Source organism: Enterococcus casseliflavus NBRC 100478 (assembly GCF_001544095.1).
Classification (GTDB): domain Bacteria; phylum Bacillota; class Bacilli; order Lactobacillales; family Enterococcaceae; genus Enterococcus_D; species Enterococcus_D casseliflavus.
This window is the reverse complement of record NZ_BCPT01000012.1, coordinates 1-57,671: the sequence shown is the minus strand read 5'-3', so window position 1 is coordinate 57,671 and position 57,671 is coordinate 1. Positions and strand designations below refer to the sequence as shown.

Below are 57,671 nucleotides of genomic sequence, written 5' to 3'. Positions count from 1 at the left end.
ATTTCAGATGGTACGCTAGATAAAAGCGAGTTAGGGATCGAAGCAGTCAATGATCATGAATTAAAAATCACGTTAGAAAAACCGACGCCTTACTTTTTATCTTTACTGGCTTTTCCAACTTTCTTCCCACAAAACGAGCGTGTCGTGGAAGAGTTCGGTGACCAATATGCCTTAACCAGTGAAAACGCGGCGTACAATGGACCATTCCTATTGACCAATTATGCTGGACCAGGCACCGACATCCAATGGACATTGGCGAAAAATCCCGATTATTGGGATGCCGATTCGGTCAAACTTGAAACAATTAACTTTGATGTCGTGAAAGACTCATCGACCGCTTATAACTTGTACGAAAGCGGACAAGCCGATGACATTATTTTAAGCGGTGAATTGGCGATGCAGAATGTGAATCATCCTGATTACATTGTTCAGCCTAGTGCAACCACTCAGTATTTAGAAATGAATCAAGCACCAGAAGATTCGCCTTTTCGAAATGCAAATCTGCGCCAAGCCATTTCGTATAGTATGAATCGACAACAAATCGTTGACAATATTTTAGGCAACGGCTCCTTACCGGCGGTCGGTTTTGTTCCTTCTGACCTAGCGTTTAATCCAGAGACAAAGGCTGATTTTGTCGAGGATGCGGCAACCACGTTAGCCTTTGACGAAGAAAAAGCCCAAGAATATTGGGAAAAGGCAAAAGCTGAACTGGGGATCGATACATTGTCTTTTGAACTGTTGACATCAGATACCGATCAATCGAAAAAAATGGCAGAATACATTCAAGGCACCTTGCAGCAAACACTGGATGGGCTGACTGTCGAAGTCACAAACGTTCCATTTTCTGTGCGCTTGGATCGTTCAAATAGCGGCGATTTTGAGATGGTCATGAACAACTGGATCGGGGATTATGCAGATCCAATCAACTTTTTGGAATTGTTCAAAAAAGACAGTTCCTATAATCGTGGAAAATGGCTAAATGATGACTACAATCAATTGATCGAACAAGCCTCCAATGAAAATGCTAACGATCCAGAAGCCCGTTGGGAAAATATGGTAGCAGCAGAAAAAATCTTAAACGACGACTTAGGCGTTATTCCACTCTTCCAAAGTGCTGAAGCACATCTACGGTCGCCAAAAATCAAAGGCCTCATCGTTCATAGTGTTGGCGCGGCCTATGATTATAAAAATGTCTTTGTCGAAGAATAAGGAGAAAAAAGCTCCTTTTGTCTATTCATTGTCTGACTTCGCCAAAGAGGGCAGCAGACGAGAAAAACGTTACTAGAATGTTTAGCAACTTGATAACAAGGAATAAAGCAGTTCTTTTTCTAGCAGCGAACAATGACGTATTCATTTTAGCTAGATAAGAACTGCTTTTCTTTTTGGGAGGAACACCAATGAAAATCACAGCAGTTGAAACCAAACGAATTCCGATCCAGCTGAATGCACCCTTTAAAACGGCGCTCAGAGAAGTGCACGCCGTCGAAGTGATTCGAGTGCTGCTTTTTTTTGATAATGGGATCGTTGGCATCGGAGAAGCAGCACCTACCGAAGTGATCACCGGTGATACAAAAGAAAGTATTTTAAAAGATATCGAAACGGTCTTTGCCCCGTTCCTGTTAGGCAGAAAGGTAGATGCCCAATTGCTAGTAATGGATGAGCTTCATGCGTTGATCCAGCATCATACGAGCCCTAAAGCGGCGATTGATATCGCGTTGCATGATGCACTGGCAAAAGCGGCCAACTTGCCTCTTTACCGCTATTTAGGTGGTTCTGCCAATACACTGACAACCGACTATACGATCAGTGTTGGCTCACAGGAGCAGATGCTGCATGATGCCCAAGCGAAAGTCCAGGCGGGATTTCGCTCCTTGAAAATCAAACTAGGGGCAGGAACGATCGAAGAGGAAGTTGCCAAAATTCGCCGCATCAATGAACGCTTGGCAGGAAAGATTCCCTTTCGAATTGATGCGAATCAAGGCTGGACCAAAGAAGAAGCGGTGCAGATTTTAGACCAATGGCAAGACATTCCGATCGAGTTTGTTGAACAGCCAGTAAAAGCCCATGATTTTGCTGGACTCAGCTATGTGACTGCTCGTACGACGATTCCAATCATGGCTGATGAAAGTCTTTTTTCCTATGAGGATGCCAAACGTTTGATTGCTGAAAACTGCTGCAATTATTTGAACATTAAATTGATGAAAAGCGGCGGGATCAAAGAGGGACAAAAAATTTATCACTTGGCAAAAGAGCATCAAATGCCAGTGATGGTCGGTTCGATGATTGAAGGGTATGGGGGAATGGCGGCAGCCGCCCATTTTGCCTTGGGGATGGCCGACGTCCAATTTTATGATCTGGACGTTCCTTTTATGTGGGAGACCCAAACGACTTCCCCTGAAATGCAAGGGATTCTTCAGCGTCCAGGAAGCTTGAGGGTCACCGAACGCATCGGTCTAGGAATCAACGAATAAATAGTTATGAGAGGAGCAAAGATGAAACAAATTGTTCAGGCTGGCTCTTCCTTCTTATGGAAGGAACCCAAAGAAAACAAAGTACTAGCAAAAATCAAAGCATTTCCTTTAGAAGCGCTGCACACTTTTTTGACTGATGAAGATACGATGCGGCTTTATCAGGAAAGCTTAGTGGACTCCGAAGTATTATATGGGACGATAGTAGAAGTCATCACCCAAACGGATGGTTGGTCCCATGTGATCGTCTTGGATCAAAAAAGCAATAAACACCCACTCGGGTATCCCGGTTATCTGCCGAACGAGGTATTGAAGCCATTGCCACCAGATTATGCACCAGCTAAAAGAAGGATTGGGGTGATTGCAAAAGAAGCCGTGCTTGTTTTTGACTCGACCACACGACTTGTTTCTTTTGGAACAGTTTTACCACTTGTTGGGGAAACCGCAGATTCCTATCAAGTGGCTACGCCTAATGGATCAGCAACGATCGCTAAAGCTTTTGCTCACGTCCTATCGGACACATGGGCAAAGCTCCCAGAAAAAATAATAGCATTGGCAGAACAATTTATAAACCAGCCCTATGTCTGGGCAGGCATTAGCGGCAGTGGCTTTGATTGTTCTGGATTCATGTATTCGCTGCATCGACTTCATGGTATTTTAATCCCCCGAGATACGATCGAGCAAGCACAACAAGCAAACATCGTACCTTACAGTCAGGCACAACCAGGGGATCTGCTGTTGTTTGCTTATGAAGAAGGAAAAGGCGAAGTCCATCATGTCGGTCTATATTTGGGGGATGACGAAATGATTCATTCAAGAACACCTGGGTCACGGGTCATGAAAACCAAAATCACTGGCTCTAATTATGAACCAGAACTCGCAGTTGTGGCGCGTTATTGGCAAAACCAGCCGAATGCATCACAGGAATGCTCATGAACATTCTTTTCATGATCGTAAGGAAAGGGGCATTTGATGGGAAAAGATGACTTGCGTGTAGCAATTAAGCCTATTCTAGAAAACTATCAGACAACCTTGGAAATGGGTTTATGGATCGGTACGCCAACGGAATGTCTCATTGACTATCAGAGTCAAAAGTCGTTTTCGGCAGCGAGTATCAGTAAGCTTGTTTTGTATGCCTATTATCTTGAACAGATTATCGAAGAAAAAATCGATCCGCAACAGCTGATCGGTGTGAACGCCGTTGATCTGACAGGGGGTGCTGGGGTGATCCGTCTTTTTCCTCAGAAGAAAGGTTGGACCATCAGTGAACTTCTCACGGCGATGATCGCCGTATCTGATAATACTGCGACCAATGTACTATTGGACTTAGTAGGGTTGCCCACGCTTCAGGCCTGGATTCAGGAGCCAGAGATTCAATTTGAACGGTATATGATGCGACCGATCAAAGACAAAGAGAACCGCTTGACCCCCTCGGCGGCTGCTAAACTACTACTAAGGTGTGTTAAACGAGAAGAAGCTGCACTAGGGTTTTCACCCTTAAATCAGCAGCAATTTCAAGAAGGATTAGCGGGAAATTTTGCGGAAACTGCGCAGCCCGCTTGCCGCATTTTTAATAAGACAGGCCGTCTTGACCGCATCGAACACGATGTAGCGTATTTACAAGCCAATGAAACGACGATCATCATTGCGGCATTTTCCTATGATAAAACCGGTAGTGGTCAAGGGATCAGTTGGCTAAGAGAAATTGGTCAAACAGTCTATCAGCAATATTTTTAAGTAAAATGCGCTGCGTATCGCTCCTCACTTAGAGGCACTTGATCCGCAGCGTATTAATTATTTACAACAATAAAATCCCCCATATCATAGCGGTGCCTTGATTGGGAAAATTCAAAAGGCGTCCCATCGCCGAGGTAAACCGTTTGCTCAACTTCTAAAATGGGATCGGTGGCGGCACAAGCTAAGTATTGCTGGTCATAGGTGTCTGCACGATCCGCTTTGATACGACGGACAGATGTTCCAATCGAAGAGTGGAGTTGGTTCGTGATGTAGCTATAGACGGAAGAGGATAAGACTTCTTCGGTAATGCCAGGAATGACATGAAGCGGCATGATGGTATACTCTAAAACAACGGGTACATCGTCAAATAGACGCAGACGAACGATATCATAAATTTGCTGGTCACTGCGAATTTTTAGTTTTTCTTGTTCTTTCTCATCGGGAAAAAGAATGGCAAAAGAAATGATCTTGCTGGTGATTTTTCCTGTCTCTCCAAGGCGCTTCGTCAGCCCGCGATTGATCTTGGCGTTGTAATCGAAGGTTGAATAGGAATCACTGATAAACGTACCCGTGCCTTTTTTACCGTAAATAATGCCTTCCATTTGTAAAATATTCAATGCTTTTTGAATCGTCACGCGGCTCGTTTGATAATCCGCAGCCAGTTCGGATTGCTTCGGCAATTTTTTCTCTTCTTCGTAAAACCCGTGATTGATTTTGCTCCGTAAATCGGCAGCGATGTCATGGTAGTTCGCCATTTGCTTCACCTCAAAATAATAATAAGTGATAAAACGAAGTATGTAAACTTGGAGCTTTACATACCCTGTTTTGAAGGATTTTCCTGCGTTTACATTCTTCAGGAAATGAATTACATTTGTAATATAATCGTTTTCTAACAATTGAAGAATAGGGGTATAGGAGGGAGTTTTATGCAAGGATTTATGGATCGACTCGCTGACGTTTTAGGAAAGTTTGCCAATAGGATCAATAATTTACGCTACATCATGGTCATTAAAAATGCCTTTGCTGCTTTGATTCCAGTAATCATTACAGGGGCGTTTGGTACATTGTTTTCAGCAATGGTTTTTGATGCTGAAAATGGATTGGCACAAATCGAGGCACTGCGCTTTTTAGAAAGTTTAAAACCGATCTCATCTGCGGTCAGTTATGTGACGTTGAGTTTCTTAACGATCTATGCAGTGTTTCTGATTGGGATTGAGCTAGCAAAATTAAATAAGATTTCTGGGGTCTTTCCAGGAATCATCGCAGTAATGTCTTATCTTTCTGTTAATCCAATGATCTTTGAATTTTTGCACGAAGATGCGACGGTGGTTGCCGAAAACGTGCTGGCTAAGCAATATACTGACACGAAAGGCCTATTTTTAGGCATGTTCGTTGCGATCGTTTCCATCGAGCTTTATGCGTGGTTAGGAAGACAAAAACGGCTGCAGATCACGATGCCTGATAGTGTTCCTGGGAATGTTTCGGCAAGTTTTTCGGCATTGTTTCCAACGATTTTCACCGTGACCATCATCGCCACCGCTGGTTTTGCTATCAAAGCACTCACAGGGATGTATGCTTACGATATCATCTACAATGTCGTCCAACGACCACTGGAAGGGATCGTCCAAGGATTGCCAGGTATCTTGTTGTTGATGTTTATCGCACAAGTTTTTTGGGTCATCGGGATTCATGGGAACCAGATGGTCAAACCCATTCGCGAACCATTGTTGCTGGCAGCGATCGCTGTCAATACGGAAGCTTTTGAAGCTGGAAAAGAAGTACCCAATATTATTACGATGCCGTTTTGGGATATGTATATGAGTATGGGCGGCTCTGGGGTTACGATTGGGTTGCTGATTGCGATTTTGATCGTCGGCAAGCGGGAGGACATGCGCCAAATCACTAAATTGTCATTAGCACCTGGGATTTTCAATATCAATGAGCCAGTGATCTTCGGAATGCCAATTATGCTGAATCCCATTTTGGCGATTCCCTTTATCCTGACACCGTTAGTAACAGGAACGATTGGGTACGTGGCGACAAGTCTAGGCTTTGCCGCTAAAGCCGTGGTAATGGTCCCATGGCCGATGCCACCGATCGTCAATGCTTATCTAGCTACTGCTGGGGATATCGGGGCTGTGATCACGCAAGTTATCTGTATTGTCGTGGCAATTTTGATCTATCTATCTTTTGTTTTGGTAATGAATCGTACGACCAATGAAGTTGCATAAAGGAGTTTTAAAAAAATGGTAAAAATACCTGAAACATTTATTTTAGGGGCTGCTTCGTCTGCTTGGCAGACAGAAGGCTGGCAAGGAAAGAAAGAAGGGCAAGATTCGTATCTCGACCGCTGGTACAAAGAAGAACGCTTTGTCTGGCATAATGGCTACGGGCCGTCTGTTGCGACGAATTTTATGGAAAAGTTTTCAGAGGATGTTCAACTGATGCAGGAGGTTCATTTGACCCATTACCGAACATCGATCAACTGGGCGCGCTTCTTTACCGACCATGAACAGCTGATCGTTGATGAAGATTATGCTGCTCATATCGATCAGCTTATCGACCAATTGCTTGCTGCTGGGGTCGAACCGATGCTTTGTTTGGAACATTATGAACTGCCAGCTAGTTTGATGGATGCCTATGATGGCTGGAGCTCGCGGAAAGTGGTCGATCTATATACCCGTTATGCCGAAATCGCCTTCGAGCGTTACGGTGATCGAGTCAAACAGTGGTTTACCTTCAATGAGCCGATCGTTATTCAGACTCGTTGCTATCTCGATGCGATCCGCTGGCCCCATGAGCAAAACACAAAAAAATGGATGCTTTGGAACTATCACAAAGTATTGGCGTCCGCCCAAGCGGTGGCTGTCTATCATGAAAAGGGCTACGAGGGGCGCATCGGTTGTGTGCTAAATCCAGAAATGGTTTACGCACGCTCTTCCTCACCAGAGGATCAAAACGCGCAAAAAATGTACGATCTTTTTTTCAACCGAATCTTTTTTGATCCAATGGTTAAGGGGCATTATCCAGATGAACTTATCACGCTTTGCCAAACCTATGACATCTACTTTGATCCGACAGAAGAAGATTTGGAAACGATCCGCACCCATACGGTGGATTTCTTAGGTGTCAATCAGTACTATCCGAAACGCGTGCGGGCACCACGATATCAATGGCATTCGGATACACCATTTCATCCAGAAATGTTTTATGAGACCTTTGATTTGCCAGGAAAACAAATGAATAACTCCCGTGGCTGGGAAATCTATCCGAAGGTCATGTACGATATGGCTAATTATCTTAAAGAAAATTATGGCAATATTCCATGGCTGATCACTGAAAATGGTATGGGGCGGGAAAATGAAGAACAGTATATGGATGCCACAGGTCAAGTCCAAGATGATTATCGGATTCAGTTTATTACCGAACATCTTTACTGGCTGCTAAAAGCCGTCGAGGAAGGCGCCAACTGCGAAGGCTATATGCTTTGGGCATTTACCGATTGTGTTTCACCTATGAATGCGTTCAAAAATCGCTATGGTCTCGTACGAATCGAGCTAAATGAAGAACGGACTCGGTCATTAAAAAAATCAGCCGCTTGGTATCGTTCCCTGATTGATGAACGGTGGCTTCCATTTGAAGAAAAACCATTGATTCTGTAATAAAAACCCACGATGATTTCCTCATCCTAAAGGAAATCAGCGTGGGTTTTCAGTTAAAAGGGTTGTTTATGAGGAGCAAGTTTCTCCCAGTCAAAGGTGACGCCAATCCCTGATTCTTCTGGGGCAATCGCACAGCCATCGGATGGATCGATCACTAACGGTCTCGTGGTGTATTGATCGATTGGGAAACTGTGCATTTCGAGATACCCAGCATTAGGCATCGCTGCTAGTAGACTAACGTGCAATTCTTGCATGCCATGTGTAGAAACAGATAAGTTACTTGTTTGTGTTAAGGCAGCAATTTTCAACCAGCCGGTAATCCCACCGCAATTGGAAGCGTCGGGTTGCGGAAAATCGACATTGCCATATTTGATCATATGAGCAAATTCGATAGGGGTGCGCAAGTTTTCTCCGCCTGCCACCGCAATTTGCCCTTCTTTAGCGATACGAGCGTAGCCTTCGTAATCTTCGGGGATCGTTGGTTCTTCAAGGAACAAAATGTCATAAGGCGCCATCAGTTTGGCGGCTTTGATCGCTTTTTCAACAGACCAGCTCATGTTGGCATCCACCATAAAGACAACATCGGGACCAATCAATTCTCTGACCGCTTTTATTCGAGCAATATCTTCGGCAAGTGTTTTTTGTCCCAATTTGATTTTGACCGCTTTTAATCCCATGTCTAAATATTTTTGATTATTGGCTAAGAGTTTTTCAAGAGGAAAGTTTAGATCAATCGCACCACCATAGCATTTTACTTTGTTGCTTGCGCCGCCTAAAAGTTTGTAGAGGGGTTCTTGTGCTTTTTTCGCACGTAAGTCCCACAAGGCGATATCACAAGCCGCAATGGCAAAACTTGCTAAACCGCCTCTGGCAACATAGTGGATTCCCCAGTTCATCTGATCCCACAAGGCTTCCACACATGCTGGATCTTTCGCTAAAAGGATCGCTTTTAGTTCTTTATCGATCAGTTTGGCGATCGATTCGCCACCGAAGCCACCAGTATACGTATAGCCGACCCCTTCACGTCCATCATCAGTAACGATCTTGACGATAGGCACTTCAAAGTGGGTGTGTAAGCCATGCTTCGCATCTTCCATGATTTCTGGAAGAGGTATCCGATAATACGCTGTTTGTACATCTGTAATTTTTGCCATTAAAAATCCTCCTCAAATTAATGTTCACGTGTGCATTTTAATGTTAACGTTTGCATAACCATGGTAGCATGGGAAGGCGAGATTGACAAGGCTGAATTTCCTCAAATTCAAAACTTTAAAAGAAGGAGGATCACTAACGAAGGGATCGCATCTCTTCAACTGATGCTTCACGGAACCATTTAGAATATAAACAGATATAGGGAATATTAGCTAGAAATGAAGTGAAACCCCTATAAATTGTCACAAAATAGCATTTTGTTTATTTTTAAAGCATAGTTATTGAATAAAAATCAGTTTTGTATTATGATTATCTTAACAACGAGCAATGAAGAGTACTGGGGCAAATGAAAGCTTGGGGAAGTCTTTTATTTGGGATACCTAGTACTCTTATCTTTGTTAAACGACAAGTGAAATACAAAAGAACGACTGAACTTCTTTGGTTCAGTCGTTCTTTTGTATTTCAAAAAGCGAGCGAGAGTAACTTGTCGTAAGGAAGAAAAAGTTTTTTCTCAATTGACAAAGGAATAATCATTGGCGGTTAAAACAGTACGAGCTTGTTTTACCTGATGCTCCTTGATTAAAATATAATCAGTATTGAAGGTAGAAACAGCAAAAATACTGATTGACTCCTCGGCTAGAAGGGAAGAGATTTTTGCAATAATGCCAATTAAGCTAAAATCCAGCACACCAATTATTTTCATCGCTTTCCATCCATCTTCTCTGTTTAGTGTTTCAGCTGGAACGTTTGCCGTTGGTAACACCAAAGAAAGTTCTTCTGACGTATGGGCAAAAAATAGAGGAACGATCTTCAGTATCGAAGGATCAATACGCTCTACTTGGATGACAGAAAAAGAGGGTGCCAATAAGGTTAGTTTCATCTAATCACGTCCTTCGTTTGATGCAATCATCATATCAAAGGATAAGAAAAGAAAGAAGGGAAGGCGATTATCATTTGATCACGTATGATTCTAAGCATTGTGTCGTTTCTGCGAGACGTAACAGAAGGGTAGATTCTATACAGAAGAAAATAAGCGGTTAAAACTGATGGGTATACCTCTGTTTCTGGAGAAGAAGAAATATCAATTGGATCCGCAATCTATGCTGAATCAGATTTGAAATCAATCGAGTTAATAGAAGATAAATAGCACTCAATCATAAATCAATGGTTGAGTACTATTATTGTACATAAAATTATGGTGGACAGAGGAATGGAATATAAATCACTAATTGTTTGATTGGAAGAAAAATTGATACTGAGGATCATAAAGAGAAGAAGGAACATGCTAAATTTTACGAAGACCTTACAAGATTCAAGGAGAAGGTAAAGAACGCTCTGTAATATTTTGATAAACTTTAGTCAAGGAGGTGTGATAAATGGATAAATTTTTCAACTTTATTGAAAAAGGACTTTCCGAAGAAATTAATTTTTTTATGTTTTCCATAGATTTGGAACATTATTTAGTCGATCACTACGAGGAAATGTATACCGAAAACAAAGAAGCTACATTGTACCTGAATGATTTACTTCCTGATGAGGCTGAGAAAATGGAACCTGGAATGAATCCAGATAGTTTTTGTGAACGAGTAAAGGAAATTGTAGAGAAATCGAAAACACTTTAATTAGCACTTTTTTTGCTGAGGCAGAGTCAGATCAAGCCAGCAACGAACTATCATAGATTGTTGATGATCAAGCAGATTATGAAACTTACATCAAGCTTTGATGATAAGAAACATCTTCAAAAAATTTCATGCGATGAGGCAGGGAAAATAACTATTGTAGAAGCAAAGAAAGCCGTTGCGGACGCAAAACAGGAGTGAAAAAAAGTGTATCTAAAGATACTAAGGAGTAAAAAGCCTTAAATCAAACATAGAGTAAAAAAATCAGCCCAAGAAAAACTCGCAAAAAAGAGATTCGTATACAATTTGGTGAAAAGGTACGCCATTGAAGAGCATTGATTGCTTAAAAAAAGCATCTGACTTCACTTGAACAATTAATGTAGGATAAGAAATACAATCTAAGAAAAGCGAGGAATAGCACATCGGTTTAAAGCTGATAATTAACCACCATTTGACTACCAAACAAGAAAACTACGAAAAACATTGTGGAACTGAAAATACAAAAAAGTGTTCAAAACCTCTTTAAATCAAGGCTTTGAACACTTAGGAAAAACTACGAAAATCTAATCGATTTTTCTTTATGGAGATGGCGGGAGTCGAACCCGCGTCCAAACATATTGCTACCTAAAAATCTACGCTCATAGTCAACTCATTTGAAGGTTCGCTTTACAGCTTGCCGAGTGACAGGCAGTCTGTATCGCTAGTCTGATGCTCTCTTTTTTATCTTACAGACGGAAAGATAAAACGTATCCCACTTAGAATAGGACCCTTACTCGAGCACATGGGCGATGCCGAGAGGATCTACGCTAACTGTTTTTAGGCAGCTAAAGCGTAAGAGTTTTCGTTTTTAGCAGTTATATTTAACTGTAACGTTTTAACGTAGACGTAACCTACGAAGCGCAATTCAGGCTCAACTATGCCTGTCGAATCCGTAACATCCCCTTGATAAAAGGGGTATCGCTACCATTCATTAGTATACCATAGTTTTGCCTGTATGCAAAGAATCAGATTAAGTCAAAGTGTTTCAGGGCGTGCACGATCCCGCCTTCGGTATTTTTCAGGGTCACGAAGTCTGCCAACTCTTTCAACTCTTGAATTCCATTTCCCATTGCAATTTTGTGGTCGCAGGCTTCTAAAAGAGCGAAGTCGTTGCTGCCGTCACCAAAGCCGAAGGTAGGTACATCTTCTAGACCCAACAATTCTACCAAGGTTTTTACGCCCGTCCCTTTAGAGGTGCCAGATTTTACGACATCGATGGAAAAGGGGGTATTACGATAAAAAGTTAATTCTGGAAAACGCTCATGATAATAAGCATCGTTGCCGACACCTAAAACCAACAACATATTGGTCCGATCTGTTTCATAATGCAGAGGATCGATTTCTGGTAAAGGGCTGCGGACATAGTTGTACGCACCAATCATTTCCTCGGTATGTCCAGTCGCCCAATAGCCTTTCTCATTGTAATAGCACAGTTCATCACCATTGTCTTTGACTGCTTGGAACATCCGTGCGCAAAGTTCAGGTTCAAGGGTATCGGAAAAAACTTCTTTGCCGTCAATACGGATAAAGGCGCCGTTCATGACGATGTTCGAGGTGATCCCAGCTGCTTCACGAATGGCGGTAACTTCAGGTTCGGTTCTTCCTGTTGCAATGATCGGCAGTACTTGGTTTTTTCGCAACATCGCCATCGCTTCAGCGATTTCGGATGTGATTTGCGAGTGTTCATCTAAAAGCGTACCGTCAAGATCAAAAAAAGTTAATGCTTTATAGGTCATGTATCTTACTCCTAAGGTTTATAGTCATAGTCCACTCACAATCTTATCAAAGATTGAAAAAAAGGCAAACCTTTATGAATAATCGGTGAAGTTGTTGGTAGAAGAAAGAAATTCGAGTATACTATAGGAAGAATGGAGTGAAACGATGATTTTTTTAGTAATTGGCATCATTTTTTTCTTGATTGGTCTCACTTTTTTTCTTTTTCCATCAAAAAAAATGAACCTTATTTATGGCTACCGTTCCTATTTAGCAAAACAAAATGAACGCAACTGGCGGCATGCTCAGAAACTATGCGCCCGTTATTTTCTGCTTTTTGGCGGAATCATGGCGGTCATTGGGTTTGTCTTGAAATGGCAAGAATGGACCAATTTTTTCCTAGTTGAAATGATCGCGATCCCTTGGTTCATCGTGCCGATCTTTGGCCTGATCGAAGAGAATCTGCAACGATTTGATAAAGAACATAGAGGTGAAGAAAATGAATATATTAATGATTGAAGACAACGAATCTGTTTCTGAAATGATGCAAATGTTTTTCTTGAATGAAGGATGGGAAGCGGCTTTTAAGTACGACGGCAAAGAAGGACTGGAAGCCTTTGCTGCTGAACCAGACAAATGGGACATGATCACCCTTGACTTGAACCTTCCTTCCATGGATGGCATGATGGTGGCGCGCGAAATTCGCAAAATCTCCAGTACAGTACCTATTATTATGTTGACGGCCCGTGATTCAGAAAGCGATCAAGTCATCGGGTTGGAGATGGGGGCAGATGACTATGTGACGAAACCTTTTAGTCCACTGACCTTGATCGCGCGGATCAAAGCCTTACACCGCCGCAGTGAGTTGGTTGAAAAAACAACGCCTGAAGCTTCCGATGCAACTTTTGATGTTGTGACCGATCATTTCAAAATGAACACAAAAACACGGGAAGCCTATTTAAATGGCAAACCCATCGATGGGTTGACGCCGAAGGAATTTGATTTGCTTTATACGTTAGCGAAAAAACCGCGGCAAGTCTTTTCACGAGAGCAATTGTTAGAACTAGTTTGGGATTACCAATATTTTGGTGACGAACGGACGGTTGATGCGCATATCAAAAAACTAAGACAAAAAATAGAAAAAGTGGGACCTCAGATCATTCAAACCGTCTGGGGTGTGGGGTATAAATTTGACGATGCAGGTGCTGCTTAATGCGCTACTTGTATCAACAGCTGATTGCGTTTTTTGTTGTGATCTTCGTGATTTTGATGACGATTGGTATTGCGTTTACACAAATGACGCGCCAAACATTACAAGAACGAAATTATGAGCAGTTAATGGGGTATGCTTCGTCGGTCGCGACGATTTCGCAAATCAGCGATTCAGAATATTTGCAGCAAAATATGACGCGAGATGGCTATCTGCAATATTCTCTGCATTTGGCTGAAAATATTTTGAGCAACCAAGACATTTCTTTTGCTTTCTTTAAAAGCCCCGATGACATTATTTATCCATTAGATACGACTCGTGCGGTGGATTTTCCAATTTCTGAAAAAGACTGGCAATCCTTAGAAAACGGGGCGCGTCTGCAATTGACATCACCCACGAATCTATATGGGGAAAAAGAACTGACTTCCTATGTTTTGATTCCTTTTTCTGTCAATCGAACGGATTTTTACGGGGTGATGGTGGTTTCACAATCGGCAAGCAGCATCTTGAATCTTGTCAGTGCTTTTAACCAAAACTTGTTTAAAGTATGTTTGATCTCGATCGTCGTTTCCTTATTGATCAGTTACCTATTTGCTACGTTCCAAGTAAGGCGGATCAATCGCATGAAACGAGCAACCAAGGAGATCACCAATGGCAATTTTGATATCTTCTTGCCAGTGCATAATCGGGATGAATTTGATGAGTTAGCCGAAGATTTTAATTTAATGACGAAATCCTTAAAAGAGTCGCAAGAGGAAATTGAACGACAAGAAGAACGTCGTCGGCAATTTATGGCAGACGCTTCTCATGAGATGCGCACGCCTTTGACGACCATCAATGGCTTATTGGAAGGGTTAGAGTACAACGCGATTCCTGAAAATCAAAAGGACAATGCGATCCGCTTGATGAAAAATGAAACCAATCGCTTGATTCGGTTAGTCAACGAAAACCTTGACTACGAGAAAATCCGAACCAATCAAATCTCGATGGTCATCAAAAAATTCGATGCAACGCAAACCATCAAAAATCTGCTGACGCAACTTGAGAGCAAGGCAGAAATCGCCAAAGATGTGTTGATTTTAGAAACAACAGAGCCAATTGACGTCTATGCCGACTACGATCGTTTCGTCCAAATCATGGTCAATATTTTACAAAATGCGATCCAGTTTACGGAAGATGGAGAAATTCGGGTTCGAATCGAAAAAGGCTACTTGGAAACGATCATTGAGATCAGTGATACGGGAATCGGCATGTCTGAAGAACAAGTCAAGAATATTTGGGATCGTTACTACAAAGTCGATCCTTCCCGTAAAAACCGTCAATTTGGTGAATCAGGTTTGGGCCTATCGATTGTTGAACAGCTCGTACGCCTGCACAAAGGAAAGATCAGTGTAGAAAGTGAACTTGGCAAGGGCACGACGTTTAAAATCTCTTTTCCTGATATCGACTTAAATGAAGAATAGCAATCGACCGGCAGCAATTCGCTTAGCCGGTCGATTTTTTTTGCGGTTCAGTGGCAGCAGCCCAAACAAAAAGACCTGCTTTTGCAAGCAAGCCTTCTTGTTTGGGGGCTATGTAAACTATAGATAAGTAGTATAAGGGGTATGGGCAAAGCATTCGTCTTCATGAATCAAATAGATGGCAACAGCAAATTGTTCGGCGATTTCTTGACACAAGGGCAACAGGGTTTGAACCTCTTTCGTTGTTAATGTGCTCAAGACATTTTCGATTAAAAGGGTTTGTCTTTCTGAAAGCAAAGCTAAGAGCAGTTGAATTTTGAGCTCCTCAAAGGGTGTTAACTCTGTTCGATCTTTTTTCAAAGCCGATAAGGGAAGCTGTACATAAGGCAGCACATCCTCTAAATCGCCCCCCTTTTTATTTGCAAGAGATACATTGTCCATGACCGATAAAAAGGGGACGGAGGGCCACTGTGCGCGAATCAAGATTGCTTTTTTTTGTGAAAGCAGCAAACTTAATTCAGATGTTTTTGTTTCATTGTCTTTCGCAACATAAAAGAAACCAATTGATTTCGTTAGCTGAGTTGGTTTTTCCATTGTTTTTTCCTCCAATACAGACTATGTCCGCTAGCAATCAGACCAGTAAAGCTGGTAACCGCGGCAAGCAATACGATAAGTGTGTGGCGCGTACTTTCAAATAAAATAGCCAGCCAAGTGGTGCTGTTCAAGTCAACATTTTGGACCATAATTTGACTGTTTTGCGGGATCGTAATGGCGAATTCTTGACCGGGAAGACTTTGAACAGCCTCCCAAAAGTGATCCGAAGCACGCTCACGATCAAGAGCGATGATATGCCCGCTAAGCAATTCTCGCTGGAAATAAGGCTGGAAGAGCAGCAATAACACAAAGGCGATCACGGCAGCTGCTAAAAGCGGCAAGAGCATTTCAAGCAACTGCATCGCCACCCATTGTCTGGTGGTGGCACCGCTTGCTAACCAGGCAGTGTATTCTGAGCGTTTCGATAATTGGTAATAAACTTGAAAGCCGATAAAGACCAGTGTAAAGGCACTAAAAATCAAATAGAACAGTTGATGATAGATCGTCGTGACTGGTTGGATCTCTTCCGCTACTTTCGTTTGCAAATCTTCTGTTGTTAAGAGATCTCTGGTTTGAGCGATTACTTGATCCATTGAGTAGATCAAAGCGAAGGTCACGATCAAGCCAATCACGGCAAAGAAGGATACAAGCGTATAAAGGACCATGGCTTTTTTATGATAAAATATGCTGGCAATCGCAAAATGTATAGTTTTCATCTAGTTCACCTCATCCTATTTCATAGTATAAAAGGGGAGTTTGAATAAAGTATGAAGTTCTTGTAGTAAAATATCGAAGCTAAAAAAGCAATAAAAAAAATCGGGTTTTTACGAACAAAACAGCCGAAAAAAATCCAGCAAAGCATCCGCCTTGCTGGATCGATCTTGTAGTACTTATAGGTTATTCTCCGCTATCTTGTTCCGTCATCTGCTGGTATTCTTGGAAGGTTTTTGTTTGATACAGATCGACGGTCGATTGATTGCCATTTTGAGAAAAGGCACTAGTTGAATCACTGCCTAGATTCTTTTCAATGTCCATCATTTGCTGAAGGGCGTCTTTGTAGTTATAGGTCGAAGGATCAACTTCTTCTAGACCGCTTTTCGCGTAGAATCGTAAAAGGTCACCATTATTGATCTGATCAGAAACCGAAAGCTGCTTGTCGACTTTGGCTTTCCATTCATCGACTTTGGCTTGCAATTCATCGGATGGATCGTTGATCGGCATGCCGGTACGATTGTCATACAATGTACTGCTGTAGTAGGTGTAGTCTGGTGTCACAAAGTCGCCATCGCGGAAAGCAACCAGTTGTTCGTTTTGATCAGAGAATAAATCTTGTCCTAATTGGATATAGTTTGATGTATCCACACCCAGTAAGTGCAATAGGGTTGGCAAGGCATCGACTTGGCCACCATACGTATGATTGATGCCGCCGTTTGATTGTCCTGGAATATGAATCATATAAGGCACACGTTGTAACGAGGCATTGTCAAAGTTTGTCCATGTAGAACTTGTTTTTCCAAGCAATTCTGCTAAGTTACGGTTACGAGAATTGGAAATTCCGTAATGGTCACCATATAAAACGATGACTGAATTTTCGTATAAGCCACTTTCTTTCAAGTAATTGAAGAACTCTTCCACGGCTTTATCCAAATAATTCGCGGTTGCGAAATAGCCATTGATCGTTTGATCAGAAGTGTTCGCTAGCGGGAAGCCGCCTTCTTCATTGGTAAATTCAGAATATGGGTAGTGGTTAGAAACCGCAATGAATTTTGAATAGAACGGTTGTTGCAGACGTTCTAAGTATTGTACGGATTGTTCAAAGAATGGTTTGTCATGTAGGCCGTATTGGAATGAATTTTCATCATTGACATCATAATAAGATGCGTCGAAGAAATAATCATAGCCAAACCGTTTGTAGGTTTCATTTCGGTTCCAGAAGGTACCGGTATTTCCGTGGAAAACCGCACTGGTATAGCCTTGCGTTTGACCTAAAATATCTGGAGCTGCCTCAAAGGTATTTTTCCCACCCAGTTGAGTGAATAACGCTCCTTGATTCAATCCAAACAGGGAATTTTCGAATAATGTTTCGGCATCACTGGTCTTCCCAGCTTTTACTTGGTGGAAGAAATTATCAAAACTAAAGGTACTATCGCTATGGTATAAACTATTGATAAACGGCATGACTTCATGTTCCACGCCATCTTCATCTTTCAATTTATAATCGATCAAGAATTGCTGAACACTTTCTAAGTGAATATAAATGACATTCTTGCCTTTTGCGATACCGAACAGATCATCATTTGGTTCTGCGTAATGTTCTTTAACATAGCTCTCTACTTCGTTCATGTCGTTGGGACTCGCTTCGGCACGTACTTGCGAAGCTTGATAAGTTTGTACCCCATCATAAACCGTAAAGGCGTTGATCCCAAGGTATTTCACTAAATAGTCACGAGAAAACGTTCGAGTAAGCAGTTCAGGACGATCCGCTTCTGCTAAGAAAAGATTGGCAGAAAAGACCATGACAGCTAAGGTTGAGATCGCAAAAGCCATCCGTGCCCGCACAGGACGAGTGTCCATTTTGATTTTTTTCATTGAAAAGGCTGCAATCAGCACGATAAAGTCAATGAAGTACAACACATCGTAGGGACGGAACAAGCGAATTGCGCTTTCTCCTAGACCACTTGCTACTTTTCCTACACCGAGCATCGTGTTGATGGTGATAAAGTCAGTGAATTCTCGATAGTACGAAACATTAGAGAACAACAGCAGAGTCATCAAGAAATAGATCACAAGCATCGTGATATAAGCTGCTTTGGTTCTTCTTACGTACAATGCGATCGACAGCAACAACAAAGTCGTTGCGATCGGATTGATGAATAAGATGAAGTACTGAATGCTGCTTTCAATACCTAGGTGGAAGTCCACCATATAGGCAAAGATATTTTTTAGCCAAAATAATAGGGCTAATAGGAAAAAAAAGCCCATTCTTGTATTCACAAAGGTGGATACTTTATTTTTTTTCAAAGGAATCGTCCTCTCTTTTTCCAGTATAACCGGTAAATTACGATTTTACATCACAGTACATTTTACTAGGCTGTGAAAGACGTGTCAAATGAATTCCTTGTCATGACGCGGAATTAAGTATTTCTTTACTTTCAAGGATACAGACAATACAGTCGCTTTTTGCTATACTAAAAAGGAGAATGAATGGAGCAGATGAACATGAAAATAAAACTAACGAAGCAAGGATCAGCGAAGCTTCGCAAAAAGAATCCGTTGATCCAACGAGAAGATCTTCAACAAGCAATCGAGACGAAGGAGTGGGTCACCTTTATTGATCAGGCCAACCATTTCTTAGGTGTCGGCTATCTTGGGGAACAAAATAAAGGGATCGGATGGGTCGTATCCTTTGAAGAAACAGTGATCGACCAAGCATTCTTTGCGCAACGCTTTGCGAAAGCAAAAGGCAAGCGTAGTGCTTACTATCAAGATGACCTGACAGATGCCTTTCGTCTGTTTAATGGCGAGGGGGATCAATTGGGGGGACTTACCGTAGATTTGTATGGCGAGTATGTCGTTTTTTCTTGGTACAATGCCACCCTTTATCAACATAAAAAAGCGATCGTGGCGGCTTTTCGTCAAATATTTCCCGAGATCAAAGGGGCTTATGAAAAAATCCGCTTTACGTCTGAACTGCCTGAATCAGCATGGGTCTATGGAAAAACGGCACCTGAACCCTTACTGGTGAAGGAAAATGGCGTCACGTATGCGACGTATTTGAACGAAGGACTAATGACGGGCATCTTTTTGGATCAAAAAGAAGTTCGTGGGCAACTTGTTGATGGCTTGGCAGCTGGCAAGACGGTTTTAAATATGTTCAGTTATACGGGGGCGTTTTCTGTCGCTGCTGCTGTCGGTGGCGCTGCTCAAACAACGAGTGTCGATTTGGCAAAACGCAGTCTAGAAAAGACCCGCGAACAATTTGCAGTCAACGGCATTGATCCAGATACCCAGCGTATCCATGTCATGGATGTTTTTAATTACTTCAATTATGCCAGCAAAAAAGACTTGCGCTTTGATGTGATCGTTTTAGATCCGCCGAGTTTTGCCCGCAACAAGAAAAAGGTCTTCTCGGTTGCGAAAAATTATGGCGACTTAGTCACTGATAGTTTGGCGATTTTAGCGCCGGATGGCTTGTTGATCGCCTCAACGAATGCGGCCAATCTTTCACCGAGGAAGTTTCAAGAAATGATCGAAGCATCCTTAGAGAAAGCACACGTTGCTTATGAATGTATTCAAAGTTATCGTCTACCAGCTGATTTTGCGGTAGATAAGCATTTTTCCGAAGGGAACTATCTGAAAGTATTCTTTTATCAAATGAAAAAGGAGTGAAGTAGATGAGCCGATCAAAACCAGTAACGTTAGACGGGAAAACACCGTTGATTTGTGTGCCATTGATTGGGAAAACCAATGAAGAGATCTTGAAACAAGCCATTGCTGCTGAGGAATCAGAGGCACAGATCGTCGAATGGCGTGTTGATCATTACAAACATGTCGAAGACCAGCAAGCGGTCTTAGATGCGTTATCACATATTCGCACGACATTAAAGCACAAAGAGCTGCTCTTCACTTTTCGAACCTTGGAAGAAGGGGGCGAGCGGCCGTTCACATTGACCCAGTACAAAGAATTGTGTTTAGCTGCTGCTGATTCAGGCTTGATCGATTGGATCGATGTCGAATTAGAGAAAGCTGAATTTTTAGGTCGAGCCTTTATTCAAGAAATCAAAAAGGCACAGGTAAAGCTGATATTGAGCAATCATGATTTTGAGAAAACGCCAGAAGATGCTGTGTTGATTTTAAAGATCGGCGTAATGAATCAATTTGGTGCCGATGTTGGCAAGTTAGCGATGATGCCCAAGCAAGTCCAAGATGTTTTACGTTTGATGGGGATCATTACTAAAGCTCGTGGCTTCAACCAACTGCCGTTGGCGATCATGTCGATGGGGGAGCTGGGGAAAATCAGCCGGGTTAGTGGGGCATTGACTGGTTCGGTCTTTACTTTTGCTTCGTTGCAAGGTGCTTCAGCACCTGGACAAATACCGATCGAACGAATGACCAACTACTTACAAGAATTTTCACTCAATGAGTAAGACCAGCCAAGGCCTTCTCTTAAAAGAAACCAAAACAAAAGAGGGATAAAATGGCGAAGAAGAAACAAAAAACCAATGCGATCCGTCAAGTAGAACAACAGAAAATCGCTTATAACGAATACACCTATGAGTGGTCGGAAGACCATCTCGATGCGCAATCCGTCGCTGCGCAACTAGCACGCCCGCAAGCCATCTACAAAACGCTGGTGGCAGTGGGCAACAAAACAGGTCCGCTGGTGGCTGTGATTCCTGGAAACAGAGAAGTGGATCTGAAAAAGTTAGCCAAAGTCAGTGGAAACAAAAAAGTAGAGATGCTGCATCTGAGAGATTTAGAAGAAACGACTGGCTATATTCGCGGCGGCTGTTCGCCGATCGGGATGAAAAAGCTCTTTCCTACTTATATTGATCGTGGGGCGCAGACACTGGAAGAAATCGTGGTTTCTGCAGGAAAGCGCGGGTTGCAGATGGGGCTTGCCCCACAAGCGTTGCAACAATTGACTAGGGCGGTCTTTGCCGATTTGTTGGCACCTGAACACGAATAAAAAATCCCCGTGAACCATCTTGAAATGCCGTTCACGGGGATTATTTTGTACTATTTTATTCCATTACTTCAATATCGAAAACCTCAATATTTTCTAAACCACCATAAAAGTCAAACCACGGAGTGGCATATTGTTTTAGAATGGCGTTTAATTCTTCAACATTTTCTTTCCCTTGGGTGTCCAGCCATTCCAGTAATACTTTGGCGCCTTGCTTCCCATAGATTTCCACACTATCGCGCCAAGTTGCTCGTCCACCTAAGATCCCTGAGAATTTAGCACCGTGTTGACCAGCAAAGGTCAATTCATCGCGAAAGACATTCGCTGGGACACCCGCACTCAAATAGATAAATGGTCGCGTCGCAGCATCACTAGCTTCTTTGAAGTAATTGGCGGCTTCTTCTTGCGTATAGACGGCCTCTAAGCCTTCTTTTTGGAAACCTTCAACTAAGTCGAACTGAACCGGTACTTCGACTTTCAAAATATCGATATGGTAGTGATCTTTCGTCAGTTCCTGAATGGTTCGGATGACCTTGCTCGGTTTGATCTTGGCAAAAGCAGGTGATTTGTCATCTGTGATCTCATCGTCGTAAACGATTGGCTCTACAAATAACGGAATATCGGCCGCTTGTGCCTCCGTACCTAAACGTTCTAAAAACGCATGTTTGGTATCTAAAATCTCTTGCGGTTCATCTGGATTATAATAAACCAAGACTTTTGCAGCATCTGCCCCTTTTTTCACTAAGCGCTGCAGCGATTCATTGGGTAGAATTTCTGGCAAACGACCCGGCGTATTGACATCATACCCTGTTTTTTCATAGGAAAGGATCAAGCCAGCATTGGGATTCTTTGCTTCGATCCCTAAGAAGCCATATTCCTCATCTAACAAAATACTGCTGACATATTTGGTCAATTCTTGGGAAACCAACTGCTTGAATTCATAAATGTGTTCCATCGTAAAGTCATCCGGTCCAGTTGCCGCCTTCATCATTTTTTTCATGGAACCACGTTGGTCGATCGCTAGTGCGGCAATCACACCATCCTCATTTGAAAGTTTTTGCATTCGTTCAAATTTACCTCTTGAAATTCGTTTCATTAAAAACCCTCCCTCGATCTTGCTATCTTTAGTCTACGCCTACTTTGAGAAAAACCCAACTAATAAGCAAAAAGAGAGGAGACCCAGGTGTTGGTAGCAACGGCAAGGATATTGCTGCAAACACCTGAGTCATCGATCAATAACTGAAATAACTAGCTGTTTCTGCTGCGTTTTTCCCTGAAACATGTCCAGTACAAAACGCTGCTGTAATGTTGAAACCACCTGTATACCCATTGATATCCAATAATTCACCAGCAAAATACAAGCCGTTGATTTTCTTGCTCTCCATGGTTTTTGGATTGATTTCTTTCAGATGGACCCCGCCACCAGTCACGAAAGACTTTTCTAACGGGAACGTGCGAACGATAGTGACTGAAAAGCCTTTGATCAAGGAAGCGAGCGCCGCCAACTGTTCTGGTGAGGCTTTTTCAGCAACCAGCTCATGCAGGTCTAGCTGCTGCAAAAAGAAGGTCATCAAGCGCTCAGGCAAAAAGCCAGCTAAAGCATTCGGCAATTGTTTCTTCGAAGCTGCAGACTGAATCAATTCCTGGGTCAAGGCTTCATGGGATTTTGCTGGCAGACAATCCAGAACAACCGTCACGGGTTGTTGCTTTTTCAATTCTTGATTTACAAAAGAGGAACAGCGTAAAGCAGCTGGACCAGATAACCCAAAGTGGGTAAACAAAAGATCCATGGTATGGGCGACGATGGGCTTTCCTTTTTGATCCAAGACACTCAACGTGATGTCTTGCAAGGAAATGCCTTGCAACGTCCGCTCTTGAATAAAGGAGTCTTCTGAAACAAGCGGCGATTCGGTTGGATAAAGTGGCGTAATGGTATGGCCGACTTTTTTTGCCATCTTATAGCCGTCCCCCGTTGCGCCCGTGGAAGGATAGGTGCGGCCACCTGTCGTCAAAATCACACTAGGGGCAGAGAACTCATCGGTTTCGGTTCGCACGCCGCGAATTTGAATACCGTCATGGATCAGCTTTGTGACGACCGTGTTCGTCAATAGGGTGACGTGATGATCGTTGATTGCTTGAAGCAACGCTTCGACGATGGTTTTTGATTTGTTCGTCACAGGGAACATCCGTCCGTGATCTTCTTCTTTTAAGACGACACCTAAGTCTGCGAAAAACGCCATTACATCATAATTATTGAATTGAGAAAACGTGCTATACAAAAACTTGCCGTTTCCTGGAATATGAGCAACTAAATCATCTACCGGCCGATTATTGGTTACATTGCAGCGTCCGCCGCCAGTCATCAATAATTTCTTGCCGATTTTTTTGTTTTTTTCGATTAATAACACCCGCGCACCTTGTTTGGCAGCAGTGATCGCAGCCATCATGCCGCTCGTACCTGCACCAACAACAATGACATCATAGGTTTTTTCCATTCTTTTCACCTCTTTGGGATTGTAACACATCGGCTATGAGTGCTGAAAGGATTGGTCGATTTTTTTCGAATAATAAAAAATTCTGACAATTCTAAAAAAAAGCGTGCAATTTCAGAAAATTTCTTTAAAATAGAAAATATCTTAAAGGAGGTAATGCACTATGACCAAAGCTTCAGCTTACGTGAAAGAAATTCAAGCGAAGATTCATGAGAAAGACCAACACCAACCGGAATTTCTTCAAGCAATTGATGAATTTTTGCCTACGATCGTTCCCTTTTTAGAGGAGCATCCAGAATATATTGAATCAAATATCCTTGCACTCTTAACTGAACCAGAACGTTTTATCCAATTCAGAGTCCCGTGGCAAGATGATCAAGGCAACTGGCAAGTAAACCGTGGCTATCGGATTCAATTCAACTCGGCAATGGGGCCTTACAAAGGCGGCTTGCGTTTTCACCCAAGTGTAAACTTGAGTATCTTGAAGTTTTTGGCGTTTGAGCAAATCTTCAAAAACAGCTTGACAGGTCTGCCGATCGGCGGCGGCAAAGGCGGAAGTGATTTTGATCCAAAAGGAAAATCAGATGCCGAAGTGATGCGTTTTTGCCAAAGCTTTATGACGGAGCTGTCAAAACATATCGGACCTGACTTAGATGTTCCTGCTGGCGACATTGGTGTCGGAGGCCGAGAAATCGGCTATTTGTTTGGTGCCTACAAACGATTGAAACAATACGATGCTGGTATTTTAACTGGTAAGCCATTAGACTTCTGGGGCAGTAAAAACCGCACAGAAGCAACGGGTTATGGCGCCGTTTATTTCGTTAAGCATTTATTGACAGACCTAGGTGAAACCTTTGCAGGCAAAAAAGCGATCGTTTCTGGAAGCGGCAATGTTGCGATCTATGCAATTGAGAAATTGCAAGAATTAGGTGCGATCCCTGTCACGTGTTCTGATTCCTCTGGTTTTATCTATGATAAAGACGGCATTGATCTGGCCTTGTTAAAAGAGATCAAAGAAGTGAAGCGTGAACGGTTGACGGCTTACGCCAAGGAACGTCCATCAGCCGAATATCATGAAGGGGCATCTGTCTGGGATTTTGATACACCAGCGGAATTAGCCTTTCCTTGCGCGACACAAAACGAGATTGATCTCTCACAAGCCAAACGTGCAAAAGCCAATGGTGTCCGGGTCGTTTCTGAAGGCGCGAATATGCCTAGCTCATTAGAAGCAGCAGAATATTTTATTGAAGAAGGAATTTTCTACTGCCCAGGAAAAGCAGCCAATGCTGGCGGCGTAGCCGTTTCTGCGTTAGAAATGAGTCAAAACTCCCAACGACTGCAATGGGAAAAAGCTGAAGTCGATGCCAAATTGGACGATATCATGAAGTCGATCTATGAAGCATGCCGTGATACTGCTGAAACCTTCGAACAAAAAAATAATTTTATGTTAGGTGCGAACGTCGCAGGCTTTGAAAAAGTTGCTAAAGCAATGTTTGCTCAAGGACTTGTCTAAAATCACCCAACAGGCTACCTATCAGGAATTACTTGAAAAAAGTTGAAAAAAAACGTAAAGTAGGTAGTGTATGAAAAACTATTTTTTCAAGGAGGACAAATCATGTCACACATCAAGTTTGACTATTCGAAAGTAGCACCATTCGTGAACGAATACGAATTGAGCTACATGCAAAGTCAAGTTACAGCAGCAGACAAACAATTACGCGAAGGAACAGGTGCTGGTAGCGACTTTTTAGGTTGGATCGACCTTCCTAAAAACTATGACAAAGATGAATTTGCGCGCATCAAAAAAGCGGCTGAAAAAATTCAATCTGATTCTGAAGTATTAGTCGTGATCGGGATCGGCGGATCTTATTTAGGAGCGAAAGCAGCGATTGATTTCTTAAATCATTCTTTCTTTAACTTGCTACCAAATGAAGAACGCAAAGCACCACAAATCTTTTTTGCAGGTAATTCGATTTCTTCAACATACTTAGCAGATTTGATCGAAATCATCGGTGACCGTGACTTCTCTGTGAATGTGATCTCAAAATCAGGAACAACTACTGAGCCAGCGATCGCTTTTCGTGTTTTCAAAGAACGTTTGATTGAAAAATACGGCAAAGAAGAAGCCAACAAACGCATCTACGCAACAACGGATAAAGCGAAAGGTGCAGTAAAAGTTGAAGCAGATGCTGAAAACTGGGAAACCTTTGTGATTCCAGATGACGTCGGCGGCCGTTTCTCTGTATTGACTGCTGTTGGTTTATTACCAATCGCTGCCAGCGGAGCGGATATCGATGCCTTGATGCAAGGGGCAGCAGATGCTAGCGATGCTTACGCAAGTGACAACCTTGAAAAAAATGAAGCGTATCAATATGCAGCAATGCGTAACATCCTTTATCGTAAAGGCAAAGTAACCGAATTGCTGATCAACTACGAACCAGGCATGCAATACTTCTCAGAATGGTGGAAACAATTATTCGGCGAGTCTGAAGGAAAAGACCAAAAAGGGATCTATCCTTCAAGTGCAAACTTCTCGACAGACTTGCATTCTCTTGGTCAATACATCCAAGAAGGCCGTCGCAATATCTTTGAAACAGTTGTTAAAGTTGAAAAACCACGCAAATCAATTGCGATCCCTACACAAGAAGCAGATCTTGATGGTCTTGGCTACTTAGAAGGAAAAGAAGTTGATTTTGTTAATACGAAAGCCTTTGAAGGAACATTACTTGCACATACAGATGGGGATGTACCAAATCTGTTAGTAAAAATTCCTACAATGGATGCATACACGTTAGGTTACACCATGTACTTCTTTGAGATCGCTGTGGGTATTTCTGGCTACTTAAATGGCGTGAACCCATTTGACCAACCAGGAGTTGAAGCGTACAAAAAAAATATGTTCGCCTTACTTGGCAAACCAGGTTTTGAAGATCTTGCAAAAGAATTGAACGAACGTCTATAATTCGATAAAGAAACGCCTTGAGCCAGTCTGATTGGCTCAAGGCGTTGTTTTATTTTCGCATTTGTTGTGTTACTAGATCGTTGGGCCAATAAATCAGCGGTCTTCTTTTAATCCCCAAAGCAACGCAGCAGACAATAGTCCAAAGATACAGGTTTGAATAATTGGCATTTGACTCATCTCCTTTTGATTTCCTTTAGTATAAAATGCTTTTTAAGAAGTCGCACGAACAAAGCAGTGGGTTTCAACGAACGAAACTGTCATTTCTTGGTGACAAATGCGTGATGAATTGAAATAAAACGTTTTCAATTTGATGCTTTTTTGTTATTATATCTTTAAGAAAGAAAACGGTTGAGGTGAGGATATGGAGAATATTACGATCGGTGAAAAATATGTCTGCCAACCTGTCGGGGCGAGCAAGCCTGTGATTGGTGTGGTGGAAAAACTATACGTAAATACGGCGTTGATCGTCGTTTCAAGTTATGAAGAAGAAGATCAAGCACAAGTAGAAGCTTGTAATCGTCGAATGATCGTCAGTTTCAATAAAATTTGTACGCAAACGAACGTTGCCTAACCAACTAGCAAAAAATGCTGCTCAACGGAACACCGTGAGCAGCATTTTTCTTCGTGTGAAATCAGCCAACGCCGATCACAAAATTCAATAGTTTGTCTGAATAAGTCATATCTTCTTCCGTCACACTCAACTCTTCATTTAAGATCTCCATCTGGTCAGTAATGATCCCGTCCACCCCGTAAAAACGCATCCGGCTGATAGTATCCGCATCATTGGGGGTCCAAACGAACACTTCCTTGCCATCGGTTCGGGCAGAAGCGATGAAGTTGCGGTTGATCGTACTGTATTCCATCGTCAGAAAATCAGCACTGGTCAGTGGTGGTCCCACGACATTGAAGGGCATGATGTACCCTGAAATCAATTGAGGCGCCTGAGCCTTTAATTCCTCAACAACTGTATAGGAGAGACTTTGCATAATATGCCCATTTGCAAGGAGGTCCTCTTGATATCTTGCTAAAAAGGCATTTACAAGTTCCGCGGTATCTTTTCGCTGCGTTTTGATCTCCACCAGCAGTTTTTGGTCCAATTGGTTGGCAAGTGCCAAGTATTCATCAAAGGTTGGAATACGTGCTGTCTGGTTGTTTTCCGAAACCGTCAGTGATTCGGCGTAACTCAAAGGCAATTGCTCTGGTTTTCCCTGACCACCTGTCAACGGACGGTAAGAAAAATCATGATAAACAATAAAATGACCATCGCTTGTTTGTTGGACGTCCATTTCAACGTAATCCGGTTGATACTTCTCGCTAGTAAAGCGTAGTGCTTCAAGAGAATTTTGGACCCCTTGTCCGTCGCTGACCCCTCGATGGGAGATCGTTACCGGATGGATCGAAGCAGCTGAAGTCAGATAGTTCATATTATATAGACTAACACCGACACCGAAAAGCACCGTTACCAAGGTAAACAACGAACTTTTTAGACCTAAGAAATGACGCTGGTTCAATGGCTCTTGGTGGAACCATGAAGGAATCTCCGGTAAAAAGCCTTCATCATCCATGAAATCAACGATGATGTAAAAAATGGCTACCGTCGATAAAATGACATTCAGTAACAAGATAAACTGCAAGAAAGTCATAATAAAAACAGCACTATACAACGCATAGTCCGGTGTAACAACTTCAATCACCGCCTGAATGGTAATCAGCAAAGTGAAGCCTAGTGTCGAAATCAACAAAATGCTACCGCCGATAAAGACAAATTGTCCAACGATGGCAAAAAAACGGCGTTTTGTTACTTGGAGGCTTTCTTTGATGGCTTTTCGAAAGGGCAGATCACGTAATATCATTTCTGGCAAGGCAAAGATCACGCGAATCCCCAAGTAAATCAACAAAACATAAACCAACAGCACTGCCCCGATGATCAAGACACGGTTGGCAAAAATGAAATCCATGATAAATGCGGGAATTTTGATTTTTGCGAGTAAATCAGAATTAAAACTCAACCCACCGATCGGTAAAATCAGTAAGAAGTAAAACAGGAAAAATAAAAAGGTCATCGGCCGTAATTTACGCAACTGCAAAACAGTCATCCGTAACAATTGCCGCAAGCTGATCGGCTGTTTCTTTTTAATAAAATAGACACTTAGCAGCAAAAAAGTAAACTCAAAAAAGACAGCTAATAAAATCAAAAGTAAAATCAGTGTTAATGAGAGCAGCACGACTGGGTGGTCGGTAAAGATACTGCCGATATTATCAAAAGAAAGGTAAGGCAAGCCCCCGCGTTTTAAGACGAACTTGGTGGAAGCCGATAAGATTGGGATCACTAAGAACAACAAAGCACCGTGCATCAGTAACACATCACGGAAGTAGGCGTTGCTGTCTTTCAAAAAATCCCAAGTGTTGACTAAGCTGTTTTTTAAATAATTCATGGTCGTCATCCTAACAAAAGTAAGTATTTTAGTTCCTATTTATTCTAGAAAGGCGGAAAAAAAAGAGTCGAACAGTTTCAGAAGCACATTCGCCACAGGTATAGATCCCTGTATGAAAAGCAGCTCCTTCATGTTCGGCTCAATGAATTGATCGTTTTTCTTACCTATTTTTCTTATCCGCCTAACAAACCAGTTAAGAATGTTCCACCATAAATCAAAGCCATGCTGTACAAGAAAATTGAAGCAGGTTTTGCCAACAAAATAATCAGCGTAAATTTCTTCACTGTCATGTTGGTCAAGCCAGCCATTAGACAAAGGGCATCATCTGGGGCGACTGGTAGAAAGATTGCAAGGGCGAAAAGTTTTTCAAATCGGCTTTGGTTATCTAACCAGCCAATATATTTATCGTAAGTTTTGTCACTGATCATACTTAAAATGAATGGTTTACCGTATCGTCGGCCTAGCAGGAAAATAATGACAGAACCAATACTGATTCCTACATAGTTATAAACGAATCCTAGATAAGGACCGAAAATCAAGACACCTGCAGCGCTGGAGACACCACCGGGAATGATCGGGATCACTACTTGCAAGATCTGCAAAAGGATAAAGACGATTGGTCCTAAGATAACGGAATTTCCAACTAGACCTCGCAGTGCATTAATGTCTTTGAAAACACCTAGATTGATAAAATAGATCGTTAATGCGATAGATAAACCTAAGCCAATAATAGAAATCGTATTAATGATACGACGAGAAGTTGCTATGCTCACAGGACTTCATCTCCTTTATGTTTCATAATCCCACTATACGGGGTGAGACCAGAAAAATCCAGTAAAACAAATGACAAACGTCAAACAGTTTTGTAAGGTATGCCTTTATTATAAAAGAAGTCCGAAAAGAAAACATTGTACTAAAGTCTGAAATAAGAAAAATTTATAGTTTCTGCGCACCAATAGTTTCAGGAGATTTTTTTATCTGAGGGATGTTTTTTCGTTCGCTTGATTTGCCAACGATTCACGATCTTTTCAACCACACTCGTCATCATGAAGCCTCCAGCGATCGCCCCAGCGGTGATGACAACGATCATCAGATTTTCAAAGCCGACAAAGTTGTCGCCCAAAGCGAATTCTCGAACGGCTTTGTAGGCAGGACCACCCGGTACGAGAGGAACGAGGCTAGGAATGTTAAAAATGATCATGGGCATTTTTTTTCTGCGGGAAAAAAAGATGCTGACGCAACCGACGGCAAATGCGGCTAAGAAGTTGGCGCTGCCTAGACCATAGCCAATCGTTTTCAATGACCAATAGATCATCCAGCCAACCGTTCCAGCGATGCCTGTTGCAACTAAGGCTCTTTTAGGAATATTGGTCAAGATACCAAAGGTCACGGTGCTTAAAAAGCTAAAGGAAAGGTGAATAAAAATCGTCATGAGATCCCTCCAAATAAGGTGAAGACCGTGGCGATGCCAACACCGATCGCGGCAGCTGTGAAAATAGCTTCAGTTCCCCGAGCAGTCCCACTGATGAGATGGCCTGCCAAAATATCCCGAAAGGAATTGGTGATCGCTACACCAGGAACTAAGGGCATGACGGCACCGATAATCAAATTATCGACGTTTTGTGCGACATGAAGAGAGACCGCCAGAAGAGACAAAGTACCGATCAGTAAAGAGGCGCAAAACATATCCAAAAAGCGGATATCGATGACTTTTTTGACCCAATAGGCGCATAAAAATCCTAGACAGCCAATGACAAACGTTGCTAGAAAATCAAACCAAGCACCGCCGAAAATAATCATTAAAGTACTGCTGACCACGCCCGCACTAAACACCTGCAGCCAATAAGGAAAACTTGGTGTCGTTGGATTGACCTTTTTTAATGCCTCGTGCAGTTCCACTAACGAGATTTTTTTTTCAGCATAGGCACGAGACAATCCGTTGACGGCAACAATTTTTTCGAGATTGATGACTCGATCATGAACATTTTCTACTTGTGCATAGTGGCTACTGCGTAAGCCCATAAAAAGTCCAGTTGCTGTTACATAACTAATGCTGCCTTGCTCTCCGGCATTTGCTGCAATTCGATTCATTGTATCTTCCACTCGATAGACTTCCGAGCCGTTTTCCATCATGATTTTTCCTGCCAACAAACAGGTCTCCAATAATAGCTCTTTTGATTCAGCCATTTCCAAACTCCTTTTTCAATCGAATTTGCGCACTACATTCTTAGTGTACAATTTCAGCGAGTTTTCAACAAGGAAGAAAAGTAGATTTGAAAAATAACTAGCAGCCAATGCGTAGGATTTTTTGTGATAAATGAAAGGAGAAGCACTTCTTTTAATTAGTAAACATTCGTTTTTAATGAACAAAGTGAATAGAAATAAGATAACGGATGGAGTGTTTTATTTTAAAAAAATGAATATCTCGGTTACAATTAAATAAATATAAAAAGGGGGATATATTGATGCGAAGGAAGGTCTATACAAGAGAACACATTTTGAAGGCCGCTTATGAACTGATCAATAGAGAAGGTTTTGGCAATTTTACGGCCCGGAATATCGCTAAGCACATGGGAATTTCTACTCAACCGATTTATCTTGAGTTCGAAAATATGCAGGACTTAAAAAATACCTTGGTGGAGGCTGTTTTCAAAGATTTATCGGAAAATGTTTTTCCAGTTGTTCGAACAGGAGACAAACTTGTTGATTTAGGCCTGAATTATATACGCTTCGCTCAAGAGCAGCACAATCTCTACATCGCCCTTTTTATCGACGACTATGGCGGTGGGAAATTGATGCATGATTTTTCATCGACCTATTTCAAATCCTTGATCAAATCAGAAGAAAAATATGCGGATCTTTCAGAAGATGCGGTAAATGCACTACATAATGGCGCATGGATCGTTGTGACTGGTTTGGCTTCCTTAATGTCGGCGGGTATCATCACACCCACCGATGACCAGATCATCAAAATCATCAACGAGACCATTGAAGGCGTAATCGAAAAGAAAGATAGCTACATCTTCGATTAAAGAACAAAAAATCTGCATCCCATTACTTATTGGGTGCAGATTTTTCTTGACATTTTTAATAAAACTAGCGAAAATAACTGTTATGGAGAGTTGGCAGAGTGGTAATGCAGCGGACTCGAAATCCGCCGACCCGGTTCATCCCGGCGCGCAGGTTCAAATCCTGTACTCTCCTTATGAAGAAACCAGAAGAACCCTTGATTATATAAGGAATACTTATATATCAAGGGTTCTTGCATTTTTTTAAATGTAAGAAAGTGGAAGAAAACTAGAGAAAATAGAATGATTTTGCACCAATTTTGCACGAGAATATGGATTCATGCAAACAGCTCACCCATTGTCGTGCTAACGATTTGAGACTCTTTTTGTTCCATTTCATCAAGAATATGCTGATAAATACCTAATGTCGTTTCAATTTTTTTATGGCCCAAACGTCTGGAAACGTATTTTAGATTAACACCTTGATAGATAAGTATTGATGCATGTGTATGTCGAAGTCCATGAAAGTTTATCGGTTGATCTATTCCAATTTTCTTTTGATGTTTCTTCAACGTTTTGTTTACTGCAGAGTTTGATATCAACTCCATATCGTCATTTAGGAAAACTAGATTTTTCTCATTCTTTAGTATCCTACCAAAATAATATTCACGTTGATGTTTCTTTAATTGTTTTAAAAGGTCAAGAGTGAAGTCGTCAACAGTAATAAGGCGCATTGATTGGTAATTCTTTGTATTTGAAAAGTCTTGTTTGTATACATAGTCCCATGTTTTCTCAACTCTAACAGTTTTATCTTCAAAATCTATACAGTTCCAAGTCAATCCAAGTATCTCCGCATATCGCATTCCTGTAGCAATACCTAAAAGAATCATATATCTAGATACGTAGGTTGGCTTGATGCCATCAATCAAAGAATTTGTGAGTTTTTTGGTTTCATTGTAGTTTAGGAATTTATCTCTATCTGATTTATCTGAAATACCACCACGAGATGAAACCTTATAAGTAGGGTCTTTAAAAATAATTCCTTCTTGCAGTGCATCTTGGATCGCTGCTTTCATATAGATGTGAAGCAAACACACCACAAATTCAACCAAAGAAAGTAGGAGAAACCATGTTACTATTTAGAAATCAAAATGATCCGAAAGTTTACTTTTTGACAGGAAACAAATTTACTCATGTGAAAACAGAAGGCGACTTGAAGAAAATCCAAGCGATGATGGAAAAAGCAGGCTATGAAACTTGGATTCACACAGATCCAGTTCAAGTTGCGTATCTCCGCAAAGTAGCAACAGAAGCATAAAAAATCGCCCACTCAAAATAAAAAAGTGGGCGATTTTTTTATTAATAGGACAAAGAAAGCTTTCAATTAAATTGTTTGTTTTGATTTGCAGCCGATAGTTCCTTTACAATAAAACTTAGAAAAAAGAGGAATTAGATGCGATTTTTCGAGTGATCGAAAAGCGAAAACTATTAATCTGTTTTTTATTCCCTCTCCTTTTAGTTCATTAGATAAAGGGTTGAGTGTACTATCAAATTTCCTGTCAGAAATCCATTTTTTAATTCGTTTATGTTCAATTAGAAAATCATTTCTATGAGCCTGTCTTCCTGAGAACAGAAGGAACCAAACATAGTAACGCTTAATAAAGTATTTTAAGTAGGCATCTGATTGACCATGTGCAGCTTCAATTAACTTATCTAATAAGAAAAGAATATCAATATCTTTATTAAAACCTTTTTGACAAGTATTTGAGATACTGTGGCCATTAAAATACCAATTATATCCGACATAATCAATTGACACTATTTTTTTGGTGTTGCTGAATACTTTTAAATTAAAGTAAACATCTTCACCAATTGGATAATCTAAGAATAAGATATTGTTGTCTATCAAAATCTGGCGATTATAAATTTTTGCCCACGGCGCAAGAATAACATATTTTCCCCAATCACAATCCCGTGGAAAATCAGAAAACATGATTTTGCTTTTGTTCACACGCTTATAACCACCGATTACCAAATCAGCATCGTTCTTGATACAATTATCAATAAATGTCTGAATGTAATCCTTCTCAATATAATCGTCGTTATCTATAAACATTATGAATTTCCCGGTCGCTACTTTTATTCCAAGATTTCTAGTTTTAGATACACCTTCATTGATTTTTGTAATAACTTTTATTCTTGAATCTTCCATTTCTTTTTCTTTTAGGATCTCTAAGCTGTTGTCAGTTGACCCATCGTTAATTAACAGTAACTCAAAGTTTCTAAACGTATTTGCAGTTATTGAATCAATGCATCGAGTCAAATGTTCTGCAGCATTATAAATAGGGACAACAATTGTGAGTGCGGTTACGGTCGACATTTTTTCACCTTTTATTCTGAAATAAGTTTCTTTTAATAAAAAATAGCACTCAGAGTAAAAAAATACAACTTACAGAATTGTCACATAACGATCAGGCAAAGGGTGAGGTAATTTAATTGATTTTAGAATTGCTCATGCAAAGAGTTGATTTTTTTATCAACAAAAATAGCCTGCTTCGGCGGGCTTGTACATAGAATCATAAAAAATAAGGAGTAGATTGATGGGACTGTTAAAGAATTAAAAGCACTGTGGAAAATGCTACTAACATTCTTACTGAAATTGAAAAATGCTCTCATACTTTAAATGAGTATGAGTTTTTTTATATTTTTAGTTTAATAATAGAATTGAACTGTGTTAATTTTACTGATATTATGTGTTAGGGAATATTCATGTACCAATATGATAAAAGGAGTACTACTATTGAAAAAAATTAACAAGTCACGTATGAGGTATTATGATATTATTGTGTATACAATTTTGTTTGTTATGATAATTCTTATAGGATACTATCCTCTGTGGAGTCAAAACTTATCTTTGGTTTGGAATATAGATGGTTTAGGACAGTATTATCCAGCTTTCATCTATACTGGAAAATACCTCCAAGAAATATTTATAGGGATTTTTAATGGACAATTAAAGTTTCCAAGTTTTGATCTTGCAATTGGTATGGGAGAAGACATAATTGGCTCCTTAAACTACTATGGTTTTGGTGATCCATTAAACATATTTGCAATTTTAGTAAATGATAGAAATGCCCCATATTTATTTTCTTTTATGATTGTATTTAGGATGTGGTTGTCAGGTTTATCACTTATAAAGTATCTATCGAACTTTAACCTTGATAAAGTAGCTGTTAATATAAGTGCTTTGGCTTATGTATTTTGTGGCTTTTCCGTAATGGGTGGAACAAGGTACGTTGAGTGGTTGTCCGTATTAATTTTTTCTCCGATGATTTTGTTAGGTGTTGAAAAGATTATTTATAATAAAAATTTTACTCTTTTTATTGTATCGGTAATGTACGCTGCCCTATGTGGTTTTTATTTTTTATTCATGATTTCAGTTGTTCTAGCTTTTTACCTCCCTATAAGACTTTTGTTTCAGAAAAAGAGTTTTAGAATAATGATTTTAGAAATAGTAAAATCTATTTTTGCTTATACTGTTGGTATACTTTTAGCGGCACCATTTTTCTTTCCGACTCTTCAAAGTTATTTTTTAAGTGAAAGAAAAAGCGAGCCAATTCAAAATATAGTTTTTAATTCAAATAATTATATTCCTAATGTTTCAATAAAATTTGATAAATTAATTAGTCTACAAGCAGTAGAACCACCAAATTTTTTGTCCGGAATTATCATACTGGAATTATTGGCAGTTGTATTATTGTTGTTTTTACCTAACAATAGAAGAAAATTACAATGTTTGATTTTCTTTGTAATTACTTTTGTCGCTTATTCATTACCAATTACTGGGTATCTATTTAATGGTTTTGGTCAGACAAATGATAGGTGGGTGTTTATTGTTCATTTATTATTGTCAGGAATTTTAGCATATGTATTGACCGAATACAGAAAGATTTTGGAGAAAGAGTTTGCTCAACATAAAAGTAAGGGCAAAAAAATAAATATTATTTTTTCTCTAACAGGATTGATGGTTTTTTTGAATATTATTATCAATTTATGGGGTGTTTATAGTAGCTATGGTTATGACTGGACAAAAGAATTTATTGCATATGAAAATTCTGAAGTTTATACCAACTCACCCGTAAACTTTTCAACTAAAGTACAAAAAGATTCTGAGTTGTATAGAGTATCAAATGATATTCTTACGGGTATAAATGGACGACCTGAAAATGTAGCAATGATTAACGATTACTATGGATTGTCTTATTGGTTTAGCGTTATTAATAATCGTTCGCAAGAAATTGTTGATCAATATAGTCAATCATCATTAAAGTGGCGCTCCTATGGTTTTGCCAGCCATAATACGATGAATACATTAAGTGGCGTCAAATACTATTTTTCAAAAGAACCTCTAGTTGATCCTACAGGGTACCAACTTATCGAAAATGTTTCTTTTAATAATCAGAACTGGTTTGTTTATAAAAATGTAAACTTTCAGAGCATTGCGTTTGTTTTAAGTGAGGGAGAACAGGGAAGATTTGCAATAAACAATCCAGAAGACAGGGAATTACTCATCAAATCAAGAAATGACGCAGATGGAAAATTGGAAGATATAGTTTATAGTGGAAACACATTTGAAATAAAAGCATCTGCTTCTTTAGGAGAAAAACTTTTGCTACTAGTTCCATATCATGAAAACTGGAATGCTTATGTAAATGGTAAAAAAGTTGATCCCAGAATTGGACCTATGAATTACATGTATGTGATCTTAGATAATGGAGAAAATAGTGTACGATTTGTTTATTCAAACCCATTTATCAAATTAGGTCTGATATCGTCAATTTTAGCTTTGGTCATGTGTATTATATTTTATATTTATTTTAAAAGAAGTTTCTAAAAAATTAATGTATAAATTTCTATGAAATTAATAATAGAGACGTCTAATTCATCTATAAATCGTAAAGTAGATAATGAAGAAAAATAAAATAGTCCGCTACGCGGGCGTTTGCATAAATCCTATTCATTTTACTTGCAGTAACTAAGTTTATCCTATAGATTAGTAGGTACGTGCAATACTCTACGAGGAGTATTAGGCGGTAATGCTTGGGGAAGTGTGCCTAGTACTCTTCGATTTTTTTATTTTAGCATTATTTCAATGTAATAGATATTATTGATTAGAAAACCGTCATAAATTGGTTGAGTTTGATTAATAAAAGATGTATCTTATACTCATACCCAAAATGTTTATTTTTCGTTTACTCTTTCGAGATCCACTCTATCATAACTAGGGTGGATTTTTTGTTGAAATAAAAACTATGTTCTTGTAGAATGGAATCATAGCCTTGACCGGGGCTATTTCATTTTATATCTTTTTTCAGGCCACTCTCCTTGAGGGTGGGTTATTTTTGAGCATAAGGTTTGAATAAATTTTAGATTGCTCATAAAATTAATTTACCATATAAAAAAACTTTTTTATCTAATTGAGCCACTCCTCCCCGAGAGTGGTTATTTTTTGTAAAAAAAGCACAGCATATTCTCATATGCCGTGAAAGAGTGACAAATAAAAATGTGAAAAAACAGTTCTCACTAAGAAAATTTATTTTGCATCAATTTTGCATTAACTCTGAAAATTGGCTTCTAAATCAATGTTTATAATGGGGGTTTTAGGCTTGTACTCTCCTTATATCAACGCTTTGGAGCGTTTAGCCTATCTTTCGAGATAGGCTTTTTTGTTTGTTGTGGGCAGAAGCGTGGGCAGAGAAGCTAACTGACTGCCGAGCTTGATCAATAACTATCTGAAAAAACCTCAGCCTATCCTCGATTTGGAAATCAACAGAAACATACGCCAATTTGCTGAACCCTTTTTTTGCTTGTGGTCCTGCAACAAACGAAAAGAATCAATCGGGCAAACGTGCTAAGGCATATTCAATTTGTTCAGAAGTAAAGCCTTCATAGGAAAGTTGGTTCGCCACACGCTCATATGATAAGGATAAATTTTGCGAGTAGCGAATCGCTTTTTTCAATGCTTGCTCGTTCCAATCGGCATCTACCGTAGCTACGGCAAAGTCTGCGGCGCTCTCAGAAAAATCCTCATAGAGTAGTTGGCGTTTTAAGCTCGACTGAGAAAACGCATTGCTGGATAAGTATCTTTCTGCACGATTCAGTGCATTTCTTTCTTCGCGGGAAAGTTGAGGTGTATGTTGCTCGTTGTTTGCGGGTTCTTCTTGTTGCGCGCTACTTGCTTCGTTGTTGCCAGCTGTTTGTTCTCCTTGTGGTTGTTCCACGGGAGCAGCGGCATCGCCAAAGGATTCATTTTTCCCTGATTCGTTACGTAAAGAAAGGCTTAATTGCGCAGTGATGCTATCGAAAGACGCCACATCTTGGTAGAAGGACAAGCCACCATACGAAAACAAGACAATAAAAGCGGAAGCGACAATGAGAAAAACATTTCGATCTCGTTTGTTTTTTTGAGTTATCAACCCAATATAAAATAAGATAATGCCAAAAATGAAACCAATCAAACCGATAAAAAACAAACCAGCGAAAAATGTAGCCATAAGCATCCCCCCTAAGAAAACAGTTTCCTAAAGTTAATAGTACTATGTCTGGAATCAGAAAACAGATTTGTCTTTTCATGAATAGAGGAAAAGGATGATTTGACAAATGTAACGTCTATGCTATTAACAGATCATTCATATGTATTAAAGAAGTGACGCTCAAGAATTACTGGTGAAATCGCTGGTAAACGAAATGAAAGTACAGTTGTATCAGTAGGAGGGAAGAAGATGGATTTTGAAGAAAAAGATTACTTCATGCGTTACACAAAAATTGCGGCACAGGGATTGAGCAAATTTATTACGCAAGGATCTGTTGATGAAATCTTACAGCTGGATGAACAGCAAAGTGGACAGAAGCAAGAAGCGGATACTGCAAAAGACAAAAGCGAGCAAAAAAAACAAGAAAGCACCTAGCTAATTTTTTCCTTAGCGAGGTGCTTTCAGTACGAATCGGTATCCTTCATTTGGATAAACTCCTTATGCAGTTTTTTTCAATTCTTGTACAGCTTGCTCGATCGTAATTCCAGTCGCAAAATGATTCGCATCTTTTTTATCGAAAACGATAAATAAATTCAATTTGGTATCCAGAGTTACACGATATTGTAGATCTGTGTTATAGAATGTCATAGTCATTCTCCTTTCTTAAATCTTGTCATTGAAAGGCAACGGTTAGTTGATAACGAAATTCCATAGTTAGAATAACACTTTTTTTCACAATAGTCCAATAAAACTATCAAGCGAACAAATCTGACTGATCCTTTTCAGGAAATCAATGCCTGAGAATGGCAGCAAAAGAAGTTTCCTGGAGTCAGTAAATTCGGGAAAAGTATCTTTGTATATTTTCAGAAAAATAGAATTCATAAAAAATTTCTTAAGAATTTTGAGGATAGCTATTTTCTTAGATAACAAATTTGTAAGATTGAGAGTATGAGATGATTGGAAACCTTGATATCATAAGGTTTGTCTCCAAATTATGTTTTGTGCAAAAATATATTGATTGTATTTTTTTGAAAAAGAGATCGTATCTCTTGAATTCTATGGTATGATTTACTTTAGAAAAATGAAAATGGATTATGAAAACGGATGTGAAAATATGTGCGGAATTGTCGGCTTTGTCAATTCGAAAGACCAAAAAGAAATCATTATTGAACGCATGATGGACCGGATCGTTCATCGCGGACCAAACAGTTCAGGAAAATTTACCGACGACCAAGTAGCGTTAGGGTTTCGTCGTTTATCGATCATCGACTTAGAAGGTGGCTCACAACCGATTTTTAACGAGGATCGAACAAAAGTCATTATTTTTAATGGGGAAATCTATAACTTTCAAGTGTTGCGGGAAGAATTGATCCAAGCGGGTCATGTTTTTTCTACCCATGCGGATACCGAAGTAGTCTTACATGGCTATGAGGAGTGGGGCATTGATGTTTTGCAGCGCCTGCGGGGAATGTTTGCTTTTGCCATCTGGGATACTCAAAAACAAGAGCTTTTCGGCGCACGAGATCACTTTGGCATCAAACCATATTACTATGCGCAAATGAATGGCAGTTTTATGTTTGGTTCTGAAATCAAGAGCTTTTTGCCTCATCCAGATTTCAAGAAAGAGTTGAACCAAGAGGCGTTGAAACCTTATTTGACGTTTCAATACTCGCCTTTGAACGGAGAAACCTTCTTTAAAGGCGTTCATCGTTTGCAAGAAGGGCATTATTATTTGTTTAATGAACAGGGATTGACGATCAAGCAGTATTGGGATGCAGATTTTTCAGTGAAAGAAAATCATTCAAGAGAAGAATGGGTCGACAAAATCGATCAAGCAGTCCAAGAATCAATTGCCGCTCATCAAATCAGTGATGTTGAAGTCGGCTCATTTTTATCCAGTGGTGTCGATTCAAGTTACGTAGCTTCTGTCTTGCGACCAGATCGCTCGTTTTCAATCGGGTTCGATGACAAAACCTACAACGAAGCGATCGAAGCCCGCAAATTGACGGAAAAACTCGGTTTGAACAACACAGCAGCGGTCATCGATGGTGAAATGTCCTTTGAGGCATTCCCGTTGATTCAGTATCACTTGGACGAACCAGATTCTAACCCTAGCTGTGTCCCTTTGTACTTTTTAGCCAATCTGGCAGCACAGCAAGTGCGAGTCGTTCAATCTGGGGAAGGGGCAGATGAATTATTTGCCGGTTATGCTGCTTATGGCTTCCACACAAACTCTAAAGCGGTGCGCGTTTTTGCCCAAGGATTGAAAAAATTGCCACAAAACATCCGCTTTCGTTTGGGACGTCAAATCGGCAAAATGAAAAACTTCCATGGTCGAATCCATCTTTATGAAGCAACGGCACCTGCCCAAGACTTCTTTATCGGGCAAGCACTGGTCTTTGAAGAAGAGGAAGCACTGCAGCTTTTAAAACCAACGTATCAAAAAGGACCCTCTGTTGCTGAAATCGTTGCGCCTCATTACGAGAAAGTCAATGGTCTCAAAGACGAGGTCAATAAGATGCAATATTTAGATCTTCATCAGTGGATGCCGAAGGATATCTTGTTAAAAGCAGACAAAATGTCCATGGCGAGTTCCTTGGAATTACGTGTTCCTTTATTGGATATCGAGATGCAGAAGTTGTCGCAAACGATCCCGACGAAATATTTGATCAATCAAAACAACACCAAAGATGTGTTTCGACAAGCGTCAAACCGTCATTTGCCAAAAGAGTGGGCAAACCGTGAAAAACTCGGCTTTCCTGTACCTATCAAGGCATGGCTGAAAGAAGGAACAGGGTATGAAGCAGTCAAGAGCCTTTTTGAGTCAGACTTTGCGGCAACCTTCTTCGATCAAACAGCAATTTTACAAATGCTTGAAGACCATCGCCAAGGAAAACCGAATCTTCAGCGAAAAATCTGGACGATCTTTACGTTCTTGACCTGGTATAAAGTATTCTTTATTGATGAATCGATTCCAGAAGCCAAAGAAATCGTTTATGAAACACTTTGATTTGAATATGGAAGCAAAAAAAAAGCTGATGCGGACATCCCGCATCGGCTTTTTTTATAGACCTAAATATTTTTCCAAGTAATCGACCATGCCATCTTCCGCATTGGTTTTGTCGGTAACATCATTGGCGATCGATTTTAATTGTTGCGTGCCATTCGCCATAGCAACGCCCCAACCCGCATAATCCAGCATCTCCAAATCGTTGTGTTCATCACCAAAAGCGATGATATCTTGTCGATCCAAAGACAAAGAATCCGCGATCACCGAAAGACCAAGTGCTTTATGGACCCCTTTTGGTACGATCTCTAAGATAGCTTGAGGTCCGCCCCATGTTCGAACATCGACCGCATCGTCGAATTGATCCTTGATACGTAAAGAAACAGATTCTGCTAATTCATTTTCGGTTTTCACCAGTAATGAAGTGGGGTCCGTTTTTAAATTTGCTAATAGATTTTTTTCGGAAGCATTGCCCGAAAAGAAAAAGTGCTGATCAAATCCACTTAGGTCATCAATAAAAAAGGTTTCGCGATTTTCTGCTGCCACAAACGTCAGCCCCAACTGCTCTTTTTGCGCCATGAGCTCAAACGCAATTTCTCGAGAGATCGAGTGCTCCATTTCATTTGCCCAGACTTGTCGAGGTTTATGGACCAACCCGCCGTTAAAATTGACCATTGGTGTTGTGAGCGCCAATTCTTTATAGAACTGATCGCTCATACGAAAAGGTCTTCCTGTAGCGATGGTAACAAAGTGTCCCGCTTTGGTGGCGCGAACCAGTACCTCACGTGTGCGAGGGGAAAGTTGGGATTCAGTATTTAAGGTTGTGCCATCTAAATCAATGGCGATGATTTTTGGTTTCAAAAGACTCGCTCCATTCTCTTATGGTAGTGGCTTAAGTGTAACATATTTCTGTCATTTCACAATACAAGTAAGTTTTCGATAAGTTTTCATAATATTTACAAAGCAAAACACGAACATTAAACGTTTTTGGTTCGTTTTATTCGGAAAAAGGTTTGAAAAGCGAAAATTATTCCCTTATAATTTGTAATTGTTCGATGAAAAGCGCAATTATTCATTTTTTCTTTTCATAGAAACGATTAAAGTTCAGGAGTGAAACATAACATGGAAAAGTTTTTCAAATTAAAGGAGAATAAAACGACGGTTTCAACAGAAGTGATGGCCGGGGTCACCACCTTCTTCGCGATGAGTTATATTTTGTTTGTAAATCCGACGATTTTATCTGCTGCAGGCATGCCGTTTCAAGCTGTTTTCTTAGCAACGATCATCGCTTCAGTGATTGGGACCCTGATCATGGGCTTATTTGCAAATGTACCTTATGCGCAAGCGCCTGGAATGGGACTTAATGCATTCTTCACCTTTACCGTTGTTTTTGGTTTGGGCTATACGTGGCAGCAAGGATTAGCAATGGTTTTCATCTGCGGCCTGATCAACATTTTTATCACGGTCACTCGAATCAGAAAACTGATCATTCACGCCATTCCTGAAAGCATGCAGCATGCAATCGGCGGCGGAATCGGGATCTTTGTGGCTTATGTAGGGATCAAAAATGCCAACTTGCTAAACTTCAGTGCAGACACTGCCGCAGTGACTGGTTCAGTTGTCGACGGTGAGACGATCGTGAGTGCCAATTTTAATGGTGGGATCGTCCCAGCTTTGGCGAATTTCAATAATGCACCTGTTTTGTTAGCAGTGATTGGTTTAGTAGTGACTACTTTATTAGTGGTGAAAAATGTTAGTGGGGCAATTATTTTTGGTATTTTAGGAACGACGATCATCGGTATTTTGATGGGTGTAGTGGATTTAAGTGCCATTGATTGGCACGGGAATTCATTAGGAAGTTCCATCAGCGAACTAGGCATCACATTTGGCGCTGCGTTTGGCCCTGAAGGAATGGGCTCACTATTCAGTGATTCTGCCAAAATCCCTCAAGTAATCATGACGATTTTAGCGTTTAGTTTATCAGATGTCTTTGATACGATCGGTACCTTTATCGGAACAGGACGTCGTACAGGGATCTTTTCGAAAAAAGATGAAGAAGCGGTTGAAAACAGTAATGGGTTGAACACAAAGATGGATAAGGCTCTTTTTGCAGATGCCGTAGCCACTTCTGTAGGTGCCATCGTAGGGACCTCAAATACAACGACTTATGTGGAATCAGCAGCTGGTATCGGTGCTGGTGGACGCACGGGCTTGACTTCTGTTGTAGTGGCAGCACTCTTTGCAATCAGCAGTATCTTTTCTCCACTGATCTCAATCGTTCCCGCACAAGCGACAGCACCAGCGTTGATCTTAGTTGGGGTAATGATGATGGCTTCGTTTGCAGACATCAAGTGGACCGATCTAGAAGAAGCAGTTCCCGCTTTCTTCGCGTCTATTTTTATGGGCTTGTCTTACAGTATTTCCAACGGGATCGCTGTTGGTTTCATTTTCTACGCATTAGTGAAAGTAGTGAAAGGAAAAGCCAACGAAGTGTCTCCGATCATCTGGGTCGTCAATGCGTTGTTTATCCTAAACTTTGTCATTTTGGCTTTGATCAGTTAAGTTTAATGAAGAAAATCTTTCTGTATTTTAGATGCAGAAAGATTTTTTATTTGATTATTACTCACGATACGGTATAGTATTTGTGAAAGAAGGTTTGTAAATGAAGATTGATTGGAAACGAAATCTACTGATTTCATGGGTAGGTTGTTTTTTTACGGGTGCCAGTTTTAGTCTTGTCATGCCATTCATTCCCTTATATATAGAAGAGTTAGGCGCTCCAGAGAGTCAAATTGAGTTGTTTTCTGGATTAGCAATCTCAGTAACGGCGTTTGCGGCGGCTATCATTGCTCCAGTATGGGGAAATCTAGCAGATCAAAAAGGTCGTCGTTTAATGATGATTCGCGCGGCTGCGGGGATGACAGTGACGATGGGTTCATTGGCTTTTGTACCGAATGTCTATTGGTTGTTGATCATGCGATTCTTTACCGGAATTTTATCGGGGTATATTCCCAATGCGACTGCATTGATTGCTTCGCAGGCGCCTCGAGAAAAAAGCGGTTGGGCGCTTGGGACATTGGCTACAGGAGCCATCGCAGGGAATTTGATCGGTCCATCGATGGGTGGAGCGTTGGCGCAATGGTTCGGTATGAAAAATGTTTTTATCATTACAGGTGTTGTGCTGCTGATCACGCTCTTGCTTACGATTTTTCTCGTTCAAGAAGATTTTGAGCCGGTTGAAAAGGGCGATTTGCTGTCCATCAAAGAAATTTTTGGTCAAATCAAAAATATGCAGCTGCTCGTCGGTTTGTTTATTACGTCACTGATTTTACAGCTAGGTGTAACGAGTATTAGTCCGATCCTTACGTTGTATATTCGTGATCTAAGCGGGAATAGCGGCAATATTTTGTTTGTCAGCGGATTGATCGTCTCTGTTGCCGGTGTTTCAGCAATCATCTCTTCGCCATTTTTAGGCAAAATCGGTGATCGTTACGGCAATCACAAGGTATTGTTAGGCGGTTTATTGCTGTCATTTTTCTGTTTCATTCCGATGGGCTTTGTCTCCACACCGTTTCAGTTGGGCGTGCTGCGCTTCTTGCTTGGTTTTTCTACTGGTGCGTTGATGCCGTCGATCAATACACTGATCAGCAAGATCACCCCGATGGAAGGGGTCAGCCGCATCTACAGCTACAACCAAATGTTCTCTAACTTTGGGCAAGTGTTAGGTCCGATGGTCGGCTCAACGGTGGCAGCCGGTTTTGGTTATCCCGCCGTCTTTTGGGTAACTAGCGGGTTTGTACTGATCAATATTTTTATCTCAGGATTTAATTTCCGTAAAAGCTTGCGTAAAACGGACATCAGTGAATAGTTGAAAAGAAAAAAAAACCAGTTACAATAAAGGTAACTGGTTTTTTTTTAATGGCTTGTCTTTTCAGGCGCTGGTGCGATAATACCAACAAGAATGATCACCACACCTGTGACCAAAGAGATGATTGAAGTTAATTGAAAATCATAAGTTGCTCCAGCAAGTGAGCTGCCTAGATAGCCAACGACTTGACCTAATACAAAAGTCCAAAATAAAGTGACTAGGTAACGCATGACGACACCTCTTTTCTGCGTATCTTCCATTTCGACTTTAGTTTATCACAAAAATATTTATTGTAAAGATTTTCACTTTTTCATTTTGTTTTTCAAATCTAATTACTAGCAGAAAGAAAGAGAATTTTCATTTTTGGAGGGATTTCAATGTATTCACAGCTCACCACCTTAAGCGCCTATTCGTTGCTGCAAAGTACGATCAAAATTCCTCACTATATAGAGCAAGCCAAAAAGATGGGCTATCAGACGTTGGGGCTGACCGATCATAATGTTCTCTATGGCGCGGTCGAGTTTTATCAGCAATGCCTAGCACAGGGCATCAAGCCGATTTTTGGCGCTTTGTTCGACTGTACCTTCGGGGAGGGATCAATGTCCTTTCCATTGTACGTATTTGCAAAAAACCTCAAGGGCTATCAAACCTTGATGCGTTTATCAAGTGAAAAAATGATCACCGAGCAGTTGAATTTGGCTGCTTGTGATTCTTTGCAGGACCTCTTTGGTTTGCTGCCTGAAGGCGAGGGATTTCTGCCTTCTCAGCACGATGATCTAGAAGCCAATCAAGAAGCACTGCGAGCAATCAGCCATAAATTTGATTCTGAGAGCTTGTTTTTAGGTATTACTAGCAAAGGGGTAGATCCAGAAACGATCGCTTGGTTTAACGAGCAAAACATTGCACCATGTGCGTATCAACCAATCGCGGCTTTAGCACAAGAAGAAGCCTTTGCAGTCAAAGTGATGACCCATATCAAAGAGGGCTCGCAAATTGAAGACTTTCGTCAGGCAAAAGAGCAAGGGACTGCGCAGCTTTTTCTACAACCGGCAGACCAACTGACCGCGGCATTTGGTGAAGCGTCGCAGGCATTGATGAATAATCAGCGGATTGCAGCTGAATGCGCCGTCGAGCTGCCACTGCATCAGCGGCTATTGCCTCATTACCCGCTACCAGCCGAAGAAAGCGCTGCGGACTATTTGCGGAAAATTTGTTTTGAGCGTCTGCCTCAGCGTGTTGATCACGTTACATCGGCGTACGAACAGCGTTTGGATTATGAGTTGTCTGTCATCCATAAGATGGGCTTTGATGATTACTTCTTGATTATTTGGGACGTCATGGACTTTGCCCACCAACAAGAAATTGTTACCGGAGCTGGACGGGGATCGGCTGCCGGAGCATTGGTGGCGTATGTTTTATCAATCACCGACGTGGATCCCATCAAATATGATCTTTTGTTTGAACGATTCTTGAATCCAGAACGTTACACGATGCCTGATATTGATTTAGACATTCCTGACAATCGCAGAGACGAGATTTTACAGTATGTGCGCCAAAAATACGGACAAGAATATATGGCACAGATCGCCACGTTTGGCACCATGGCGGCCAAAATGGTTCTGCGAGATGTTTCTCGTGTCTTTGGTCTTTCGCAAAGTGAAGCCAATCGCTGGTCAAAAGCCATCCCCAATGCCTTGAAAATGACCTTAGATCTTGCTTATGAGCAATCCAATCAGCTGCGAGAGTTGGTGTCGTTTAATGAGCGAAACCAAGTAATGTTTCAAGTCGCCAAAATTTTAGAAGGCTTGCCACGTCACGTATCGACTCATGCCGCTGGTGTGGTAATCAGTGACAAGAATTTGCTTGATCTGGTTCCCTTACAAGAAGGCAGCGATGGGATCTGGTTGACCCAATTTACCATGAATGACGTAGAAGCCATCGGCCTATTGAAGATGGACTTTTTAGGCTTGAGAAACTTATCGATCATTGATAATACCTTGAAAGGCATTAAACGAATCAGCCAACAAATTGTTACCCAAAAGGAGGTTCCTCTTGATGATCCAGCAACATTGCGCTTGTTTCAAAAAGGTGAGACCGCAGGGATCTTCCAATTTGAATCAGCGGGGATACGCAATGTGCTGCGTAAGTTAGGACCAGAAAGCATCGAGGATATTGCCGCAGTCAATGCCTTGTATCGTCCAGGACCGATGCAAAATATCGATACCTTTATTAAGCGGAAAAAAGGACAAGAGCGTGTCTCTTATCCAGATGACAGTTTGATTCCGATTTTGCAAAACACTTACGGAATCATTGTCTACCAAGAGCAGATCATGCAGGTAGCTTCCAAAATGGCTGGTTTCAGCTTAGGACAAGCAGATATTTTGCGTCGAGCAATCAGTAAAAAGAAAAAAGACGTCTTGGATGAGGAACGTCGTCATTTTGTGCAAGGAGCCTTAGCCAATCAGTACGATGAAAAGACCGCCAATTTGGTCTATGACTATATCGAGCGGTTCGCCAATTATGGGTTTAATCGATCCCATGCGTTTGCCTATTCCTTTATCGGCTTTCAAATGGCCTATCTGAAGGTACACTATCCCGCACCATTTTTTGCTTCGATCCTACACTCGGTACGCAACACCGCCAGCAAAATGAAAGAATATTTAAATGAAGCCGCACGTTATGGCGTAGAAGTACTGCCGCCTTCGATCAATGCCAGTGGGTTTAGTTTTCAACTGCAAAATGAAAAACAAATTCGTTTTGGTTTCAGCAGTATCAAAGGAATCCGACGCGACATGATCCAAGACATTTTGGCAGAAAGAAAAGAGCATGGTAATTTCACGTCTATGGATCAATTTTTGCTTCGCTTAAATCAGCGTAACAGCAAATGGTTAAAATTGGATTATTTATTACCGCTTTTGAGCATCGGCGTATTCGATGTGATCGCCCCCAATCGAAAACAAGCATTGATCCAGCTAGAAGGAAAGATCCAAAACATTACTTATAGTGGCGGCAGTTTGGATCTCTTAGAAACTATGGCACTAAAAGAAGAAGCCGTTGCTGATTACAAACTGGAAGAAAAACTGGCTTTGGAAGAAGAATACTTAGGTGTTTATTTGTCTGGCCATCCCGTGGAACAGTTTCATAAATTGCACCAGTTAAAACAAATCACCGACATTGCCGATCTGGTTCCGAATGAACGGGTGCGTATCCTTTTATATGTGCGCAAGATTCGAGAGATTCGAACGAAAAAGGGCGAACAAATGGCGTTTGTCGAAGGAACGGATGCCAGCAAAGAAGTGTCAGTAACGATTTTTCCCATCGTTTATCGACAAGTACGTTCCTTGATTGAAGAAAATGCTGTTCTTTATATCGAAGGAAAGGTCGAGGTAAGTCGTTACAATGGTGAAATCCAACTCATTGCTGATAAAATAGACTTAGCAGAAAACGTTCAAAATAAAATTGCGTCACAAACTTGTTACTTAAAGATTTCTGCTGAAGCTGAAACGTCGCACCTGCAAGCATTGTCGAAGGAAATGAAGCAGCATCACGGAAATATTCCAGTGGTGATGTTCTATGAAAGCAGTGGCAAAAAAGTGTTATTAGCAGAAGAAAACTGGGTGACGGATGAGCCGAACTTTGTCAAACAACTGATCGCATTATTAGGAAATGGAAATGTAATTTTCAAGTAATTTTCCGAAAACGGTAATTCAACTTACACTTTTTTCAACTTTTTCCCACTATTTCAAGACATTTTCATGGAATAATGGTAGAATATGTCTCGTGGTTATTACTTGAAAACTAGCAAACAGGGGCTTCCCTAAACAAAATCTTTTGATGAGGTGAAAGAATAATGAAACGCATTGGAATTCTAACCAGTGGCGGCGATGCACCAGGAATGAACGCAGCGATTCGCGCAGTTGTCAGAAAGGGTATTTTTGACGGACTTGAAGTATACGGAATCAACTATGGCTATGCCGGACTAGTCGCAGGCGACATTCGTCGCTTAGATGTTGCTGATGTTGGTGACAAAATTCAACGTGGTGGAACATTCTTATATTCAGCACGTTATCCAGAATTTGCGACACAAGAAGGACAATTAAAAGGAATCGAACAATTAAAGAAATTTGGCATCGAAGGGCTAGTCGTGATTGGTGGAGATGGATCTTATCATGGTGCGATGGCACTTACTCGTCACGGTTTCCCAGCGATCGGGATTCCAGGAACGATCGATAATGACATTCCAGGAACAGATTTCACGATTGGTTTTGATACAGCCATCAATACTGTCTTGGAATCGATTGACCGGATCCGTGATACAGCGACATCACATGTCCGCACATTCGTGATCGAAGTAATGGGTCGTGGTGCTGGCGATATCGCTTTATGGTCAGGTGTGGCCGGTGGTGCGGATGAAATCATCATCCCAGAACATGATTTTGACATGCAAGTTGTTGCTGATCGTATCCGTGAAGGACGCGACCGCGGGAAAAAACATTGCTTGATCGTTTTAGCCGAAGGTGTGATGGGCGGAAATGATTTTGCTGACAAACTTTCTGAATACGGCGATTTCCATACCCGTGTATCAATTCTAGGACATGTTGTCCGTGGTGGTTCACCAAGCGCTCGTGACCGTGTGTTAGCAAGTAAATTTGGTTCATATGCCGTTGAATTATTGCAACAAGGCAAAGGCGGTCTATGTATCGGTATCGAAAACAATGAAATGATTGCTTCTGATATCATCGATACCCTTGAAAACAATCGTCACAAACCAGATCTTAGCTTGTATAACTTGAACAAAGAAATCTCATTCTAAAGAGATTTTTAAAGCAACGCAACAGTAATTTTGTAAAAAAAGCTTATTAGCTATTTTAAATAAATGAATAGGAGCGTTTAGTAATGAAAAAAACAAAGATCGTAAGTACATTAGGACCAGCAAGTAACAGTGTGGAAATTATTTCTCAACTGATTGAAGCCGGTGCGAATGTCTTCCGCTTTAACTTCTCTCATGGAGATCATGAAGAACAATTAGCGCGTATGACAATGGTTCGTGAAGCCGTAAAGAAAACTGGTAAAGATGTCGGTATCCTTTTAGATACAAAAGGTGCTGAAATCCGTACAACTGTACAAAATACGACAGAAGCAGACTTTGGTCGTGCTGGATACATCCAATTCAACGTTGGCGATGAAACACGTATTTCAATGGATCCAGAACACAAAGGAACAAAAGAAAAAATTGCTGTAACTTATCCTGGTTTATTTGAAGATGTTCATGTGGGCGGACACATCTTGTTTGATGATGGCTTGATCGACATGGAAATCAAAGAAAAAGACGAAGCAACCCGTGAATTAGTGGTTGTCGTTAAAAATGCTGGAATGTTAGGATCACGTAAAGGGGTCAATGCTCCTGGCGTATCAATCAGCTTACCTGGTATTACTGAAAAAGATGCAGAAGATATCCGTTTTGGTCTTGATAACGATATCGACTTCATTGCCGCTTCATTTGTACGTAAAGCGCAAGACGTTTTAGAAATTCGTGAAATTTTAGAAGAAAAAGACATGACTCACGTGCAAATCTTCTCTAAAATCGAATCACAAGAAGGTATCGATAATATCGATGAAATCATCAAAGTTTCTGATGGTATCATGGTTGCCCGTGGTGACATGGGTGTTGAGATCCCTGCTGAAGAAGTACCAATGGTTCAAAAGAGCATCATCAAAAAATGTAACGCTGCTGGTAAATCAGTTATCACAGCAACACAAATGTTAGAATCAATGCAACAAAACCCACGTCCAACTCGTGCAGAAGCTTCTGACGTTGCCAATGCTGTCTTTGACGGTACTGATGCAACAATGCTTTCTGGTGAGTCAGCAAACGGTGACTACCCTGTTGAAGCAGTAGCAACAATGGCACGTATCGACGTGGAAGCAGAAAAAGCTTTATCAGAAAACAGCACTTTCCAAATCAACCAATTTGATAAAACAGATGTAACGGAAACAATCGGTTTATCTGTTGCTCGTGCAGCGAAAAACTTAGGGGTTAAAACAATCGTTGCTGCCACTGAATCTGGCTACACTGCAAAAATGATCTCTAAATATCGTCCAGATGCTGACATTTTAGCTGTCACATTTGACGAACGCACAAAACGCGGCTTGATGCTTAACTGGGGTGTGTACCCAACCGTTGCTGAAAAACCATCAACAACTGATGAAATGTTTGAATTAGCAGCAAAACAAGCAGTTGATTTAGGCTTTGCTAAAGAAGGCGATCTAATCTTGATCACAGCCGGTGTTCCTGTTGGTGAACGCGGAACAACCAACGTAATGAAGATCCAATTGATCGGATCAAAATTGCTTGAAGCGCAAGGAATTGGTGAAAAATCAGTTGTTGCCAATGCCGTGATCGCTCACAGTGCCGAAGAAGCAATTGCGAAAGCAAAAGATGGCATGATTTTAGTTGTACCAACAACAGATAAAGAATATATGCCAGCAATCGAAAAAGCAGCAGCTTTAGTTGTTGAAGATGGCGGCTTGACTTCTCATGCAGCAGTTGTCGGAATCGCGAAAGATCTACCAGTGATCGTTGGTGCCAAAGACGCAACAACAACCATCAAAGATGGCGAATTGGTTACTCTTGATTCTCGTCGCGGTATCGTTTATCGTGGAGAAACAACAGCGATCTAATGATTTTTAACGATTGATCAAGCAACAGGCAAGTGCACGTTGTGCGCTTCCTGTTGTTTTTTTGAGAGTGTCGAAATCCCTTGAGAAAAGGCATTAAAATGACACGATCAAAAATGAAAAAGGTGTCAAGAAAATTTCATTGACAAAGCCTCAGAAGCCCTGTATAATTGCTTTTGTTGCTTAGGGGTGATAAAAATGAAATGGTCTTTATTGGAATTAAAAAAATACCAAGAGACACCGCTGATGTTTGAAGAAACACTTGACCTAAAAAGTCAACTGATAAAACGCGATGGACAGATCATTGAATTGTCTCCTGTAAAAGTAAAAGGGCTGATGAGTGTTGATAAGCAAGGATACTTGCTGCACTATCAAGTGGAAACGACGATGACATTACCATCTACTCGTTCTTTGACACCTGTAGCGATTCCTTTTGATTTTTCAGTGGATGAACAATTCATGACACCAGAGCAATTTCAGCGTCGCGATGAAACGATCGTCGAAGAAGAGGTTTTGATCATTGAAGGTCAAACCATCAGCTTAGATGAATCAGTCGCTGATAACCTATTACTTGCGATTCCATTGCAAGTCCTGACAGAAGAAGAAAAGCAAGGTTCAGCAATGCCATCTGGCAACGATTGGGCTGTTTTGTCAGAAGAAGACTTTGCAAATCAAAAAGAAGCGCAAGCTCAACAAGTTGATCCTCGTCTTGCAAAATTATCCGAATTATTCAATGAATCAGATGACGATAACGCGTAGGATTGGAATAAATTGCAGCCTCAAGGTTGCGTTCATTAACAAGGAGGTGTAGCAAAATGGCAGTACCAGCTAGAAAAACTTCGAAAGCGAAGAAAGCAAAACGTCGTACACATTACAAATTGACAATCAACGGTTTGAACGAATGTGCAAACTGTGGTGAAATGAAAAAAAGCCACCATGTCTGCTCTAACTGTGGTCATTACGATGGCAAAGACGTAGCAACAAAAGAAGCATAATTCCTTTTTTTCAGAAAGAGGATTCTAAAACCTTAGGCTAACCATGGAGCCTGAGGTTTTTTTGTTTTTTTTGGAAAAGATGGAACTTTTCAGAAATATTTTTTGTCCATCGAAAGAGAATAGTTCAAAAGCAGGTACATTTGCGCTATAATGAAAAAGATAATTGAATCTTAGGAGGATGAAAGATGACAAAACAACAAATCGGCGTTGTCGGTATGGCTGTTATGGGCAAAAACTTAGCGTTGAACATCGAAAGCCGCGGTTATTCAGTTGCCTTATTTAACCGTACTGGTTCAAAGACAGAAGAAGTAGTAAAAGAACATCCAGATAAAAATTTTAAAGCAACTTATACGATAGAAGAATTTGTCCAATCAATTGAAAAACCACGTCGTATTTTATTAATGGTAAAAGCAGGATTTGCGACGGATGCTACGATCCAAGAACTATTGCCTCATCTAGACAAAGGCGATATTTTGATCGATGGCGGAAATACCTTCTTTAAAGATACCGTTCGTCGTAACGAAGAGTTGGCAAACTCAGGAATCAACTTTATCGGTACGGGTGTTTCTGGTGGGGAAGAAGGCGCCTTGAAAGGTCCTTCGATCATGCCTGGTGGTCAAAAAGAAGCATATGAATTGGTTGCACCGATCTTGGAACAAATTTCAGCAAAAGCTGAAGATGGTACACCTTGTGTAACTTATATTGGACCAAATGGTGCAGGCCATTACGTAAAAATGGTTCATAACGGGATCGAGTATGGCGACATGCAGCTGATTGCGGAGTCTTATGACTTGATGCAAAACATTTTAGGTCTATCTGTTGATGAAATGGCTGATATCTTTGCCGAATGGAACAAAGGTGAATTGGATAGCTACCTAATTGAGATCACAGCGGATATCTTGACACGTAAAGATGATCAAGGAACAGGCAAACCGATCGTTGATGTGATCTTAGATGCTGCAGGCAATAAAGGAACTGGAAAATGGACAAGCCAAAGTGCCTTAGACCTAGGTGTTCCATTGCCATTGATCACTGAATCTGTTTTTGCTCGCTATATCTCAGCATACAAAGAAGAACGGGTCAATGCCAGCAAAGTATTACCGAAACCAGAAGCGGTTGCTTTTGAAGGAAATAAAGAAGAATTTATCAATAAGATCCGTGAAGCCTTATACTTCAGTAAAATCATGAGCTATGCACAAGGTTTCGCGCAATTACGTACAGCATCAAAAGAGTACGATTGGGATCTTCCTTTTGGTGAGATTGCCAAAATTTGGCGTGCAGGCTGTATCATCCGTGCGCAATTTTTACAAAAAATCACGGATGCTTATGACAAGAACGCTGACATCGAAAACTTATTATTAGATGATTACTTCAAAGACATCACCAAACGCTATCAATCTTCTGTACGTGAAGTAGTTGCGCTAGCTGTCCAAGCGGGTGTCCCTGTGCCGACGTTCTCTTCTGCGATCGCGTACTTTGATTCGTATCGTTCTGATCGTTTGCCAGCGAACTTGATCCAAGCACAACGGGATTACTTCGGCGCGCATACGTATGAACGGACAGATAAAGAGGGAATTTTCCATTATTCATGGTATGACGAAGCGTAAGCTTCAAGAGAATTCAAAAGAGAAAGGCCGAAAGTGAGAACTTTCGGTCAATCTCTTTTTTATTTTTTAGATACATGATAAAATAAGACAGATAATGTCTATTTTAAAGGCAGAATAATCAATAAAGGGGCTATCAATAATGAGTAATATTCTAATCATTGAAGATGAAAAGAACTTAGCTCGATTTGTGGAATTAGAATTGAAGCATGAAGGGTATAATACCGAAGTTCATTACAACGGACGGACGGGACTGGATGCTGCGCTGAATAATGAATGGGATGCAATCTTATTGGATCTAATGCTTCCAGAGCTAAATGGGTTAGAAGTTTGCCGCCGTGTGCGTCAATCGAAGAACACCCCGATCATCATGATGACCGCGAGAGATTCTGTGATTGATCGAGTATCAGGTTTGGATCATGGTGCTGATGATTATATTGTGAAGCCTTTTGCAATTGAAGAATTGCTGGCACGCTTACGTGCGTTGCTTCGCCGTATCGATATCGAAGGGGACAAAAACGTCGCAAAACAAACCACGATCACTTACCGCGATCTAACGATTGAAAAAGAAAACCGTGTCGTTCGACGTGGAACAGATGTCATTGAACTAACAAAACGCGAATATGAGCTATTGTTGACTTTAATGGAAAACGTCAATGTCGTTTTAGCCAGAGATGTTTTATTAAACAAAGTCTGGGGCTATGAGACAGAAGTTGAAACCAACGTTGTCGATGTTTACATCCGCTACTTACGGAATAAAATTGATGTACCAGGGGAGGAAAGCTATATCCAAACCGTTCGTGGTACAGGTTATGTGATGCGGTCGTGAACCTTAAAAAAAGAATGAAAAAATTAAAAGAACTGAAGGGGCCTTCTTTAACTGTAAAGTGGGCCTTCGCAAGTTCTTTCTTTATATTCGTCGTATTTACGATCTTTGCTGTGATCACCTATAAAACATCGGTGAATTTGATCGTCGCTAAAGAAGAAAACAATGTGGAGCGGACGATGTCAGAGGTCGCTTCTCGTTTAGCCAATTCGGATCAAGAACTAACATTGGTTCGAACATATCGTAATTTAACCAAAAATGATGCGGGGACGACGAGCATTTATGATCGCACTTCAACGATCGATGGCAACTTAATGAAAATCGATTCCTTTATTTCGGAATTAGGCCAAGCGCCGTTGAGCTTGTTTGTTTATAATTTGAATGAGGATCTTGTGTTTAAAACCCATGAAAATGATTTAGCACTGATCGACACGCAGCGCAAGGCGCCAACCATCGTAACGCTGGATGGTATCACAGGTTTTCTCTCGATCCAGCCCATCTATTCAAAAGGCACCAGAGAGCGGATTGGCTATGCACAAACATTTTATGAATTGACTTCTTTTTACGAAATACGCAGCAAACTGCTGCTGACTTTGATTATCTTAGAAGTCGTTTCTCTGATTCTTAGTAGTGTGCTTGGGTTCTTTTTATCAGCGTATTTCCTTCAGCCGTTAAAGGTCTTGCGAGATACGATGGAAACTGTTCGGAAAAACCCACAGTCAACGGTGCATATGCCAGAATTAAATACGAACGATGAACTGTCTGATTTAGCAGATATATTTAATGAGATGTTGGATCGCATGCGCCTGTACATTGAGCAGCAAGAGCGATTCGTCGAAGACGTTTCTCATGAGTTGCGAACACCTGTGGCGATCATTGAAGGACATATGAATCTGTTGCAGCGTTGGGGAAAAGACGATCCAGAAATTTTGGATGAGTCTCTGGCAGCCAGTATGCAAGAGATCAGTCGGATGAAGACGCTAGTACAGGAAATGTTGGATCTCTCAAGAGCGGAACAAGTGGATGTTCATTATGCAAATGAAACAACCAATGCAAAAGAAGTTGTCTATCAAGTCTTCAATAACTTTAAAATACTGTATCCAGATTTTGTTTTTACATTGGATGATGATTTATATCATGAGTTGAAGCTGAAAATCTATCGCAATCATTTTGAACAGATCATTATTATTGTCTTGGATAACGCAGTGAAATATTCCACTGATCGAAAAGAAGTGCATCTATCCATTTCGTTGGATCGGCAATCCTTTGAAATTGCCATTCAAGACTTTGGTGAGGGAATCTCCAAAGAAGACCTCGACAAGATCTTTAATCGTTTCTATCGGGTAGATAAAGCCCGTGCTAGAACCAAAGGCGGAAATGGGCTAGGGCTATCTATTGCGAAACAGTTATTGGAAAGCTATAAAGGAAAAATTTCAGCAGAGAGTGTCATCGGTCAAGGAACGATCTTTCGAATCTATATACCGATCGTCCAATCAGAAGATCGGACGAAAAGAGAACGTTAGGCGAAAAGCTTAAGTTCTCTTTTTTTATCCATTAATGATAGATTTAGCCGCAAAATACTTCTTATAAACGAACGTTCGAATCGTTTGACAATGAATAATTCGCTTATAAAAATAGTTGCCCAAAAGCCTATTTTTTTAGTTGATTTTTCCTTTAAGAATTGCTATATTATTACTTGTCCTTGTTAAGACATTTGTAACAAACACTGATTGATCTTTTTTGAAATTAGTTGTTGACGAAACATTTTACAAGTGTTATTATAACAAAGTCGAAAAAATATCATCTCTGAAAAACCTAATAAATCAAAAAAACTTTTCAAAAAAGTGTTTGACATATAACGGTTGAGATGGTAAGATAAAAAAGTCGCTGAGGTTAAGAAAGAAGTTAAATAACAACTTCTTG

At 40.7% G+C, this 57,671-nt stretch carries 50 protein-coding genes, 1 tRNA gene and 1 other RNA gene (1 of these 52 running past the window's edge); 32 read left to right on the top strand and 20 right to left on the bottom strand.

Going from position 1 to position 57,671, the window contains the following annotated elements:
• From ECA1_RS11335 to ECA1_RS11320, 4 genes are all read left to right on the top strand, one after another.
• A protein-coding gene (locus ECA1_RS11335; RefSeq protein ID WP_016608695.1) for a peptide ABC transporter substrate-binding protein crosses the window boundary here: on the top strand, positions 1 to 1,209 show its 3' portion. It extends 453 nt beyond the left edge of the window; 1,209 of the gene's 1,662 nt are visible here — the last part of the coding sequence; its start codon lies off the left edge, out of view; its stop codon occupies positions 1,207 to 1,209.
• 188 nt (positions 1,210 to 1,397) lie between these two features.
• Complete coding sequence (locus tag ECA1_RS11330; protein ID WP_060792528.1) at positions 1,398 to 2,471, top strand: dipeptide epimerase; 1,074 nt, start codon at positions 1,398 to 1,400, stop codon at positions 2,469 to 2,471.
• A 21-nt stretch (positions 2,472 to 2,492) separates the two neighbouring features.
• The gene (locus ECA1_RS11325; RefSeq protein WP_060792527.1) at positions 2,493 to 3,404 is read left to right on the top strand and encodes a C40 family peptidase; all 912 of its coding nucleotides are present in this window, start codon (positions 2,493 to 2,495) and stop codon (positions 3,402 to 3,404) included.
• Positions 3,405 to 3,440: 36 nt separating this feature from the next.
• Positions 3,441 to 4,205 (top strand): serine hydrolase, encoded by a 765-nt coding sequence (locus ECA1_RS11320; RefSeq protein ID WP_060792526.1) that lies wholly within the window; start codon positions 3,441 to 3,443, stop codon positions 4,203 to 4,205.
• Positions 4,206 to 4,258: 53 nt separating this feature from the next.
• On the opposite strand, the gene ECA1_RS11315 is transcribed toward ECA1_RS11320, so the two are convergent.
• A complete protein-coding gene (locus ECA1_RS11315; protein WP_010749712.1) occupies positions 4,259 to 4,960 on the bottom strand; it encodes a GntR family transcriptional regulator in 702 nt (233 codons plus the stop codon).
• 171 nt (positions 4,961 to 5,131) lie between these two features.
• On the opposite strand from ECA1_RS11315, the gene ECA1_RS11310 reads away from it, so the two are divergent.
• Together ECA1_RS11310 and ECA1_RS11305 are read left to right on the top strand one after the other, a co-directional pair.
• Positions 5,132 to 6,436, top strand: coding sequence for a PTS sugar transporter subunit IIC (locus tag ECA1_RS11310; protein ID WP_060792525.1), 1,305 nt, complete (start codon positions 5,132 to 5,134; stop codon positions 6,434 to 6,436).
• A 15-nt stretch (positions 6,437 to 6,451) separates the two neighbouring features.
• A complete protein-coding gene (locus ECA1_RS11305; RefSeq protein WP_060792524.1) occupies positions 6,452 to 7,867 on the top strand; it encodes a glycoside hydrolase family 1 protein in 1,416 nt (471 codons plus the stop codon).
• 53 nt (positions 7,868 to 7,920) lie between these two features.
• Here ECA1_RS11305 and ECA1_RS11300 read toward each other — a convergent pair whose 3' ends face one another.
• Both ECA1_RS11300 and ECA1_RS11295 read right to left on the bottom strand, forming a co-directional pair.
• Complete coding sequence (locus ECA1_RS11300) at positions 7,921 to 9,021, bottom strand: mandelate racemase/muconate lactonizing enzyme family protein (protein WP_060792523.1); 1,101 nt, start codon at positions 9,019 to 9,021, stop codon at positions 7,921 to 7,923.
• Between the two features lie 509 nt (positions 9,022 to 9,530).
• Positions 9,531 to 9,899 (bottom strand): ACT domain-containing protein, encoded by a 369-nt coding sequence (locus ECA1_RS11295; RefSeq protein ID WP_060792522.1) that lies wholly within the window; start codon positions 9,897 to 9,899, stop codon positions 9,531 to 9,533.
• A 496-nt stretch (positions 9,900 to 10,395) separates the two neighbouring features.
• Between ECA1_RS11295 and ECA1_RS11290 the strand changes: the two genes are divergently transcribed.
• Positions 10,396 to 10,641, top strand: coding sequence for a hypothetical protein (locus tag ECA1_RS11290; protein ID WP_010749707.1), 246 nt, complete (start codon positions 10,396 to 10,398; stop codon positions 10,639 to 10,641).
• Positions 10,642 to 11,216: 575 nt separating this feature from the next.
• Here ECA1_RS11290 and ssrA read toward each other — a convergent pair.
• Together ssrA and ECA1_RS11275 are read right to left on the bottom strand one after the other, a co-directional pair.
• Positions 11,217 to 11,580, bottom strand: a transfer-messenger RNA (tmRNA) gene (gene ssrA, locus ECA1_RS11280).
• A gap of 62 nt (positions 11,581 to 11,642) precedes the next feature.
• Positions 11,643 to 12,413: a Cof-type HAD-IIB family hydrolase gene (locus ECA1_RS11275; RefSeq protein ID WP_005231883.1), complete on the bottom strand. Its 771-nt coding sequence runs from the start codon at positions 12,411 to 12,413 to the stop codon at positions 11,643 to 11,645.
• A gap of 145 nt (positions 12,414 to 12,558) precedes the next feature.
• Here ECA1_RS11275 and ECA1_RS11270 point away from each other — a divergent pair, with 145 nt between their 5' ends.
• From ECA1_RS11270 to ECA1_RS11260, 3 genes are read left to right on the top strand one after another with little or no spacing between them, the layout of a single operon-like run.
• Complete coding sequence (locus ECA1_RS11270) at positions 12,559 to 12,909, top strand: SdpI family protein (RefSeq protein ID WP_015510109.1); 351 nt, start codon at positions 12,559 to 12,561, stop codon at positions 12,907 to 12,909.
• Positions 12,890 to 13,603: a winged helix-turn-helix domain-containing protein gene (locus ECA1_RS11265; RefSeq protein WP_010749704.1), complete on the top strand. Its 714-nt coding sequence runs from the start codon at positions 12,890 to 12,892 to the stop codon at positions 13,601 to 13,603. Before ECA1_RS11270 ends, ECA1_RS11265 begins: the two co-directional genes overlap by 20 nt.
• Complete coding sequence (locus tag ECA1_RS11260; RefSeq protein WP_005229120.1) at positions 13,603 to 15,063, top strand: ATP-binding protein; 1,461 nt, start codon at positions 13,603 to 13,605, stop codon at positions 15,061 to 15,063. The genes ECA1_RS11265 and ECA1_RS11260 overlap by 1 nt, the downstream gene beginning before the upstream one ends.
• Positions 15,064 to 15,180: 117 nt before the next feature.
• On the opposite strand, the gene ECA1_RS11255 is transcribed toward ECA1_RS11260, so the two are convergent.
• From ECA1_RS11255 to ECA1_RS11245, 3 genes are all read right to left on the bottom strand, one after another.
• Positions 15,181 to 15,654, bottom strand: coding sequence for a hypothetical protein (locus ECA1_RS11255; RefSeq protein WP_060792521.1), 474 nt, complete (start codon positions 15,652 to 15,654; stop codon positions 15,181 to 15,183).
• A complete protein-coding gene (locus tag ECA1_RS11250) occupies positions 15,633 to 16,370 on the bottom strand; it encodes an FtsX-like permease family protein (protein ID WP_060792520.1) in 738 nt (245 codons plus the stop codon). The genes ECA1_RS11255 and ECA1_RS11250 overlap by 22 nt, the downstream gene beginning before the upstream one ends.
• 181 nt (positions 16,371 to 16,551) lie before the next feature.
• Positions 16,552 to 18,636, bottom strand: coding sequence for an LTA synthase family protein (locus tag ECA1_RS11245; protein ID WP_016613914.1), 2,085 nt, complete (start codon positions 18,634 to 18,636; stop codon positions 16,552 to 16,554).
• A 237-nt stretch (positions 18,637 to 18,873) separates the two neighbouring features.
• On the opposite strand from ECA1_RS11245, the gene ECA1_RS11240 reads away from it, so the two are divergent.
• The 3 genes from ECA1_RS11240 to ybaK are packed head-to-tail and all read left to right on the top strand — an operon-like array spanning position 18,874 to position 21,343.
• The gene (locus ECA1_RS11240; protein WP_060792547.1) at positions 18,874 to 20,043 is read left to right on the top strand and encodes a class I SAM-dependent rRNA methyltransferase; all 1,170 of its coding nucleotides are present in this window, start codon (positions 18,874 to 18,876) and stop codon (positions 20,041 to 20,043) included.
• Between the two features lie 5 nt (positions 20,044 to 20,048).
• Positions 20,049 to 20,801 carry a type I 3-dehydroquinate dehydratase gene (aroD, locus tag ECA1_RS11235; protein WP_016608677.1) on the top strand — a complete coding sequence of 251 codons (753 nt, stop codon included), beginning with the start codon at positions 20,049 to 20,051 and terminating at the stop codon, positions 20,799 to 20,801.
• Between the two features lie 50 nt (positions 20,802 to 20,851).
• Complete coding sequence (gene ybaK, locus ECA1_RS11230; RefSeq protein ID WP_016608676.1) at positions 20,852 to 21,343, top strand: Cys-tRNA(Pro) deacylase; 492 nt, start codon at positions 20,852 to 20,854, stop codon at positions 21,341 to 21,343.
• Between the two features lie 55 nt (positions 21,344 to 21,398).
• Here ybaK and ECA1_RS11225 read toward each other — a convergent pair whose 3' ends face one another.
• Together ECA1_RS11225 and ECA1_RS11220 are read right to left on the bottom strand one after the other, a co-directional pair.
• Positions 21,399 to 22,436, bottom strand: a complete 1,038-nt coding sequence (locus ECA1_RS11225) for a tagatose 1,6-diphosphate aldolase (protein ID WP_060792519.1) — start codon at positions 22,434 to 22,436, stop codon at positions 21,399 to 21,401.
• A 136-nt stretch (positions 22,437 to 22,572) separates the two neighbouring features.
• Positions 22,573 to 23,835, bottom strand: coding sequence for a BaiN/RdsA family NAD(P)/FAD-dependent oxidoreductase (locus tag ECA1_RS11220; protein WP_060792518.1), 1,263 nt, complete (start codon positions 23,833 to 23,835; stop codon positions 22,573 to 22,575).
• 160 nt (positions 23,836 to 23,995) lie between these two features.
• Between ECA1_RS11220 and gdhA the strand changes: the two genes are divergently transcribed.
• The 3 genes from gdhA to ECA1_RS11205 all read left to right on the top strand — a co-directional run bounded on the left by gdhA (position 23,996) and on the right by ECA1_RS11205 (position 27,365).
• Positions 23,996 to 25,345, top strand: a complete 1,350-nt coding sequence (gdhA, locus tag ECA1_RS11215; protein ID WP_005229132.1) for an NADP-specific glutamate dehydrogenase — start codon at positions 23,996 to 23,998, stop codon at positions 25,343 to 25,345.
• A 102-nt stretch (positions 25,346 to 25,447) separates the two neighbouring features.
• Positions 25,448 to 26,794 (top strand): glucose-6-phosphate isomerase, encoded by a 1,347-nt coding sequence (locus ECA1_RS11210; protein WP_060792517.1) that lies wholly within the window; start codon positions 25,448 to 25,450, stop codon positions 26,792 to 26,794.
• Between the two features lie 361 nt (positions 26,795 to 27,155).
• The gene (locus ECA1_RS11205; RefSeq protein WP_005229136.1) at positions 27,156 to 27,365 is read left to right on the top strand and encodes a hypothetical protein; all 210 of its coding nucleotides are present in this window, start codon (positions 27,156 to 27,158) and stop codon (positions 27,363 to 27,365) included.
• A gap of 61 nt (positions 27,366 to 27,426) precedes the next feature.
• Here ECA1_RS11205 and ECA1_RS11200 read toward each other — a convergent pair whose 3' ends face one another.
• From ECA1_RS11200 to ECA1_RS11185, 4 genes are all read right to left on the bottom strand, one after another.
• A complete protein-coding gene (locus ECA1_RS11200; protein ID WP_060792516.1) occupies positions 27,427 to 29,229 on the bottom strand; it encodes a glycerophosphoryl diester phosphodiesterase membrane domain-containing protein in 1,803 nt (600 codons plus the stop codon).
• A 173-nt stretch (positions 29,230 to 29,402) separates the two neighbouring features.
• Positions 29,403 to 30,002 carry a TVP38/TMEM64 family protein gene (locus ECA1_RS11195; protein ID WP_005229140.1) on the bottom strand — a complete coding sequence of 200 codons (600 nt, stop codon included), beginning with the start codon at positions 30,000 to 30,002 and terminating at the stop codon, positions 29,403 to 29,405.
• A 188-nt stretch (positions 30,003 to 30,190) separates the two neighbouring features.
• Complete coding sequence (locus ECA1_RS11190) at positions 30,191 to 30,661, bottom strand: threonine/serine exporter family protein (protein ID WP_060792515.1); 471 nt, start codon at positions 30,659 to 30,661, stop codon at positions 30,191 to 30,193.
• Positions 30,658 to 31,416, bottom strand: a complete 759-nt coding sequence (locus tag ECA1_RS11185; RefSeq protein WP_010749694.1) for a threonine/serine exporter family protein — start codon at positions 31,414 to 31,416, stop codon at positions 30,658 to 30,660. Before ECA1_RS11185 ends, ECA1_RS11190 begins: the two co-directional genes overlap by 4 nt.
• A 278-nt stretch (positions 31,417 to 31,694) precedes the next feature.
• Here ECA1_RS11185 and ECA1_RS11180 point away from each other — a divergent pair, with 278 nt between their 5' ends.
• Both ECA1_RS11180 and ECA1_RS11175 read left to right on the top strand, forming a co-directional pair.
• On the top strand, positions 31,695 to 32,261 hold the full coding sequence (locus ECA1_RS11180; protein ID WP_010749693.1) for a TetR/AcrR family transcriptional regulator: 567 nt from the start codon (positions 31,695 to 31,697) through the stop codon (positions 32,259 to 32,261).
• Between the two features lie 84 nt (positions 32,262 to 32,345).
• Positions 32,346 to 32,433: transfer RNA gene (locus ECA1_RS11175), tRNA-Ser, on the top strand.
• 142 nt (positions 32,434 to 32,575) lie between these two features.
• Here ECA1_RS11175 and ECA1_RS11170 read toward each other — a convergent pair.
• Entirely contained in the window at positions 32,576 to 33,313 is a 738-nt protein-coding gene (locus ECA1_RS11170; protein ID WP_060792514.1) for a tyrosine-type recombinase/integrase, read from the bottom strand.
• A 53-nt stretch (positions 33,314 to 33,366) separates the two neighbouring features.
• Between ECA1_RS11170 and ECA1_RS11165 the strand changes: the two genes are divergently transcribed.
• On the top strand, positions 33,367 to 33,555 hold the full coding sequence (locus ECA1_RS11165; RefSeq protein ID WP_060792513.1) for an MPN domain-containing protein: 189 nt from the start codon (positions 33,367 to 33,369) through the stop codon (positions 33,553 to 33,555).
• A 66-nt stretch (positions 33,556 to 33,621) separates the two neighbouring features.
• Here the strand turns inward: ECA1_RS11165 and ECA1_RS11160 are convergent, their stop codons facing one another.
• Positions 33,622 to 34,617 carry a glycosyltransferase family 2 protein gene (locus ECA1_RS11160; protein ID WP_060792512.1) on the bottom strand — a complete coding sequence of 332 codons (996 nt, stop codon included), beginning with the start codon at positions 34,615 to 34,617 and terminating at the stop codon, positions 33,622 to 33,624.
• 420 nt (positions 34,618 to 35,037) lie between these two features.
• Here ECA1_RS11160 and ECA1_RS11155 point away from each other — a divergent pair, with 420 nt between their 5' ends.
• A complete protein-coding gene (locus ECA1_RS11155) occupies positions 35,038 to 37,131 on the top strand; it encodes a YfhO family protein (RefSeq protein WP_228077429.1) in 2,094 nt (697 codons plus the stop codon).
• A gap of 1,000 nt (positions 37,132 to 38,131) precedes the next feature.
• Here ECA1_RS11155 and ECA1_RS11150 read toward each other — a convergent pair.
• Complete coding sequence (locus ECA1_RS11150) at positions 38,132 to 38,791, bottom strand: Ltp family lipoprotein (RefSeq protein WP_060792511.1); 660 nt, start codon at positions 38,789 to 38,791, stop codon at positions 38,132 to 38,134.
• Positions 38,792 to 39,019: 228 nt separating this feature from the next.
• Here ECA1_RS11150 and ECA1_RS11145 point away from each other — a divergent pair, with 228 nt between their 5' ends.
• Positions 39,020 to 39,205, top strand: coding sequence for a hypothetical protein (locus ECA1_RS11145; protein ID WP_060792510.1), 186 nt, complete (start codon positions 39,020 to 39,022; stop codon positions 39,203 to 39,205).
• Between the two features lie 63 nt (positions 39,206 to 39,268).
• On the opposite strand, the gene ECA1_RS17635 is transcribed toward ECA1_RS11145, so the two are convergent.
• Positions 39,269 to 39,418 (bottom strand): hypothetical protein, encoded by a 150-nt coding sequence (locus tag ECA1_RS17635; protein ID WP_005229155.1) that lies wholly within the window; start codon positions 39,416 to 39,418, stop codon positions 39,269 to 39,271.
• A gap of 466 nt (positions 39,419 to 39,884) precedes the next feature.
• On the opposite strand from ECA1_RS17635, the gene asnB reads away from it, so the two are divergent.
• Positions 39,885 to 41,780 carry an asparagine synthase (glutamine-hydrolyzing) gene (asnB, locus tag ECA1_RS11140; RefSeq protein ID WP_010749664.1) on the top strand — a complete coding sequence of 632 codons (1,896 nt, stop codon included), beginning with the start codon at positions 39,885 to 39,887 and terminating at the stop codon, positions 41,778 to 41,780.
• Between the two features lie 54 nt (positions 41,781 to 41,834).
• Here asnB and ECA1_RS11135 read toward each other — a convergent pair whose 3' ends face one another.
• Complete coding sequence (locus ECA1_RS11135) at positions 41,835 to 42,638, bottom strand: Cof-type HAD-IIB family hydrolase (RefSeq protein WP_005229159.1); 804 nt, start codon at positions 42,636 to 42,638, stop codon at positions 41,835 to 41,837.
• 261 nt (positions 42,639 to 42,899) lie between these two features.
• On the opposite strand from ECA1_RS11135, the gene ECA1_RS11130 reads away from it, so the two are divergent.
• Together ECA1_RS11130 and ECA1_RS11125 are read left to right on the top strand one after the other, a co-directional pair.
• Positions 42,900 to 44,339: an NCS2 family permease gene (locus tag ECA1_RS11130; RefSeq protein ID WP_060792509.1), complete on the top strand. Its 1,440-nt coding sequence runs from the start codon at positions 42,900 to 42,902 to the stop codon at positions 44,337 to 44,339.
• Between the two features lie 100 nt (positions 44,340 to 44,439).
• Positions 44,440 to 45,645, top strand: a complete 1,206-nt coding sequence (locus ECA1_RS11125) for a multidrug efflux MFS transporter (protein ID WP_005231893.1) — start codon at positions 44,440 to 44,442, stop codon at positions 45,643 to 45,645.
• Between the two features lie 47 nt (positions 45,646 to 45,692).
• Here ECA1_RS11125 and ECA1_RS11120 read toward each other — a convergent pair whose 3' ends face one another.
• Positions 45,693 to 45,875: a YjzD family protein gene (locus tag ECA1_RS11120; RefSeq protein ID WP_008377814.1), complete on the bottom strand. Its 183-nt coding sequence runs from the start codon at positions 45,873 to 45,875 to the stop codon at positions 45,693 to 45,695.
• Between the two features lie 147 nt (positions 45,876 to 46,022).
• On the opposite strand from ECA1_RS11120, the gene dnaE reads away from it, so the two are divergent.
• The 8 genes from dnaE (at position 46,023) to ECA1_RS11080 (ending at position 57,271) form a co-directional block, all read left to right on the top strand.
• Positions 46,023 to 49,334 carry a DNA polymerase III subunit alpha gene (gene dnaE, locus ECA1_RS11115; protein ID WP_060792508.1) on the top strand — a complete coding sequence of 1,104 codons (3,312 nt, stop codon included), beginning with the start codon at positions 46,023 to 46,025 and terminating at the stop codon, positions 49,332 to 49,334.
• 161 nt (positions 49,335 to 49,495) lie between these two features.
• Complete coding sequence (pfkA, locus tag ECA1_RS11110) at positions 49,496 to 50,458, top strand: 6-phosphofructokinase (RefSeq protein WP_005229169.1); 963 nt, start codon at positions 49,496 to 49,498, stop codon at positions 50,456 to 50,458.
• An 83-nt stretch (positions 50,459 to 50,541) separates the two neighbouring features.
• Positions 50,542 to 52,326, top strand: a complete 1,785-nt coding sequence (gene pyk, locus ECA1_RS11105) for a pyruvate kinase (protein ID WP_005229179.1) — start codon at positions 50,542 to 50,544, stop codon at positions 52,324 to 52,326.
• Between the two features lie 195 nt (positions 52,327 to 52,521).
• Positions 52,522 to 53,082, top strand: a complete 561-nt coding sequence (locus ECA1_RS11100) for a YceD family protein (protein WP_060792507.1) — start codon at positions 52,522 to 52,524, stop codon at positions 53,080 to 53,082.
• Between the two features lie 56 nt (positions 53,083 to 53,138).
• Positions 53,139 to 53,318 carry a 50S ribosomal protein L32 gene (gene rpmF / locus ECA1_RS11095; RefSeq protein ID WP_005229191.1) on the top strand — a complete coding sequence of 60 codons (180 nt, stop codon included), beginning with the start codon at positions 53,139 to 53,141 and terminating at the stop codon, positions 53,316 to 53,318.
• A gap of 185 nt (positions 53,319 to 53,503) precedes the next feature.
• Complete coding sequence (gene gnd, locus ECA1_RS11090) at positions 53,504 to 54,925, top strand: NADP-dependent phosphogluconate dehydrogenase (protein ID WP_005229192.1); 1,422 nt, start codon at positions 53,504 to 53,506, stop codon at positions 54,923 to 54,925.
• A 139-nt stretch (positions 54,926 to 55,064) separates the two neighbouring features.
• Positions 55,065 to 55,751: a response regulator transcription factor gene (locus ECA1_RS11085; RefSeq protein WP_005229193.1), complete on the top strand. Its 687-nt coding sequence runs from the start codon at positions 55,065 to 55,067 to the stop codon at positions 55,749 to 55,751.
• A gap of 14 nt (positions 55,752 to 55,765) precedes the next feature.
• Positions 55,766 to 57,271: a HAMP domain-containing sensor histidine kinase gene (locus tag ECA1_RS11080; RefSeq protein WP_034696083.1), complete on the top strand. Its 1,506-nt coding sequence runs from the start codon at positions 55,766 to 55,768 to the stop codon at positions 57,269 to 57,271.
• Positions 57,272 to 57,671 lie beyond the last annotated feature (400 nt).

Excerpts from the sequence above, each read along its gene's own strand:
- ECA1_RS11165 (WP_060792513.1), top strand. The coding sequence starts at position 33,367 with ATGTTACTATTTAGAAATCAAAATGATCCGAAAGTTTACTTTTTGACA.
- ECA1_RS11320 (WP_060792526.1), top strand. The coding sequence starts at position 3,441 with ATGGGAAAAGATGACTTGCGTGTAGCAATTAAGCCTATTCTAGAAAAC.
- dnaE (WP_060792508.1), top strand. The coding sequence starts at position 46,023 with ATGTATTCACAGCTCACCACCTTAAGCGCCTATTCGTTGCTGCAAAGT.
- ECA1_RS11260 (WP_005229120.1), top strand. The coding sequence starts at position 13,603 with ATGCGCTACTTGTATCAACAGCTGATTGCGTTTTTTGTTGTGATCTTC.
- ECA1_RS11180 (WP_010749693.1), top strand. The coding sequence starts at position 31,695 with ATGCGAAGGAAGGTCTATACAAGAGAACACATTTTGAAGGCCGCTTAT.
- ybaK (WP_016608676.1), top strand. The coding sequence starts at position 20,852 with ATGGCGAAGAAGAAACAAAAAACCAATGCGATCCGTCAAGTAGAACAA.
- ECA1_RS11300 (WP_060792523.1), bottom strand. The coding sequence starts at position 9,021 with ATGGCAAAAATTACAGATGTACAAACAGCGTATTATCGGATACCTCTT.
- ECA1_RS11190 (WP_060792515.1), bottom strand. The coding sequence starts at position 30,661 with ATGACGATTTTTATTCACCTTTCCTTTAGCTTTTTAAGCACCGTGACC.
- ECA1_RS11250 (WP_060792520.1), bottom strand. The coding sequence starts at position 16,370 with ATGAAAACTATACATTTTGCGATTGCCAGCATATTTTATCATAAAAAA.
- ECA1_RS11220 (WP_060792518.1), bottom strand. The coding sequence starts at position 23,835 with ATGGAAAAAACCTATGATGTCATTGTTGTTGGTGCAGGTACGAGCGGC.
- asnB (WP_010749664.1), top strand. The coding sequence starts at position 39,885 with ATGTGCGGAATTGTCGGCTTTGTCAATTCGAAAGACCAAAAAGAAATC.
- ECA1_RS11145 (WP_060792510.1), top strand. The coding sequence starts at position 39,020 with ATGGATTTTGAAGAAAAAGATTACTTCATGCGTTACACAAAAATTGCG.
- ECA1_RS17635 (WP_005229155.1), bottom strand. The coding sequence starts at position 39,418 with ATGACATTCTATAACACAGATCTACAATATCGTGTAACTCTGGATACC.
- ECA1_RS11120 (WP_008377814.1), bottom strand. The coding sequence starts at position 45,875 with ATGCGTTACCTAGTCACTTTATTTTGGACTTTTGTATTAGGTCAAGTC.
- ECA1_RS11150 (WP_060792511.1), bottom strand. The coding sequence starts at position 38,791 with ATGGCTACATTTTTCGCTGGTTTGTTTTTTATCGGTTTGATTGGTTTC.
- ECA1_RS11330 (WP_060792528.1), top strand. The coding sequence starts at position 1,398 with ATGAAAATCACAGCAGTTGAAACCAAACGAATTCCGATCCAGCTGAAT.
- ECA1_RS11270 (WP_015510109.1), top strand. The coding sequence starts at position 12,559 with ATGATTTTTTTAGTAATTGGCATCATTTTTTTCTTGATTGGTCTCACT.
- gnd (WP_005229192.1), top strand. The coding sequence starts at position 53,504 with ATGACAAAACAACAAATCGGCGTTGTCGGTATGGCTGTTATGGGCAAA.
- ECA1_RS11080 (WP_034696083.1), top strand. The coding sequence starts at position 55,766 with ATGAAAAAATTAAAAGAACTGAAGGGGCCTTCTTTAACTGTAAAGTGG.
- ECA1_RS11125 (WP_005231893.1), top strand. The coding sequence starts at position 44,440 with ATGAAGATTGATTGGAAACGAAATCTACTGATTTCATGGGTAGGTTGT.
- ECA1_RS11170 (WP_060792514.1), bottom strand. The coding sequence starts at position 33,313 with ATGAAAGCAGCGATCCAAGATGCACTGCAAGAAGGAATTATTTTTAAA.
- ECA1_RS11085 (WP_005229193.1), top strand. The coding sequence starts at position 55,065 with ATGAGTAATATTCTAATCATTGAAGATGAAAAGAACTTAGCTCGATTT.
- ECA1_RS11200 (WP_060792516.1), bottom strand. The coding sequence starts at position 29,229 with ATGAATTATTTAAAAAACAGCTTAGTCAACACTTGGGATTTTTTGAAA.
- ECA1_RS11295 (WP_060792522.1), bottom strand. The coding sequence starts at position 9,899 with ATGAAACTAACCTTATTGGCACCCTCTTTTTCTGTCATCCAAGTAGAG.
- ECA1_RS11210 (WP_060792517.1), top strand. The coding sequence starts at position 25,448 with ATGTCACACATCAAGTTTGACTATTCGAAAGTAGCACCATTCGTGAAC.
- ECA1_RS11290 (WP_010749707.1), top strand. The coding sequence starts at position 10,396 with ATGGATAAATTTTTCAACTTTATTGAAAAAGGACTTTCCGAAGAAATT.
- ECA1_RS11160 (WP_060792512.1), bottom strand. The coding sequence starts at position 34,617 with ATGTCGACCGTAACCGCACTCACAATTGTTGTCCCTATTTATAATGCT.
- ECA1_RS11185 (WP_010749694.1), bottom strand. The coding sequence starts at position 31,416 with ATGGCTGAATCAAAAGAGCTATTATTGGAGACCTGTTTGTTGGCAGGA.
- ECA1_RS11240 (WP_060792547.1), top strand. The coding sequence starts at position 18,874 with ATGAAAATAAAACTAACGAAGCAAGGATCAGCGAAGCTTCGCAAAAAG.
- ECA1_RS11315 (WP_010749712.1), bottom strand. The coding sequence starts at position 4,960 with ATGGCGAACTACCATGACATCGCTGCCGATTTACGGAGCAAAATCAAT.
- ECA1_RS11265 (WP_010749704.1), top strand. The coding sequence starts at position 12,890 with ATGAATATATTAATGATTGAAGACAACGAATCTGTTTCTGAAATGATG.
- rpmF (WP_005229191.1), top strand. The coding sequence starts at position 53,139 with ATGGCAGTACCAGCTAGAAAAACTTCGAAAGCGAAGAAAGCAAAACGT.
- pfkA (WP_005229169.1), top strand. The coding sequence starts at position 49,496 with ATGAAACGCATTGGAATTCTAACCAGTGGCGGCGATGCACCAGGAATG.
- ECA1_RS11225 (WP_060792519.1), bottom strand. The coding sequence starts at position 22,436 with ATGAAACGAATTTCAAGAGGTAAATTTGAACGAATGCAAAAACTTTCA.
- ECA1_RS11305 (WP_060792524.1), top strand. The coding sequence starts at position 6,452 with ATGGTAAAAATACCTGAAACATTTATTTTAGGGGCTGCTTCGTCTGCT.
- ECA1_RS11205 (WP_005229136.1), top strand. The coding sequence starts at position 27,156 with ATGGAGAATATTACGATCGGTGAAAAATATGTCTGCCAACCTGTCGGG.
- ECA1_RS11100 (WP_060792507.1), top strand. The coding sequence starts at position 52,522 with ATGAAATGGTCTTTATTGGAATTAAAAAAATACCAAGAGACACCGCTG.
- ECA1_RS11130 (WP_060792509.1), top strand. The coding sequence starts at position 42,900 with ATGGAAAAGTTTTTCAAATTAAAGGAGAATAAAACGACGGTTTCAACA.
- gdhA (WP_005229132.1), top strand. The coding sequence starts at position 23,996 with ATGACCAAAGCTTCAGCTTACGTGAAAGAAATTCAAGCGAAGATTCAT.
- ECA1_RS11310 (WP_060792525.1), top strand. The coding sequence starts at position 5,132 with ATGCAAGGATTTATGGATCGACTCGCTGACGTTTTAGGAAAGTTTGCC.
- ECA1_RS11275 (WP_005231883.1), bottom strand. The coding sequence starts at position 12,413 with ATGACCTATAAAGCATTAACTTTTTTTGATCTTGACGGTACGCTTTTA.
- ECA1_RS11325 (WP_060792527.1), top strand. The coding sequence starts at position 2,493 with ATGAAACAAATTGTTCAGGCTGGCTCTTCCTTCTTATGGAAGGAACCC.
- ECA1_RS11245 (WP_016613914.1), bottom strand. The coding sequence starts at position 18,636 with ATGGGCTTTTTTTTCCTATTAGCCCTATTATTTTGGCTAAAAAATATC.
- pyk (WP_005229179.1), top strand. The coding sequence starts at position 50,542 with ATGAAAAAAACAAAGATCGTAAGTACATTAGGACCAGCAAGTAACAGT.
- ECA1_RS11255 (WP_060792521.1), bottom strand. The coding sequence starts at position 15,654 with ATGGAAAAACCAACTCAGCTAACGAAATCAATTGGTTTCTTTTATGTT.
- aroD (WP_016608677.1), top strand. The coding sequence starts at position 20,049 with ATGAGCCGATCAAAACCAGTAACGTTAGACGGGAAAACACCGTTGATT.